Below are 55,639 nucleotides of genomic sequence, written 5' to 3'. Positions count from 1 at the left end.
GGTTAACCCTGGCGGCCGGGCGCCCGAGCGGCCGCTCGCCCGGCCTATTCGGCGATCCCGAGGACCCGCCGCGCCTCGGTCAGGAGCACGGCGTGACGGGCTGCGCCGGGACCCTGGTCCGGAGCCTCGCGGCCGGCTCGGGCGATCAAGTCCTGAAAGCGGCGGCGGTCGAGGGCGCGGTGGCCGATGCTGGCGAGGACGGCACCCAGGACGATCCGGACCGCCTCGGTGCGCTCCTCGGCCATGGCCAGGGCCTCGGCCGAGGCAGTGCCGTCTCGCGCCGCCTCGGGCTGCGGGGCGGCCTTCGCCTGGGTCTCGACGTCTTCCAGCGCCGCCGCGAGGCGACGCCCGTCCTGCCAGGCCTGGTCGTGCTGATGGGTGCGCAGGGCGAGCAGGACCCGGAGCGAGGCTGCCTCGGCCTGCGCCGCTTCCAGCTTGGCCTGCGTCTCGCGCAGGTCCTTCAGCGAGTCCCGCAGCAAGTCCTGCGCAAGGCTCTGGTCTGCGGTCACGTCCACGGCCGGCTCCACTGGCATCCCGATGCCGCACGTCCTGTCGCGGCGCCGGCCGAATGTCCACTCTCCAGGACGCCCCAGGGCGGCGCGACTAGTTGAGAAAATCCGCTTGCCGGTCCACATGACAGGCAGCGCCTCCTGGCGCCTGTCCCGGCCGGCCTTGAACCGGCGCAGCGGAGTGATCCCACCATGTTCATTCAGACCGAAGCCACCCCGAACCCGGCGACCCTGAAGTTCCTGCCCGGCCGCGTCGTCCTGTCGGAATCGACCTTCGAGGCGCGGGATGCCGAGGCCGCCGCCCGGTCTCCCCTGGCCGCGGCGCTCTTCGCCGTCCCGGGCGTGGCGGGTGTCTATTTCGGGCACGACTTCATTTCCGTGACCAAGGCCGAGGACGGTTCCGAGTGGGCGCAGGTCAAGCCGGCGGTGCTCGGCGCGATCATGGAGCACTTCCAGTCCGGTGCGCCCGTGATGGCCGAGGGCAGCCACGACGAGGTCGAGGCCGCCGACGAGTTTTACGACGAGGCCGATCACGACACCGTCGTGACCATCAAGGACCTGCTCGAGACCCGCGTGCGCCCGGCCGTGGCGGGCGACGGTGGCGACATCACCTTCCGCGGCTACAAGGAAGGCGTGGTCTATCTGGAAATGAAGGGTGCCTGCTCGGGTTGCCCATCCTCCACGGCGACCCTGCGGCACGGCGTGCAGAACCTGTTCCGGCACTTCCTGCCGGAGATCCGCGAGGTCCAGGCGATCTGAGGGCCTCGTTGCGCAGACACGCCCTGGGACCATGCCGGACGTCATGACCCTCGGGCGGACGTCGCAGGGGAAAGGAACCGGCCGTCTACAGGCCGGAGGCTCCGGTCCACGGCGCTCGGGCCGCTGAGAACGCCGCGGTAGACGGGGATCGCGCCGCCTGACGTGAGGGTCACCGGATCGGGCTTCTGCTCCGGCGGCGGATCACCCCTGCCGGAGGCCGTGCCGGTTCGGGGACACTCGCGGCGCGGCCTCCACCGGCGCAAGCCGGCAACACTCCACGACCGATGCGCCCGCCCCGGCCGCCGCGCCGCTGACGAAGCGCCGGTTTTGCTCTAACGCTAGAGGTTCTCCGCGTCCTTCGGGCGCGCAGGCAACGGCCGGCCCGGACCGGCTTGCGGGAGTGGGCGTGCGTATCCTGGCCATCGACACAGCGCTGGACACCTGCGCCGCCTGCGTCGCGACGGAGGATGCCGAGGCGCCGCTCTCCACCGAATCGCTGCCGATGGCGCGCGGCCATGCCGAATCCCTGCTGCCGCTGATCGAGCGGGTCATCGCACGGGTCGAGGGCGGCTTCGAGGCGATCGACCGCGTCGCCGTCACCGTCGGGCCCGGGAGCTATACCGGGTTGCGGGTCGGCCTGTCGGCGGCCCGGGCCATCGGCCTCTCCACCGGCAAGCCGGTCGTCGGCGTCGGTACCCTCTCGGCGCTGCTCGCGCCGTTGCTGGCCGAGACCGTCGACGCGACGATCGCGGCGGTGATCGATGCCCGGCACGGGGCCGTCTACGTTCAGGCCCTGGGTCCGGGTGACGGCCTCGCCCCGGTCCATATCGCGGTCGATGCGGCCGCGGAGCGGCTGGGTCCCGGCCCCGTCGTACTCATCGGCTCCGGTGCGCCCTTGCTGGCGGCTGCGCTGGCCGAGCGCGGCGTCGAGGCCCGCGTTGCCGGTGTGGCGGGTCCCGATATCGCGTCGGTCGCCTCCCTCGGGCTGGTGGCCGATCCGGTGCAGGCGCTGCCGCGTCCCCTCTACCTGCGCGGCCCGGATGCCCGGCCGCAGGACCACGCGCGGATCGCACGCCGATGACGCGTCCGTTGCCGTTCTGGCCGTTCGACTGGTGGTTCGCGTGGTGGGACGCGCTGACCCCGGAGCCGTATGTCGCTCCGCTCCGCGACGCCTCGCAGGCCCCTGCCCTCGCCCGCCTGCACGCGACGGCTTTCGCGCGCCCCTGGGATGCGCACGAGTTCGAGCGCATGCTCTGCGAGCGCTCGACCCAGGCGCACGCCCTGTGGCGCGCAGGCACGCTCCAGGGCTTCGTGCTGTCGCGCCGGGCGGCCGACGAGGCCGAGATCCTGACGGTGGTGCTGGCCCCGGCCCTGCGCGGGGGCGGCCACAGCCGCAAGCTGCTCCGCGAGCATCTGTCGAGCCTGGCTCTGGCCGGTGTCGCGCGCGTGCACCTGGAGGTCGACGAGGGCAACGCTCCCGCCCTCCGGCTCTACGCTCGTCACGGATTCCGTCAGGTGGGCTCGCGGACGGGCTATTATCTCAAGGCCGACGGCAGCCGGGCCACCGCGCTGACGATGAGCGCCGATCTGTGACGCCGTGAGCCGCCTCGGCATCGCATGGCGCATGGCGGCCCTGGCCTTCGCCCTCGCGGTGCTCGGGCCGCCGCACTGGGTCGCACTCCGGTTCCTGGGGCGCCGCGCGACGTTGGCGCCGATCCTGTTCCACCGTGCCTTCCTTCGCCTCTTCTCGATCCGGGTGACGGAGAGCGGCACGCCTCCGGAGCCCGGTGAGGCGGCCCTGGTGCTGGCCAATCACGTCTCCTGGCTCGACATCAGCGTGATCGGCTCGCTGCGCCCGCTCTCTTTCGTGGCGAAGTCCGAGATCGCCGGTTGGCCTGGAGTCAGCACGCTCGCGGGACTTCAACGCACGATCTACATCGACCGGCAGCGGCGCGGCGCGACCGCCACGGTCAGCACCGTGGTCGGGCATCGCTTGGCCGAGGGCGAACTCGTGGTGCTGTTCGCTGAGGGCACGACCGGCGACGGCACCCGCCTGTTGCCGTTCCGCTCCTCCCTGGTCGGCGCGGCCCGGGCGGCCCTTCAGGCGGAGGCGGGACGCGGGCGGGTGCGCCTTCAGCCCTTGGCGATCGCCTATCCCCGACGCAACGGCCTGCCGGTGACGCGTGCCGAACGCGCCGAGATCGCTTGGTACGGCGATATGGAACTGGCGCCGCATGTCGCCGACTTCATCCGGGGCGGACCGGTCGACGTGCACGTGGTCTGGGGTGCCCCGATCGCCTTCGAGGCGACGACCGACCGGAAGGCGGCGACGGCCGCCGCGGAGGCGGAGGTCCGCGCTGCGCTGCAGAGCCCGGTCGCGGGGCGCGGCGGCGCTGCACCGAACCCGCGCCCGACTCCCGCCGGGCGCGGCCTGCGCGAACCCGAGGCCGCGCCGGCCTGACCGGTCCGCGACGCTTATTTCGCCATCGGATCCGTCTTCCGCATCGCATCCGGAGTCGCGGATTTCTTGGCCATGCCGTCCTTGGCCATGCTGTCTTTGGCCATGTGGTCCTTCGCCATGCTGTCTTTGGCCATGTGGTCCTTCGCCATGCTGTCCTTGGCCATCGGCTCCTTGGCCATGTGGTCCTTGGCCATCGGCTCCTTGGCCATCTGCTCGGCGGCCAGGGCCGGGCTGGCGGCGATCGCGCCGGTCAGGAGAGCGGCAGAGACGAGGCGAAACAGGTTGCGCATGGGGTTGCTCCTCAGCAGACGCCGCGATGTGCGGCACGCTCGCTGTTTCGACGCCGGTGCGTACGGGTTACTCGGGGCGCCCATATCCCGTCGTGGAGGTCGGTCTCGCCACCGTTCCGCGCTCCCGATGCCCTCCGACGAAGATCCGGCGCGGGCGCAGGTTCGGGTCCGATCACGGCCTCGCCCGGCCGTGCAACGGGCCTGGGAATACATGATGCAACACATTGAGCGGGCGGAACTGCTCTGCTAGCTAGGCCGAAACCCGCATCAGGCGGGACCATTCGGAGGACGCCCGTTGCAAACCTGGAATCAGGTTTACGATCCGTTCGGGAGCGCTTGGCTCTCGACGATCGCTGCTTCAGTGCCGGTCATCGCACTGCTCGCCATGATCGCCAGCGGGCGCGTGAAGGCCCATATCGCGGCCGTCATCGCCCTCGGCCTCGCCCTGCTGGTCGCCATCGTCGGCTTCGGCATGCCGACCGGGCTCGCGACCCGGGCGGCGATCCTCGGGATGGTCACGGGCTTCTTCCCGATCGGCTGGATCATCCTCAACGTCATCTTCCTCTACCGTCTGACGGTGGAGAAGGGCTGGTTCGCGATCCTGCAGCAATCGGTTGCCGGCATCACGGCCGACCGGCGCCTGCAACTCCTGCTCGTGGCCTTTGCGTTCGGCGCCTTCTTCGAGGGTGCGGGCGGCTTCGGCACGCCGGTGGCCGTCACCGGCGCGATCCTGATCGGCCTGGGCTTCTCGCCGCTGGCCGCCTCGGGCCTGTCGCTGATCGCCAACACCGCGCCCGTGGCCTTCGGGGCGCTCGGCGCGCCGATCCAGGGCCTCGCCTCGGTGACCGGCTACCCGCCGGAGATCCTCGGCGCCATGATCGGCCGGCAGCTGCCGCTGTTCTCCCTAATCGTGCCGTTCTGGCTGATCTGGGTGTTCGCGGGCTTCCGAGGCATGATCCGGGTGTGGCCGCCGATCCTGGTCTGCGGCGCCACCTTCGCGGTCGCGCAGTTCCTGATCTCGAACTACGTGAACCCGTGGATCGTCGATATCGGCGCCTCGCTCGCCTCGATGCTGGCCCTGGTCCTGTTCCTGAAGGTCTGGCAGCCCGGCGAGATCTGGACCTCGCCGGCCCTGCGCGGCCACGATCCGTCGCTCGCCGTGGCCGGACCCCGTCCGGTGGCGCTCGGCGCCGGCGTGCCCGGCACGCCTCCGGTCCATACCGGTGCCCGCACCGCCTCGCAGGGCGAGATCCTGATGGCCTGGGTGCCGTGGATCATCCTCTCGATCGTGGTGGCGATCTGGGGAACCGGCTGGTTCAAGGGCATCGTCAACCCGCTCTTCACCTGGAAGTACGAGGTGCCGGGCCTGCACAACGTGATCATGAAGGTGCCGCCGGTGGTGGCCAAGCCCGCCCCCGAGGGCGCGGTCTTCCTGTTCACCTACATGTCCTACACCGGCACGGGCGTGCTGATCGCCGCGATCATCTCCGGCCTGATCATGCGGTTCTCGCCGCTGCGCCTCGTCACGGCGTATGTCGAGACCATCTGGGCGCTGCGCTACTCGCTGATCACCATCTCGGCGATGCTCGCCCTCGGCGTCCTCACCCGCTACGCGGGCGTCGACGCCACCCTCGGCCTCGCCTTCGCGGGCACCGGCATCCTGTACCCGTTCTTCGGGACGCTGCTCGGCTGGCTCGGCGTGGCGCTCACGGGGTCGGACACGGCCTCGAACGTCCTGTTCGGCGGCCTGCAGCGGATCACCTCCGAGCAGCTCGGCCTGCCGGGCGTGCTGATGGCGGCGGCGAACTCGTCGGGCGGCGTGATGGGCAAGATGATCGACGCCCAGTCGATCGTCGTCGCCTCCACGGCCACCGGCTATTTCGGCCAGGAAGGCAAGATCCTGCGCTTCGTGTTCTGGCACTCGATCGCGCTCGCCTGCCTGGTCGGCCTGTTCGTGATGCTGCAGGCCTACGTGCCGTTCTTCCAGCACATGGTCATCGACGTGCCCGCCGCGGCCGCGGCCGCGCACTGACCGAGGCGGCGGGTCCTCCGCCGCATCCGGAAACCGGCCGCCTGCGGGCGGCCGGTCGCGTTTCGAGGCGCCGCGACGGCCCGCGCGATCCGTGCTACAGGCCACGCGCCGCCCTGCCCCGCGGGGCAGGCACGAGGATCCAAGCGGACTGGTTCGGGACGGCGCGCGTTGAAGAAGGCTTTCGTCAAATCCTACGGTTGCCAGATGAACGCCTACGACGCGGCCCGCATGGCCGACGTCCTGGGCGCTGAGGGCTACGCGGCGACCGACTCGGTCGAGGACGCGGATGTCGTGGTCCTCAACACCTGCCACATCCGCGAGAAGGCCGCCGAGAAGGTCTATTCCGAACTCGGACGGCTGCGCGTCCTGAAGGGCGAGCGGACGGCGAAGGGTCAAGACACGCGCATCGTCGTCGCCGGATGCGTCGCCCAGGCCGAGGGCGCCGAGATCCAGGCGCGCCAGCCCGCCGTCGACGTCGTGGTCGGCCCGCAGAGCTACCACCGCCTGCCCGACCTGCTGGCCCGGTCCCGGGAGCGCCGCGTCGTCGACACCGAATTCCCGGTCGAGGACAAGTTCGACCACCTGCCCCGGCGGCGGACCCTCGGGCCGTCGGCCTTCCTCACCGTGCAGGAGGGCTGCGACAAGTTCTGCGCCTTCTGCGTGGTGCCCTACACCCGCGGCGCCGAGGTCTCGCGGCCCGTGGCGGCCGTGCTCGCCGAGGCCGGGACGCTCGCCGAAGGGGGCGTGCGCGAGATCACGCTCATCGGCCAGAACGTCAACGCGTATCACGGCGACGGCGCGGATGGCGCGCCGGTCGGCCTGGCGGACTTGGTCCGCGCCGTGGCGAAGATCCCCGGCATCGCGCGGATCCGCTACACGACCAGCCACCCGAACGACTTCGACGACGCGCTGGTCCGGGCGCATGCCGAGGTGCCGGCCCTGATGCCCTACCTCCACCTCCCGGTGCAGTCGGGCTCGGACCGGATCCTCGCCGCCATGAACCGGAAGCACACCGCCGACCAGTACCGGCGCCTCATCGACCGCGTGCGGGCCGCCCGGGGCGACATCGCCCTGTCCTCCGACTTCATCGTCGGGTTCCCCGGCGAGACCGACGCCGACTTCGCCGAGACCCTGCGGCTCGTGCGCGATGTCGGCTTCGAGAGCGCGTTCTCGTTCAAGTACAGCCCCCGCCCCGGCACGCCGGCCGCGGACCGTACCGATCCTGTGCCGGAGGCCGTGATGGCGGATCGGCTCGCCGAGCTTCAGGCGCTCCTCGACGGCCAGCGCCACGCCTACCAGCGGGCGGCCGCGGGACGGGTGTTCGACGTGCTGGTGGAGAAGCCCGGGCGGCATCCGGGCCAGGTCGCGGGCAAGACGCCGCACCTGCTCGCCGTGCAGTTCGACGCCCCGGTCCACCATATCGGGAGCGTGGTTCCGGTTCGGATCACCGAGGCGGGGACAAACTCCCTGTTCGGAGAACTCGTGGCGGAGGCCGCGGCGGCGTGAGGATGATGACGGGGATGACGGCTTGAGCGCGTCGGACGGGGCGGGCGCGCGCGGCGCCCTGAAGGGTCGCGGGCCGGCGCGCCCGGCCGGACAGGAGGAGGCGGTCGAGGTGCCGCTGACCTTCGACGACAACCGCCTCGCGAGTCTCGTCTTCGGCCAGTACGACCAGAACGTCGCCCATATCGAGCGCCGGCTGGACGTGACCGCCACGGCGCTGGGCAACCATCTCGTCATCAAGGGGCCGGCCGACGCGGCCGAGACCGCGCGTCGGGTGTTCCAGAAGCTCTACGCCCGGGTGCGGACCGGCGGCAGCACGCTCACCCTCGGCGACGTCGACGGCGCGATCCGCGAGGCCACCGCCCAGGCAACGCTGTTCCCGGCCGAGGTCATCGCGGTCGAGGCCGACAAGCCGCATTTCGAGCAGATCGCAACCCGCAAGCGTGGGGCCGTGCGGGCGCGCAACCCGGCGCAGGACGCCTACATCAAGCTCCTGCGCACCAACGAGCTGGTCTTCGCCGAGGGACCTGCGGGCACAGGCAAGACCTGGCTCGCCGTCGGCCACGCCGTGTCGCTGCTGGAGCAGGGGCATGCCGAGCGGCTGATCCTGTCCCGACCGGCGGTGGAGGCCGGCGAGCGGCTGGGCTTCCTGCCCGGCGACATGCGCGAGAAGGTCGATCCGTACCTGCGCCCCATCTACGACGCCCTCTATGACTTCATGGAGGCGCGCCACGTCGACCGGGGCCTGCAGACCGGCACGATCGAGATCGCGCCCCTGGCCTTCATGCGCGGGCGCACCCTGACCAACGCGGTGGTGCTCCTCGACGAGGCGCAGAACACCACATCCATGCAGATGAAGATGTTCCTCACGCGGCTCGGCGAGGGATCGCGCATGATCGTCACGGGCGATCCCAGCCAGATCGACCTGCCGCCGGGCCAGAAATCCGGCCTCGTCGAGGCCGTCGGCGTGCTGGAGGGCGTCGAGGGGATCGGGCACGTGCGGTTCAAGGACGTCGACGTGGTCCGCCACGACCTCGTCCGCCGGATCGTCACCGCCTACGAGCACGCCGCCCACGGCGAGGCCGACGCCGACCGCAATCCGAACCCCCGGCGCCGGCCGCTGGCGTGAGCATGCCCCACGAGATCGACCTCGCCGTCGAGGATGCACGCTGGGAAATGGCGATTCCCGACCTCGAAGCCCTCGTCACCCGCGCCGTGGAGGCCGGCCTCGCCATCGCCCCCGGGGGACCGGAAGGCCCTATCGAGGTCAGTGTCCTGTTGACGGACGATACCGCGGTTCAGGACCTCAACCGGACGTGGCGCGGACAGGACAAACCGACCAACGTCCTGTCCTTCCCGGCCGCCCCGCAGCCCCGGCATGCCGGGGCCGCGACGCCGCTGGGCGACGTGGTCCTTGCTTACGAGACCCTGGTGCGCGAGAGTACCGAGCAGTCGAAGCCGCTCCAGAATCACCTCGCCCACCTTCTCGTTCATGGCACCCTGCATTGTCTCGGTCAGGACCACGAGATCGGCGAGGCCGAGGCCGATGCCATGGAAGCCCTCGAGGTCGCGGCGCTCGCGACGCTGGGCATTCCGGACCCTTATGCCTGAGCGCGCGACAACCGAGCGACCCCAGACCCGAGAGACATGAGCAACGATCGAAGTCGCGGCGCGGCCCTGGCCGCGCCCAGTTCCAACGAGGGCGAGTCCCAGAACCGGGAGCCCTGGTACGACCGCCTGCTCCAGGCGCTCCATCTCAAGCCGCGCGATTCCCTGCGCGAGGGCCTTGAGGAAGCACTGGCCGAGCCGGATGCCGGCGAGAGCGGCCTCACCCCGCTCGAGCGCATCATGCTCAAGAACGTCCTCGGCCTGCACAAGGTGCGCGTCGACGACGTGATGGTTCCCCGGGCCGACATCGTCGCCGTGTCGAACGACACGAGCCTCGGCGAGTTGCTCAAGCTGTTCCGCACGGCGGGACATTCCCGGCTGCCGGTCTACGGCGAGACCCTCGACGATCCCCGCGGCATGGTCCACATCCGCGACCTCGTCGATCACATCGCCGCCAAGGCCGAGCCGACGCGGCGCAGCGCACCCACCGTCGTGAAGCCCGCGGACACGGTGGCCGAGGGCGCGGCGGAGGCGTCCCCCACGCCGCGGCCGCGTCGGCCCGCGGTGCGCCTGCCGCGCGGGCTGGACCTCGGCAAGGTCGACCTGACGACGACGCTGGCAGCGGCGCGCATCCAGCGGCCGGTCCTGTTCGTGCCCCCCTCCATGCCGGCGATCGACCTGCTGGTGCGGATGCAGGCGACCCGCACCCACATGGCGCTGGTCATCGACGAGTATGGCGGTACCGACGGGCTGATCTCGATCGAGGACCTTATCGAGGTCGTGGTCGGCGACATCGAGGACGAGCACGACGTCGCCGAGGACAAGTATGTCCAACGTGTCGAGGGCGAAGGCGAGGTGTTCGTGGCCGATGCGCGCACGCCGCTGGCGGAGGTCTCGGAGGTGACGGGCGTCGACCTCGTAGCGGCCGTGGGCGAGATGGCCGAGGAGATCGACACGCTGGGCGGCATGATCGTGACGCTGGCGGGCCGCGTGCCGTCGCGGGGCGAGCTGATCGCCGGCCCGGGCGACCTCGAGTTCGAGGTGCTCGACGCCGATCCGCGCCGCCTGAAGCGGCTGCGGTTCCACAAGGGCGCGGCGCGGATCGGGACCGTCGTGCCGCTCGCCCTGCCCCCGCCATCGAGCACCCCGATCGCCGAGACGCCGCACCCGTGACGGTCGCTTCGTGACGGGCCTGGCGGATGGTTTCGCCCGGTCGCCTGCGGCGGCCGGCGCACCCATGCGTGGCCCGATGCGGGGTCCCATGTCGGATCCGGAGCGGGCGCCTGTGCCGCGCGCCGTCCTGGCGATCGCCCGGCTGGCCGGCTGGCGCCGGCTCGGGCTGGCGTGGCTCGCGGGCGTGCTCGGGGCGCTGGCCATGCCGCCCTACGGGATCCTGCCGGCCCTGGCCCTGTCCTTGACGGTCGCGGTCTGGCTCCAGGACGGGGCCGTCTCCGGGCGGACGACGCTGGGCCGGTTCCGGCCCTGCTTCCTGATCGGCTGGGCCTGGGGCTTCGGCTATCTCACCGCCAGCCTGTGGTGGCTGGGCCAGGCCTTCCTCGTCGAGGCCGATGAGTTCCTCTGGGCTTTGCCCCTTGGCGTCGTCGGACTGCCCTTCGCGCTGGGCCTGTTCTACGGCGCGGGGTTCGGGGCGGCGGGTCTGTTGTGGGGGCGCGGTCCGGCACGCATCGCGGCCCTCGCCTTCGGGCTCGGGGGTGCCGAATGGCTGCGCGGCCACCTGTTCACCGGCTTTCCCTGGAACACCCTCGGGATGGCCCTGGCGCAGAACCTCTGGCTGATGCAGTGGGCTGCCGTGATCGGTCTCTACGGCCTCACCATCCTGGCTGTGCTCGTCTGCGCGGCCCCCGCGACGCTTGCCACCGGGTCGCGTCCGCGTGCTCGGTTCGGACCGAGCGCCGCCGCCGTGATCGTGCTGGTCGGCATGGCCCTCTACGGCGCCGCCCGGCTCGGCTCGCCCGATCCGGTCGTGGCCGGGGTCCGGTTGCGCCTCGTGCAGCCCAACCTTCCGCAGGACGCCAAATTCCGGCCGGAGAACCGGGCTGACATCGTCGACCGCTACATCGAGCTGAGCCAGCGCCCGACCGAGGCCGGCGCCCCCGAGCCGACCCACATCGTCTGGCCGGAATCCGCCTTCCCGTTCCTGATCCAGCGCGATCCCGACGCGCTGGCCAAGGTGGCGGCGGGCCTGAAGACCGGGCAGGCGCTGATCACCGGTGCGGCCCGCGCCGAGGAGCCCCTGCCGGGTGAGCGCCTGCGCTACTACAACGCCGTGATGGTGATCGGGGCCGACGGCCGGATCTCCGACAGCTACGACAAGGTCCACCTCGTCCCGTTCGGCGAGTACCTGCCGGCGCCCCTCGACGCCGCCCTGCGGACGCTCGGCCTGCGCCAGTTCGTGGCCATCCCGGGCGGCTTCTCGGCCGGGTCGCGCGCCGGGCAGCGGATCCTGACGGTTCCGGGCCTGCCTCCGGTGGCGGCCACGATCTGCTACGAGGCGATCTTCCCGGGCGCGATCCTGCCCGCCGGGGTTGCCGCGCCGTCGCCGCAGCCGCCTGGGCTGATCCTGAACGTCACCAACGACGCGTGGTTCGGCGACACGCCTGGCCCGCGCCAGCATCTGGCCCAGGCGCGCCTGCGCGCCGTCGAGGAGGGTCTGCCGCTCGTGCGCGATGCCAATACCGGGATCTCCGCGGTGATCGACCCGCATGGCCGCATCGTCGCCCACACGGCGCTCGACGAGGAGACCTGGCTGGACGCGGACCTGCCCGCCCGCATCGTCGGCGGCACGCTCTACGGCCAGTTCGGCGATGCCGCCTTCGCGCTGATGCTCGCCGTCTGCCTCGGCGGGGCCGTCGTCGCACGGCGGCGGCCGTGAGGTCGGAGCCCGCTACCGCGAACCGTCTCCTGCTCGGCCTCGCGCTGATGCTGGTCGCGTTCAACCTGCGGCCGGCGCTCAGCACGGTCGGCCCCCTCCTGGCGACCATCCGGGACGAGACCGGGCTCGGGGCAGGCGGGGCTGCGATCCTGACGACCCTGCCGGTCCTGTTCCTCGGCATCGCCTGCGCGCTGGCCGCACCGCTGATCCGGCGGATCGGACCCGATCTCGCCGTGCTCGCCGGCTCGACGATCCTGGTGGCCGGCCTGACGCTCCGCGGCCTCGGCGGCCTCGTGCCGCTCTTCGCCGGCACGGCGCTCGCCGCCATCGGGATCGGCCTCGACAACGTCCTCCTGCCCGCCCTGGTCAAGCGCGATTTCGCCGGGAACGGCGGTCTGATGACCGGTCTCTACACGATGACCCTCTGCCTCGGCGCGGCGGCCGGGGCCGGTGCGGCGGTCCCGGTGGAGCACGCCCTCGCGGGCGGCTGGCCGTCCGCGCTGGCGATCTGGTCGCTGCCGGCGCTGGCCGCCGCCTTCCTGTGGATCCCCTTCGCCCGCAGGTCTGCTTCGACGAAAGCCCCTTCGATCGGTCGGCTGCTGCGCAGCCCGCTGGCGTGGTGGGTGACGGGCTTCATGGGGTTGCAGTCGTCCCTCGCCTACATCCTGTTCGGCTGGCTGCCCCTGCTGCTGCAGGGACGCGGCCTCTCTCCTCTCGATGCCGGCCTCTATGCCTCACTCACGACGCTGGTCCAGGCCCCCGGGGCGCTGCTGACGGCCACGCTGGCCGCCCGTGCGCGGAATCAGCGGGCTTGGATCGTCGCGATCCCGGGACTCACCGCTGCGGCCTTCCTGGTCCTCGCCTTCGGAGCGGATTCCCTGCGAATCCCGGCCGCCGGCGCGCTGGGCTTCGGCATCGGCGGCTGCTTTGGCCTCGGGCTCACCCTGATCGTCCTCCGTGCCGCCGACGCGGCGAGCGCCGCTGGGCTCTCGGCCATGGCGCAGGGCATCGGCTACACGGGTGCCTGTCTGGGGCCGCTGGCCTTCGGTCTCGCCCACGAGTCCACGGGCGGCTGGGGTGTGCCGGGAGCTCTGTTCGTGAGCGTTGCCATGGCCGCGATCCTCATCGGCCTCGCCGCCGGCCGGGACCGCAAGGTCAGCGTGGCCGAGCCCGAGACGCGGGGCGCAGCGGCTCAGCCGCTGACCTCGCTCCAGCCCGTGAACCCGGCCAGCGGCTCCTGGTCGTAGCGCGCCATCAGGTCGGTCGTCGCGGCCTGATCGGCGAGCCGGCCCTCCGCGGCCAGCCGTGCCAGTCCCTCGAAGAAACCCTCGCGGCCGAGCGCCGGCGCGAAGCTCAGGGTGAAGCGGAGCGGCTGGTCGCCGCGATTGGCGAAGGCGTGGGCGATGCCGGGCGGGATCAGCGCGAAGTCGCCCGGCCCGAGGTCGTGGTCGGCGTCCGCGACCCGGAGGGCGAGCCGGCCCGCTTCGACCGAGAAGGTCTCGGTCAGCCGCGCGTGGCGGTGCAGTCCGGCACCGGGTGTCCGCGGATCCATCGCGACCCGGTAGATGCCCAGGCCGTCGGCGGTCTCGTCGCTGCGGGCCAGATACGAGATCTGCATGCCGCCGATGACGGCGTTCGGGTCGAGCCCCCGGTGCACGACACGCGTCATCGCCGCCCCCGCCGAATGTTCAAACAAGAACCCCGCGCGGTCGCGAGACCGCGCGGGGCATCGATCGTCGTCGGGACCGCGCGGCTTACTCGGCGGCGACCCGGTGGGCCTGCGCGCCGTCCGTGTAGGTCTCGGACTGCAGGCGCTGGCCCGGGGCGGCGCGGCCCGGCAGCGGCGGCAGGGCCTTGGCCTTCTCCAGGTCGATCCCGGCGCCCTCGGCGACACGGCGGCCGTAATCCTCGTCGGCGTGCCAGAAGTGCCAGACCATCCGCAACTGGATCGGCTCCGGGCACTGCTTCATGTCGCCCACGAGGTTGGCGATCAAGTCGTCGCGTTCCCAATCCTGGAACGACCGGTAGCGCACGCCCGCCTGGGTGTAGTCGTCCTCGGTGCGCGAGGTCTGGTAGCGGCCGAGATTGCCCTGGACCGGCTGGTGATAGTCCTTCGTGGGCTTCGGAGCCTCGCGCAGGCCCTCGGCCAGGGTGGAGGGCTCGTAGTTGATGTGCTTGTTCGGGCCTGTGCCGTCGACCGTGTAGGCCATCTGACCGTCGCGCTGGTTCGAGTAGACCCGCACGCCGGGCTGCGGCGCGTTGATCGGCAGCTGCAGGTAGTTGGCGCCGACGCGGTAGCGCTGGGTGTCCGAGTAGGACAGCGTCCGGCCCTGCAGCATCTTGTCGTCCGAGAAGTCGATGCCGTCGACCAGAACGCCGGTGCCGAAGGCCGACTGCTCGACCTCGGCGAAGAAGTTGTCCGGCACGCGGTCGAGCACCATCCGGCCGCAGGGCAGCAGCGGGAACTGGTCCACCGGCCATAGCTTCGTGTCGTCCAGCGGGTCGAACGACAGGGGGTCGTTCGGGCCGTCCGGCATGATCTGCACGGCGAACTCCCATTCGGGGAAATTGCCGGCCTTGATGTTGTCGTACAGGTCGCGGGTCGCGTGGCCGACATCCTTGGCCTGGATCTCGGAGGCCTGTTGAGACGTCAGGTTCCGGACACCCTGCTTCGGGATCCAGTGGAACTTGCACAGCACCGCCTCGCCCTGGTCGTTGACCAGCTTGTAGGTGTTGACGCCCGAGCCTTCCATCTCGCGGTAATTGGCCGGGATGCCCCAGGGCGACTTCAGGTGCGTCACCATGTGGATCGACTCGGGGTGCTGCGCCACGAAGTCGAAGAAGCGCCACGCCTCCTGGCGGTTGGTCACCGGATCCGGCTTGAACGCGTGGATCATGTCGGGGAACTTGATCGCGTCGCGGATGAAGAAGACCTTGAGGTTGTTGCCCACGAGGTCCCAGTTGCCGTCGACGGTCTTGAACTTGACCGCGAAGCCGCGCGGGTCGCGCTCGGTCTCCGGGCTTTCCTTGGCGCCGGCCACGGTCGAGAAGCGCACGAACATCGGCGTCTTGACGCCGGTCTCGTTGAGCACGCGGGCGCGGGTGTACTTGGAGGCCGGCTCGTCGCCGATCTTGCCGTAGGCCTCGAACCAGCCGTGGGCACCGGCGCCGCGGGCGTGGACGACCCGCTCGGGGATGCGCTCGCGGTCGAAGTGGGTGATCTTCTCGATGAACTGGTAGTTCTCAAGCGTCGCAGGCCCGCGCTCACCGACCGTGCGGGTGCTCTGGTTGTCGCGGACCGGATGGCCCTGGCGGGTGGTCAGGATCGGGCGTTGATCGCTCATGCGTACCGTCTCTCCGTGCTGCGAAGGCTGTCGACCGACATCGCGGCCAACCTGGAACCGTTCTGGTCGGGGGTTATGACCCCGGCATGACCCCGTGGCAAATGCATCGTCACAAAGGTTCTGATAGGCAGAGCCTATGAACCTGGCGGGCCTCTCCCTGCGTGATCTCGAATACGTCGTCGCGGTCGCCGACGAAGGGCATTTCGGCCGGGCCGCCGAGCGCTGCAACGTCAGCCAGCCGACGCTGAGCGTGCAGATCCGCAAATTAGAAACCGCACTCGGCCTGTCTTTGTTCGAACGCTCGAACCGCAGGATCCTCCTGACCGAGGCCGGGCAAGGAATAATCCGTCAGGCGCGCGTGGTCCTGGCAGAGGCGCAGCGTCTCCTGGCGCTCGCCAGCGAGGGCCGCGGCTCGCCGCTGACCGGGCGGCTCGTCCTCGCCGCGATCCAGACGCTCGGGCCGTATTTCTTCCCGTTGGTGCTGCGGCCGCTCCGCGAGCAGTATCCGTTGCTGATGCTCTCACTGGCGGAGTCGCGGACCACCGAGATCGTCGAGGGTCTGCGCGACGGGCGCATCGACGCGGCGCTCGTGTCGCTGCCGGTGGCGCCTCAGGGGCTGACGGTCGCGCCGCTGTTCGTCGAGCCGTTCTGGCTCGCCTGCCCGGCGGAGCATGCCCTCGCCCGGGGCGGTGCCCTGTCGGCGACCGAGATCGGCGGTCCGGACCTGCTGCTCCTCGACGAGGGCAACTGCCTGCGCGACCAGACGATCGCGGCCTGCGGCGCCGGGACCTCGGCCGGCCGCCACGCCACGAGCCTGGAGACGCTCCGCTCGATGGTGGCCGCGGGCGCCGGCTACACGCTGCTGCCGGCCCTCGCGGTGCCTGTCCACCCCGATCCCAGCGGCCTGACGGTGACCCGTGCCTTCGCTGTCGACGGACCGGGACGCACCATCGCCCTGGTCTGGCGAGCGAGCGACCCGCGGGCCGCGGGGCTTATGAACCTCGCCGGCTTCTTCCGGGCGCACGCCCCCCCGGGGACGGCGGCCTGTCGTGACCGCGAGACGGCCCCATCCGAGGCCCCCACTCCGCGCGGTCGTGAATAGGATGGCGGGCCTTGCAGGTCTATCAGGCGGGTCCATCAGGATCGGGCGGAAAACGGGGAGCGGGCCGATGCGGCGCATGAGGGTCTGGGCCGTGCTGGCGCTGCTGGTCCCCGCTGGAGCCCACGCCGAGCCGAAGGACAGCTTCGCCCGGATCGATGAGATCAACCGCGCCTCCCTGGTGATGACGGTGGAAACCGGCATCGTCCCGCGCGCTCTGGCGGCCACCATTGCCCGCGCCCTCGATCAGGTCGCCGCCGACGCGGCGAAGCCGGGGGCCGACCGGCCGGACGACTACCTCCGGATCGAACCGCTGATCACCGCCGTCGCCGGCCCCGACGCCACCCGGATGCATGCGGGGCGCAGCCGCCAGGACATCATCCCGACGGTGCTGAAGCTCGACCAGCGCGACCGCCTCCTCACCCTCGCCAAGACCCTGGCCGAGACCCGCGCCGCCCTGCTGGCGGTGGCCGAGCGCGAGGCCGATACGATCGTCCCGGCCTATACCAACGGGGTCCAGGCCCAGCCGACGACGCTCGGCCATCTGTATCTGGGCTACGCGGCCGTGCTCGCCCGGGATTCGGACCGCCTGCGTGAGACCTGGGCAAGACTGAACCAGTCGCCCCTGGGCGCGGCCGCCCTCGGGACGTCGAGCTTCCCGGTGGACCGCAACCGGCTAGCGGCCCTGCTCGGCTTCGATGCGCCGGTGGAGAACAGCTACGATGCCGGACAGCTCGCGCCGATGGATATGGGGCTTGAGCTGACCGGGCTCGCGGCCAATCTCGCCACCACGGCCGGCAGCTTCGCGCAGGACCTCTACGCGCAGTATCATGAGACCCGGCCGTGGATCCTGCTGCGCGAGGGGGCGTTGACGGGGCCGAGCAGCATCATGCCGCAGAAGCGCAATCCGGTGGCGCTCTACGGTCTGCGCATGAAGGCCAGCGACGTCGTCGGGGCCGCACAGGCCTTCGCGATCATGGCGCACAACGTCGATTCCGGGATGCCGGACTACAAGCGCAACCAGGCCGAGCCCCCGGGGCATACCCTGGCCGAGGCCGCCGAGATGTGCCGGCGTTGGACCCGCGTCCTCGACGGGCTGGTGGTCGACCGGGCGCGCGCCGCCGACGAGGTCGCGGCGGATTACGCCACCACCACCGAACTCGCCGACACGCTCCAGCGCGAGGCGGACGTGCCGTTCCGGCTCGGTCACTACTTTGCGTCCGAACTGGTGAGCTACGGCCGCAGCCACGACCTGCGCCCGGCCGACCTGCCCTTCCCGGAGGTGCGGCGGATCTATGCAGAGGCGGCCGCCGGATCGGGGCTGACACCGGAGCTGCCCATCGATGAGGGCCGACTTCGGGCGGCTTTGTCGGCCCGGGGCATGATCGACGCCGCCAAGGGACTCGGCGGCCCGCAACCCGCGGAGGTCCGGCGGATGCTGGCCGGCGCCCGCGACCGGCTGGAGGCCGACCGGGCCTGGCTCGACGGCCGCCGCAAGGGTCTGGCCAATGCAAGGGCACGCCTCGACACCGCCTTCGCCGCCCTGACCCGCGAGCCCTGACGTTTGCGCGGGGCGGCCGTGTCGAAACGCTGCCGTGACAGGGCCAATATTGCGGTATAGCGCGCGCCTGACGCCTGCCGGCTGAAGCGGGCCACGCCCCGATCGGTCGCCTTGCCCCCTCTCCGCACCTTCGGCCTCTGGGCCGCCCTCGCTGCCGCGTCCGCGGTCCTCTCCTACGGACTGATGCGCGCGCAGTTCCCGGCCGCATTGCTGCTGGGGCCGATGATCGCGGCCATCGCCTTCGGGGTCGGCGGCTCGCGCCTGCGCGTGCCGCGGTCCGCCTTCCAGGCCTCGCAGGCGGCGATCGGCTGCCTCGTGGCGCACGCCGTCACCGGGCAGATCGCCCAGACCCTGCTGGAGGACGGCCCGCTCATCGTCGCGGTGGTGCTGGTGACCGTCGCGGTCAGCGGCCTCGTCGGCTGGATCCTCACCCGGCTGCGCGTGCTCCCGGGGACCACCGCGGCCTGGGGGTCGTCCCCCGGCGGCGCCTCCGCCATGGTGGCCATGGCGGAGGATTTCGGCGCCGACCCGCGCCTCGTGGCGTTCATGCAGTACGTCCGCGTCGCGGCCGTGGTGTTCTCGGCCTCGCTGGCCGCCCGGTTCCTGATGGAGACGCCGGTGCCGGGGGCCGCCGCCGGGGCCGGCGAGGTCACCGGCCCGCTCGCCCTGCTGGCGACCCTCGCGGTCGCCGTCGTGGGCGCGGGTGCGGCGCTCGCCCTGCGGGTGCCGGCCGGCGCGCAGGTCGGGCCGATGGTGCTCGGCAGCCTCCTCCACGCGACCGGGCTCGTCCGCATGGCGCTGCCGGTGCCGATCCTTGAGCTCGCCTATGCCTGCATCGGCATCTACGTGGGCCTGCGCTTCACCCGGGAGACCCTGCGCCTGACGGTCACGGCCCTGCCCGGTATCCTGGTGGCGACCTTCTCGGTCATCGCCCTGTGCGCGGCGTGGGGCTGGGGGCTGACCCTGCTCCTGCCGATCGACCTCCTGACCGCCGTCCTCGCCACCAGCCCCGGGGGCCTCGATTCCGTGGCGATCATCGCCGTCGGCTCGAAGGCCGACGTCTCCTTCGTGCTGGCGGTCCAGACCCTGCGCCTGTTCGTGGTGCTGCTCACCGGCCCGCTGCTCGCCAAGTGGATCAGCCGGTCGGTGCCGGAGACGGCCGTCCGATGAACGCCCTGGTCCTGGCCTTCCTCAATTCCTGGCGCGGCCTGCGCCACGGCGCCCGCACCGAGCGGGCCGTGCGGCAGGAGCTGATGCTCCTGGCCGTAGGCGTGCCGGTCGCCCTGGTCCTGAGCGGGACGCTGTGGGTGCGCATCGCCCTGATGGTCAGCCTGCTGCTGATGCTGGCCGCCGAGTTTCTCAACACCGCCGTCGAGAAGCTCTGCGACCATGTCCATCCGGGCCACCATCCGATGATCGGCACCGTAAAGGACCTCGCCTCCGCCGGCACCTTCATGGCGCAGATGGCGGCGCTGCTGGTCTGGGTGGCGGCCCTGGTCGACCGGCTGGGCTGACCTGCATCGCTCGGGGCGCGCTCGCATCCGCGGGCTGGAGGGTCTATCTGCCCGGCATAGCCCCGCGCATCGGCCGAGACCCAACACCGTGACGGACTACATCCGCAAGATCCTCACCGCCCGCGTCTACGACGTGGCGATCGAGAGCCCCCTCGATCCGATGCCGCGCCTGACGCAGCGCCTCGGGCGGCCGGTCCTCCTGAAGCGTGAGGACCTGCAGCCGGTCTTCTCGTTCAAACTGCGCGGCGCCTACAACAAGATGTCGGGCCTGAGCCCCGAGCAGATCGCCCGCGGCGTCGTCTGCGCGTCCGCCGGCAACCACGCGCAGGGCGTGGCGCTCGCCGCCGCCAAGCTCGGCGCGCGGGCCGTCATCGTGATGCCGCGCACCACCCCGTCGATCAAGGTCGAGGCCTGCCGGGCGCGGGGGGCCGAGGTCGTGCTGCACGGGGACGCCTTCGACGAGGCGCTCGCCCAGGCGAAGATCCTGGAGGCCGAGCAGGGCCTGACCTTCCTGCACCCGTTCGACGATCCGGACGTGATCGCCGGCCAGGGGACGATCGGCAAGGAGATCCTGCAGCAGCATACCGGGCCGATCGAGGCGATCTTCGTGCCGGTGGGCGGGGGCGGGCTCGCCGCCGGGATCGCCACCTTCGTGAAGTACCTGCGGCCCGGCACCAAGGTGATCGGCGTCGAGCCGGAGGATGCCGCCTGCATGGCCGCCGCCCTCGCCGCCGACACCCGGGTCAGCCTGCCCACGGTCGGCCTGTTCGCCGACGGCGTCGCCGTACGCCAAGCCGGCGAGGAGACGTTCCGGCTCTGCCGCGAGCATCTCGACGGGGTCATCACCGTCGACACCGACGCCATGTGCGCGGCGGTCAAGGACATCTTCGACGACACCCGCGCGATCTCGGAGCCCTCCGGCGCGCTGAGCCTGGCGGGCGCCAAGGTCTATGCCGAGCGCGAGGGTGGCGACGGCACCCTGGTCGCCATCTCGTCGGGGGCGAACCTGAACTTCGATCGCCTGCGGCACATCGCCGAACGCGCCGAGATCGGCGAGCAGCGCGAGGTCCTGCTCGGCGTCACCATCCCGGAGCGGCCGGGCGCCTACCGGTCCTTCATCCAGGCCCTCGGACCGCGGGCCGTCACCGAGTTCAACTACCGGCACGCGCCGGGCTCCGAGGCGCAGATCTTCGTCGGCATCAACGTCGCCGGCGGCAAGCGCGAGAAGCAGGGGCTGATCGCCTCCCTGCGCGAGGCGGGCTACCGCGTCCTCGACATGAGCGACAACGAGATGGCCAAGGTGCATGTCCGCTACATGGTCGGCGGCCGAGCCGTGGGCGTGGCGCACGAGCGGCTGTTCCGCTTCCAGTTCCCGGAGCGGCCGGGCGCGCTGATGAAGTTCCTCGAGGCGCTCGGTCCGGACTTCGACATCACGCTGTTCCACTATCGCAATCACGGCGCCGATTACGGCCGGGTTCTGGCCGGCATCGCGGTGCCGCCGGCTGATTGCGCCCGATTCGATTCGGTGATCGAGGCCCTCGGCTACCCGGCCACCGACGAGACCGAGAATCCGGCCTATCGCCTGTTCCTCGACGGTGAGGGTGTCGGAGCGGCGTGAGCCGGCCGCGGCCTACTCCGCCCCCTCCTCCACCGTGACGACGTCCGGCATCGCGCGCAGCTTCGCCGCAATGGCCGCGACGCTCGTTCTGGACAGGCGAACGAAGGTGACGGCGACCTCGTCGTGGTCCGGATCGGTGCCGGGGCGGACCGTGAAGCTCTGCACCCGCGAGGCGCGCTCGCCGGTGGCGGCCTGCAGCGTGTCGATGGACATCGCGCCCCTGCGGACGGTCAATCGCAGGGTCTGAGCCCGCATCCGATCGCGCCAGCGCTCCTCGAACGGCTTCACGCCGGCCAGGATGCCGACGATCAGCCCCGTCGCGGCCAGGGCCGGCACGTAGAGGCCGCTGCCGATCGCCAGCCCGATCGCCGCTACGCCCCACAGGCTCGCCGCCGTGGTGAGACCCTTCACCACCTCGCCGCGCAGCAGGATCGTCCCGGCGCCCAGGAAGCCGATGCCGGAGACCACTTGCGCGCCGATGCGGGAAGGGTCGAGCACGACGTGATCGGTGCCCAGCACGTCGGAGAATCCGAAGGCGGATACCAGCATGATCAGGCAGGAGCCGACGCAGACCAGCATGTGGGTCCGCAGGCCTGCCGCCCAGAGCAGGCGCTCGCGTTCCAGGCCGATCACGCTGCCGAACAGCGCCGCCAGCGCCAGCCGGGCCACCATCTCGCCGTTGCCGATCAGGGCCGCCTCCGTGCCGTCGTCCGAAGCAGACGATACGAGTCTGTGCGGATTTCCCGCGGGCGGATCAAGCGACCCCGAGGGCCGCCTTCTCGACCTCGTAGGCGGCGCGCACGGCGGCGCTCCCATAGGAGCGTTCCAGGCGCCGGACCGTGAAATGGGCGCGTGCGGTCGCCTGGAAGTGGTTCATGAAGGCGGCATTGACCGCCGCACCCCCAAAGGCACCGAGGATCGGCACCGCCTGAGCGGCGACTTTCTGGGACACGACGAGGCCGAAGCGCGCCGCGATCTGCGCGGTGAACCGGATCAGGGCCGGGGCCGACTGGTCGAGGAGCGTCTTGCTGCCGGCGTAGCGCGCGGCTTCGGACAAAGTCTTGGCCAGGGCGGCGCGGACCGCGAAATAGCCGCTCTCGGTGAGCGTCGCGGCCGACGCGGTCTCGGCCGAGGACCGGCCGCCGAGGGCGAAGACCTGGACGCAGGCGAGCGCCCCTTCGGGCGTCTCCAGATCCTCGCCCTCCTCCCGGGCGATCTCGGCGATCGAGCGCAGCATCAGCGTTGTGGAGACCGGAAGCTCCACGGCGAGCGTGGCGAGGCCGAACGCACCGCCGACCGCACCGGACAGCGCCGCCAGGGCCTTGTGCTTGCCGTCGCCCGAGCCGAGCATCCGGGCGATCCGGCCCTCGGCCTTCGCGGCTGCGGCGCCGAGCCCGCCGCCCTCGGCGGGGGCGAGCTGAGTCCGGGGCAGCGTCGCCAACGCGACGCGCATCGCCCCGCGCATGGCGGCCTCGGTACTGCGCCCGACGGCCTCGGTGATGGGTGCGGGCAGCGACCGGCCGATCAGGTCCAGGGGAGCGCCCGCCGCCGCCGAGAGCCGCGCGGCGAGGCTCGGCCGTTCCAGCACCTGCACGGCCCGGCGCAGGGCGGCGAGGTCGGCATCGCTCAGAACCGTCTCTTGCGTCGCCGCCGGCAGGATCTCGCCGGCGCGGGTGAGGTCGCTCGTGCTCATCCGTGGATCCCTGGATCTGTCGCGCTCACGCCGCTCCCGGGGCGCGCGCCGTGGAAGGAAGCTCGGGCGCCGGGATGCGGTTCCCCGCCCCCGGTCCGTCCTGTGCGTCCGCGGCCGCCGCCTGACCGCTGCGCCGCCCCACGGCGAGGCACAGCAGCAGCACCGGGATGCCCACCAGTGAGGTCATCACGAAGAAGGCCGGATAGCCGATCGCCGCGACGATAAAGCCCGACGCGCCGGCGACCAGCTTGCCCGGCAGCGCGTAGAGCGAGGAGAACAGCGCGTACTGCGTCGCCGCGTAGGCCGGGCTGGTCAGGCTCGACATGTAGGCGATCAGCACGATGCCAGCGAAGGAGCCGCAGAAATTCTCGATGGAGATGGCCACCGTCAGGCGCCACAGGTCCGGTGCGCCGGCCGAGAGCCACGCGAAGGCGAGGTGCGAGGACGCGGCCAGGAAGGCACCGATGAGAAGGGTCGGGAACAGCCCGAGGCGGGCCAGCGCCCAGCCGCCCGCAAATCCCCCCGCGATGCCGACCCAGATGCCGTAGAGCTTCGTGACGGTGGCGATCTCCTTCAGGTCGAAGCCCAGCGTCCGGTAAAGCGGGCTCGCCATCACCCCCGACAGGAAGTCCGGAAGCCGGAACAGGGCCACGAGCAGCAGGATGCCCCAGAGGGCACCGCCGAAGCGGCCATGCAGCTCGGTCAGCGGCTCCAGCACGGCCTGGCGCATCGACCAGAGCCGCGATCGGCCGGGCGTCTCCGCCCGGGCGGCACGCTGGATGTCGAAGGCCGGGGCCAGCAAGGCCGCGATCATCCCGACGAGCATCAGGGCGGCCATTATCAGGTAGGCCAGCGTCCAGCCTCCGGCCGCGGCGATGAACAGCGCGCCCGCGCCGGCGGTGATCAGGCCGATGCGGTATCCGAGGTTCGAGGTCGCGGCCAGGATGCCCTGGAAGTCGCTGCCGGCGGCGTCGATGCGCCAGCCGTCGATCACCACGTCCTGGCTGGCGGCGCAGAACGCCACCAGGAACGCCCCGAGGCCGAGGAGCGCGAGGTTGGTCTTGGGATCGGAGAAGGCCATCAGGATGAGGCACAGGGCCACCGCAGCCTGGGTGGTGACCATCCAGGCCCGTCGGCGCCCGAGGCGGGCGCCCAGAACCGGGACGTTCAGCCGGTCGATGGCGGGCGCCCAGAGGAATTTCAGCGAGTAGGGCAGCGCCACGTAGCTGAACAGGCCGATCGCCCGAACGTCGATGTCCGAGAAGGCGAGCCGGAGCGTGAAGGTTCCCAGGACCAGAAGGAGCGGCAGGCCCGAGGAGAACCCGAGCGCCAGCATGAGCACGATCCGCCGGTCCTCGACGATATCGCGGAGCCGGAAGCGACGGTTCGCCTGTGGCGGGTTGGCCATGGCATGGAACTCCTGAGCCTGCGTGGCCTTGATCCCGCGAAATCGTGGCAGCCTTACGCCGCACCGTTCGTCGCTGGATCGTGATGTTTTGCGCCCCATTCTTGGTAGAAGCTTGCTTAACGCGGCGTCCACGTTCCGCGGATCGCGGTGTGTCGGTGACGCCGCCGGACGAACGGGTATGCCGCCTGACCGTGGAATGATGCGTTGATTGTCCCATCCGAGTCCGGTCCACCGTTGGCGACGCTCGTCGACGCGTTCGCCCGCAGCCCTACGCCCATGGTGATCACCGATGCCCGCGTCCCCGACAACCCGATCACCTGGGCGAATGCCGCGTTCCTTCAGGTGACGGGCTATGCCGCCGACGAGATCGTCGGGCGCAATTGTCGGATGCTGCAGGGGCCGGGCACCGACCGGTTTACCGTCGAGCGGATCCGCTCGGCCGTCGAGGCCGCCGAGCCGATCTCGGTCGAGCTGCTGAACTACCGGAAGGACGGGACGACCTTCTGGAACGCCATGACCATCACCCCGGTCAGCGACGCCGAAGGTCTCGCCTACTACTACGCCGCCCAGGCGGACATGACGTATGTCCACCAGATGGAGGTGTCGATGCGCGGCACCAACGACGAGCTGGAGCGGCTCGTCAACGCGCGGACCCACGACCTGACCGCGGCCCTGGAGCAGAAGACGGCGCTGCTGCACGAGGTCGATCACCGGGTGAAGAACAATCTTCAGGTGATCTCCTCGCTGATGCTGCTGAAGGCCCGGCGCACGCCGGAAGGCGAGGCCCGGGAGGCGCTTCAGGGCATGGCGGAACGGATCGGCGCGCTCTCGACGGCGCACCGGATGCTCTATTCCGAGGGCGACTGCACGCATTTCAATCTCGGTGATTTCACGACCGAGTTCCTGGCCGACATGAATGCCGGCCTCGACCCGGACCGGTGCCGCGTCGAGGCCGATGTCGAGTCGATCGCGGTCGCGGCCGCCATGGCGGCGCCGCTCGCCCTGATGATCCACGAGCTCACGGCGAACGCCCTGCGCCACGCCTTCCCGGGCGAGCGCGAGGGGCGCGTCTCCATTCTCGCCCGCCGCACCGACCGGGGCATGCACATGTCGATCCGCGACGACGGCGTGGGTTTCGCCGCCGCGTCGCCGAACCCGGCGGGCTTCGGGCGGAATCTCGTGGAGATGGTCGTCCGGCAGATGCGCGGGACCATCGCGTGGGCGGATGCCGGCCCGGGCACGACCGTCGAGATCGATATTCCGCTCCAGCCGCCGGCTTGAGAAATCGGTTTGGACGCATCAAGCTCGGCGGCCGCGGAGCCGGAGGACGGAGGTCGCATGGGGATCGGGAACGCCGCCGCGGATGTCGGGCTCCGCATCCTCGTGGTCGAAGACGAGGCCCTGATCGCCCTCGAACTCGAAAGCCTCCTGGACGATCTCGGGCACGTCACCGTCGGTGTCGCCGGCAACGCGATCGAGGCCATCGCGATGGGCCGGTCCACCGCGCCCGACGTGGCACTGGTCGACATTCACTTGGTCGACGGCCCGACCGGCATCGACGTCGCCCGCGCCCTGTCGGCCGACCGGCGCACAACCGTGGTTTTCATGACCGCCAACGCCAAACGCATCCCCGCCGATTTCGCAGGGGCGATCGGGGTGATCGCCAAGCCTTATTCGGAGCGTGTGGTGGCCAGCACCCTCGACTACGTTGCAGACCGCCGGGCCGGCCGCGACGAGCCGGCCTGTCCCGACGGGTTCAGCCTCGCTCCGCTCTGAGCCCCTTGTCGCGGCGCGGATCCGACCTCCGATGCGCAGACGCGGCGTTCGGGCCGGCGGTCCGCTTCGGCTTCCCCTCAGCCCCGGCCCGCGCGCTCGCGCTTCAGCCGGTATAGTGCATCGAGTGCCTCCCGCGGCGTGAGCGCGTCGGGATCGATGGCGTCGAGCATCGTCCCGAGGGTATCCTCCGGCGGCGGCTCCGGCGGCGGCGGCGGTGCCAGGGCGGCGAAGAGCGGCAGGTCGTCGATCTTGGCGCGCGCTGGACGGCCCCGCTCGGCCTTCTCGAGGCTCTTCAGGATGGCGCCGGCCCGGGTCACGACGCTGCCGGGCAGGCCTGCGAGCCGCGCCACCTGAAGGCCGTAGCTGCGTTCGGCCACCCCCGCCACGACCTCGTGCAGGAACACGACGCCGTCCCGGTGTTCGGCCACCTTCAGGGTCGCGTTCTCCAGCCGCGCCAGCCGGTCGCCGAGGGCGGTCAGCTCGTGGAAATGCGTCGCGAACAGCGCCCGGCAGGCATTCACCTCGTGGAGGTGCTCCAGGCAGGCCCAGGCGATCGACAGGCCGTCGAAGGTCGCCGTCCCGCGTCCGATCTCGTCCAGGATTACCAGGGAGCGCCGCGTCGCCTGATTGAGGATCGCGGCGGTCTCGACCATCTCGACCATGAAGGTCGATTGTCCACGGGCGAGGTCGTCGGCGGCGCCGACCCGGGAGAACAGACGGTCGACCCGCCCGATCCGCGCCTCCGCGGCCGGTACGAAGGCGCCCATCTGGGCGAGGACCGCGATCAGCGCGTTCTGGCGCAGGAAAGTCGACTTGCCGCCCATGTTCGGGCCGGTGATCAGCCGGATCCGGCCGCGCGTGTCGCCCGAGAGGTCGCAGTCGTTGGCGATGAACGGCTCGCCCGCCCGGCGCAAGGCCGCCTCGACCACCGGATGGCGGCCGCCGACCACGACGAAGCTCAGGGATTCGTCGACGACGGGCCGTCGCCAGTCGAGTTCGACGGCGAGTTCCGCCTGGCTGGCCGCTACGTCCAGTCCGGCCAGCGCCTCGGCCACTTCGGCGATCGGCTCGGCCCTGGCGAGGATGCGGGCCGCGAGGTCATCGAAGACCGCGGCTTCCAGGGCAAGCGCCCGGTCGGAGGCACCCGAGATCTTCGACTCGAGTTCACCCAGCGCGACGCTGGTGAAGCGCATGGCGTCCACCATGGTCTGCCGGTGGACGAACTCGCTCTGGAGACCTTTGAGGCAAGCCTCGCCGACGGATTGCGGGACCTCGATGAAATAGCCGAGCAGGTTGTTGTGCTTGATGCGCAGGGTGCGGCAGCCGGTCTGCTCGGCATAGCGGGCCTGCAGGGCGGCGATCACCTTGCGCGAATCCTGGCCGAGGGTCCGCGCCTCGTCGATCTCGGGGTGGTAGCCCTGCCGCACGAAGCCGCCGTCACGTCGGCTCAGGGGCAGTTCGTCGGCCAGAGCGGCCCCCAGGGTGTCGATCAGCTCAGGGTCGGCGGCGGCCAAGTGCTCGGCCAGGCGTGCGAGATCCGACGGCAGATCGGCGACAGCGGCGAGGCGTGCGCCGAGATCGGCCGCGACGGCGAGGCCGTCCCGTATGGCGGCCAGGTCACGGGGGCCGGCGCGGCCGAGGCCGGTACGAGACAGCGCCCGGGCGAGATCGGGCGCGCGCGCCAGGGTGTCGCGCAACGCGCCGCGCAGGCGCCCGTCCTCCACGAGATGGGCGACGGCCGCGTGCCGCCGGGCGATGGCGTCGAGGTTGGTGAGCGGGCCGGCGAGATGCTCGGCGAGCAGCCGCGCGCCGTTGGCCGTGACCGTACGGTCGATCGTGGCGAGGAGGCTGCCGGCGCGCTCCCCCGACAGGGTCCGGGTGAGTTCGAGGTTGGCGCGGGTCGCGGCGTCGATCGCCAGGGTGGCGCCGCCGTCCTCGCGGGACGGGACCGCCAGGGGCGGCCGGGCGGCGAGCTGGGTGCGGGCGATGTAGAGCAGCGCCGCACCGGCCGCCGCGGTCTCGGCTCGCGTGAACTGGCCGAACCCGTCCAGCGTCGCGACGCCGTACTGCTCCCGCAGGCGCCGCTCGGCGGCGGCGGGCTCCAGTTCGGCCTGGGCCAGGGGCACGATCGCGGCGCGGCTGTCCTGCCAGATCCGCGCCAGAGCCGGATCGGCGTGGATTGCCTCCGACAGGACGATCTCGCGGGGATCGTGCCGGGCGATGGCACCCGCGAGGTCGCCGCCCGCGACCTCGCTCAGGGAAAACCGCCCGGTGGAGATATCGACCGCCGCGAGGCCGTAGGTGACTGCGCCCTCGCCGGTCTTCCGGCGGCCGATCGCCAGGAGGAGGTTGGCCCGGGCGGGATCGAGGAGCCGATCCTCCGTGATCGTCCCCGGGGTGACGAGGCGCACGACTTCCCGTCGCACCACCGATTTCGGGCCGCGCTTCTTGGCCTCGGCGGGATCCTCGGTCTGCTCGCACACGGCGACCCTGTGGCCGAAGGCGATGAGGCGGTGGAGGTAGTCGTCGGCCCGGTCGACCGGCACGCCGCACATCGGAATCTCGTTGCCCGCGTGCTTGCCGCGCTTGGTCAGGACAATGCCGAGGGCTCGGGAGGCGGTTTCGGCGTCCTCGAAGAACAGCTCGTAGAAGTCTCCCATCCTGTAGAACAGGAGGCAGTCCGGATTGGCCGCCTTGATCTCGATGTACTGCGCCATCATCGGCGTGGCGCCGACCGGATCCAGGCCGGGCGTGGGCAGGGGCGTCGTGTCGACGGCGGGGCGGGCGGCGGTTCGGGCCATGGCGTCTCTTAGCAGAGCACCGGCTCCGAATCAGGACGCACGCGCCGACGCGGCTGGGGAGAAGGCGCATCGCCGGTGGATGGAGCGCCGGGCCGAGGCACTGCCGGACTTCAGTAGCGCGGGCCGCCCGTGGTGTTGCCGAGTTGCTGCTGGTAGCCGGGCCGCGATGGGTTCCTGGCGTTCGGGTTGCCGTGGCGCATCGTGTTCATGCGGCGCATGCGGCGCTCGTGCCGGGTCGAATGATGGCGATGCATCCGATGATGATGCATGCGGTGGTGACGATGCATCGCCGCGGTCTCGACCATGTCGGAGGCGGTCAGGCCGGGCTGGGGCGCCACGGGGGTAGCCTGAGCAATCCCGGTTCCGGCGAGCAGGCCGGCGAAGATCACGCCGGTGGTCAGGAAGGAACGAAACGACATGGTGGCCAAACTCCGATCGGTCTGTACGAGACCCCACTAAAGAAATTTATGGTCGCAAAGTTCCGGGGCACCGCCAGAAAATAATGATGCGCCGTGGAGAAAGTCTGCGGATTAAACCCGCGGTCTTCCACGACCCATTGTCCTGCCTTGGACACTGTCGATATTTATCCGTGTATTCATGCCGATCCTGCAATCAGACCGCGTGATGCCGGCGGCGGAGCGCTATCTCAGCTCAGGAAGGCGATCAGGTCCGCGTTGACCGCTGCGGGCTGCTCGTGCGCGATCCAATGGCTGGCGCGCGGGTACCAATGGATCCGGCCGTAGTCGCAGACGGCGAGGCTCGTCTCCGCCAGCCCGGGCTGCAACGCGGTATCCTGCCGGCCCCAGAGAATCAGCGTCGGCACGCGGACGCGGGGCGGCGTCATACGCGGCAGGCGCACCAGAGCCCGATACCAGTTGAGCATGGCCGTCATCGCGCCGGGCTGCATCCAGGCCTCGACGTAGCGGTCGAGATCGGCGGTCGCGAAGGCACCGGGTCGGCTGGTGTTCGACAGCGCCCGGCGCAGGGCGCGGCAGCGGTCCGCCATGAGCAGCCGCTCGGGAAGGTGGGGAAGCTGGAACAGGCCCACATAGGTGCTGCGCAGCCACTGGCCCGGATGGTGCCGCATGTAGGCGCCGACCACGGCGGGATGGGGCGCGTTCAGGATCGCCAGCCGGTCGATCCGTTCGGGGTACCGGCTGGCCACCCACCACGCGACGAGGCCGCCCCAATCATGGCCGACCAGCCGCACCGTGGGCGCCGCGTACGCGTCGGCCAGCGCCAGGACATCGTCCGCCAGCCGGTCCAGGTGATAGGCCGCGATCCCGTCCGGCTTGTCGCTGAGGCCGTAGCCGCGCTGGTCCGGCGCGATCACATGGAGGCCCGCTGCGGCGAGCGGTCCGAACTGGTGGCGCCAGCCGTACCAGAATTCCGGGAAGCCGTGCAGCAGGATGGTTGGCGGTCCCGTCTCCGGGCCGGCCTCGGCCACGTGCAGACCGATCTCCGGCAGCGCGACCCGGCGAAACCGCACACCCGCGACGTCCATGCTGTCCCGTGCTCCGTCATGCCCGGCGGAGAACGCCCGTGCGGGTGCGGGCGATCCGTTCAGAACCCGAGCGCAGTACAGACGCCGGCCTCCGAGGAGAGCTGGTCCCTCAACCGGTCCGGCGAAGTCCGGGTCCAGAGGCACAGGAGCACGAAGGCCGCGCCGTGCAGCACGGATTCCGCGGCGGTCCGGTCGGACGGGGCGTTCCGGTCGCGCGCCGGTCCGGCGGCGGGGAGGATCGCAGGCGTCGCATGGTGGATCATGGCATGAAGCTCCGAAGGATGTTCCTGCCGGAGAGATCGACGCCGCCGGCGCCGTGTTACAGGGCCGGCGGCGTCGCGCGTGCGCTGCCGCACGCCGACCTATCAGCGCATCGGGTCGAGCCAGCCCGCGAGCGCACCGGTTTCCAGGCCAGACCGGGTTTCCCGGTAGCCGAGTTCCGCCGATTCCCGGAAGCGCGACCACGCCCGCAGATCGATGCCCGCGAGCCGGGGCTTGAGCACGGCGGTTGCGTGGGCCGCCGCCATCAGGCTCTGGGCATCGCTCGACACGGTGGCGGCGCGCAGGAGGAGCGGCGCGAGCCCGGGCATCGCCAGGGGCGAGCCGATCAGCCTGCGCACGAGCCGGCCGCCCCAGCCGCGCTGCGGCATGTCCTGGAACGCCCGGTCGGATCCGACGTCGACGGCCAGCACCGGGCCGCGCTCCATTCCGGCGGCCACGTCGGCCGGGACGTTGTTCATCATGCCGCCGTCGACCAGCACGCCCTCGTCGCAGAGCACCGGCGGCAGCAGTCCGGGGATGGCGATGCTGGCCCGCAGCGCCTTCGGCAGGTCGCCCGAGCGGTGCACCATGGTGTCGCCGGTCGTCAGGTTCGACGAGACGCAGAAGAACGGCAGCCAGAGGTCCTCGATCCGCACGCCGCCGTAGCGCGCGGCCAGCCCGGCATCGACCTTGGCGCCGCGGGTCAGGGCGTGCAGCGGCAGCGTGTAGTCGTTGATCGGGTTGCTGGTGGCAAAGAACGTCTCGATCTGCGCCTGGATCTCCGTGATGCTCCAGCCCATGGCGAGGCTCGCCGCGATGACCGCACCCATGCTGGTCCCGCCGACGAAGTCCGGCGCGCAGGACGCCTCGTCCAGGGCCTTGAGGACGCCGAGATGGGCGAGCCCACGGGCACCCCCGCCGCCCAGGACGAGGCCCCGCGCCGCCCCGCTGACGAGCCGGGCGAGGCGATGGAGATCCGTCTGGCGGCCGTCCCGGACCTGGATCCGCAGTGCCGCCGGCAAGGCCGCGACCTCCGGATGCAGGGGCTTCGGGCGCTGCGCCGCGGGATCCTGGCGGACGACGAGGTCCATGCGGATCCAGTCGGAGCGCACGCGGTCGAGATAGGCCGCAGCCCCCGGCCGCGGCGGCGCGCCGGGTTCGGCCAGGAGCAGGATATGGTCGCCCCGCCGCTGGCTCTGGCGGCACCAGGGGCAGTCGATCTCGTGCGCCGCGAAGATCGTGCGCGCGTGCCGATTTTCGAAACCCTGGAACCACGCCTCGTCGGCGCCGTCCGGCCAGTCCGTCAGGCATCCGGTTTCGCCGGGCAGCAGGGCGTCGAGGGCAGTGGCGAGCTGGTGCGCCGTCACGGCCGGGTCCGGACCATCCGTGACGGCCAGGACCGTGAAGATCCGCGGCGCGTGGTGGACCGAATAGCCGTCGTTGCGCGCCCGCAGGCGGTCGGCGAGCATGCGGGCGAAATAGAGCAGCGTGTGCGGATGCTCGGCGATGACCGCCTCGAAGGCCTCGCGGGTGAGCTTCAAGAGGTGCGAGTCGCGCAGGGCCATGACGGTCGCCGCCCGGGGGGCGTCCGACAGCAAGGCCATCTCGCCGAAGGTCTCGGGCGGTCTGAGACGCGCGACCCGGGTCGGACGCCCGGCATGGTCCCGGGCCGACACGCCCACGACCCCCGAGACCAGGGTGTAGAGCGCATCACCCGTCTCGCCCTGCTCGAACAGGGTCCGGCCGCCTGCCACCGCCATCGGGACCATGCGCGCCCGCACGGCCGCGACCGCCGGAGCGTCGAGTCCGGCGAGGAACGGGATGTCCGGTGCGCTCACGCCGGCACCGCCGCGTCGATCATCCTGCGCAGACCTGCCGACGAACCCGATCGCATCGTGGCGCTCCCCTCCCCGTCCCCTCTGCTTCGCACCACCATAGTGCACAGCATGGGGACGCTAAGCCCCGTGACCGTCACCCGCATCTGAAACGTCTGTCCCTTCGCGCCGCGTCGCCCATCCGCTACAGGCGGAGCAAAGGCGAAACCGGGAGGAAGGCATGTCGAGGGCTGATCGGATCGCGATCGTGACCGGGGCGGGGACGGGGGTCGGCAAGGCCGCCGCCCTGGCGCTCGCCGGCGCCGGATGGCGCGTGGTGCTGTCCGGGCGACGGCAGACCCCCCTCGACGAGGTCGCCGCGCAGATCGGCGGAGACCGGGCGCTCGCGGTGTCCACCGACGTGACCGACCCGGAGTCGATCGCCGCCCTGTTCGCCCGCACGCAGGCCGCGTTCGGCCGCCTCGACCTGCTCTTCAACAATGCCGGGATCGGCGCGCCGGCCGTGCCCCTGGAGGACTTGCCGCTCGAGACGTGGCGGCAGGTGGTCGACACCAACCTGACCGCGCTGTTCCTCTGCACCCAGCACGCCTTCCGGATCATGCGCGACCAGGATCCCCGCGGCGGCCGGATCATCAACAACGGCTCGATTTCGGCGCATGCCCCCCGGCCGAACTCCATCGCCTACACGGCGACCAAGCACGCCGTGACCGGCCTGACCAAGGCGACCTCCCTCGATGGGCGCGCCTACGACATCGCCTGCGGCCAGATCGACATCGGCAATGCCGACACCCCCATGGGCGGCAAGATGAAGGCCGGCGTCCCTCAGGCAGACGGCTCCCTGCGCGCCGAGGCGGTGATGGATCCGGACCATGTCGGCCAGGCGGTGCTGTCGATGGCGAACCTGCCGCTCGAGACCAACGTGCAGTTCATGACCATCATGGCCACCAAGATGCCGTTCGTCGGTCGCGGCTGAGCCGTCCGGACCGTCGCCGGGACGCAAGCACATCCGAACTCCGGGTTCGTCTAACCTTGAGCCGCGACCGGCTTTGCCCGCGCTCCGGGTCCCTCGGGATGTCGCGGCCGCGCTCCGACGCACCATGAGCCGGCGGCACCGCTGTGCGGCCCGCGTCGGCACGCATCGCGCGCCCGCAGGCTCCGCTTCGGTCTCTCCGAGGCCGCGGTGAACCCGGCAGGTTCCGGTTTGCGATCCGCGAAGCGCCAGCCGTCGATCGCGTCTCCGACGGGAATCCACAGCCGACCGATTTTGGAGCGCGATCGGCACCCTCCGATTGACGCCCCGTTCTATAACTCATACAAATCAGGCAACCTTGGCGGCCGAGGTGAAACCCGGCCCCGCAAGAAGACCGCATGCGCCGCTTGCGCGCCGACTTCGACGCTTGGCCGCCGGTCACCTCGGGCCACGCTGGATCCTGTCCGTGTGCCCGGCACCACGTGATTAACGGCATCGTCGCTACTTTGACAGATGCTTCCGTGTAGATCGTGGGCTTTATCGCCGCAAAGCGGTGTCATCTGAAGATAAAGACGGTCATATTCGAGTAGGTATGATCGATTTTAGAGTGATCATTATTAAATAATTCGAAGAATAAAACAAAAATGAGGGGGGAATTATGAACATAAAGAGATTGATTATAAGTTCGATCCTTGGTTCGGCGCTCTTAGGGGCGCCTGCCGCCACCTCGGCGCAGGCTGCCGATGGGGATCCGATCGGGGTCGCCATGCCGACGAAGTCGTCGCAGCGGTGGATCGATGACGGAAACAACATCGTCAGGCTTCTGAAAACCAAAGGCTACAAGCCGGATCTGCAATACGCGGACGACGATATCCCCACACAGCTCGCTCAGATCGAGAACATGCTCACGAAGGGGGTGAAGATCCTGGTTGTCGCCTCCATCGACGGCACCACCCTCAGCGATGTGCTGGCGAAGGCGAGCGAGCGCGGCGTCAAGGTCATCGCCTACGACCGGCTCATCAAGGGGACGCCGAACGTCGACTATTACGCCACCTTCGACAACTACAAGGTCGGCGTCCAGCAGGCGACCTCCATCGTCGACGCCCTCGGGCTGAAGGACGGCAAGGGTCCGTTCAACATCGAGCTGTTCGGCGGCTCACCCGACGACAACAACGCATACTTTTTCTACGACGGTGCCCTGTCGGTGCTGAAGCCCTACATCGACGCCAAGAAGCTGGTGGTCCGCTCGGGCCAATTCGGCATGGACAAGGTCTCGACCCTGCGCTGGGACCCCGCGACCGCCCAGGCCCGGATGGATAACCTGCTCTCGGCCTATTACGGCAACGCCCATCTCGATGCGGTGCTCTCGCCCTATGACGGCATCTCCACCGCCATCCTCTCGTCGGTGAAGAGCGTCGGCTACGGCTCCGGCGGGGTGACGCTGCCGGTGGTCAGCGGCCAGGACGCCGAGCTGCAAGCGGTGAAGTCGATCATCGCGGGCGAGCAGACGGCGACGATCTTCAAGGACACCCGCGATCTGGCCAAGGTCACGGTGGCGATGATCGACGCCATCGAGGCCGGCCGGCCGCCGGAGATCAACGACGCGAAGACTTACGACAACGGCAAGAAGATCGTCCCGTCCTACTTGCTGACCCCGGTGATCGTCACCAAGGCCAACTGGAAGCCGGCCCTGGTCGACACCGGCTACTATACCCTCGACCAGCTCAAGTGACCGAAGCCGGGACCGAAGGGTCCCGTTCGATCCCGGTCCCGCGCCGACATCGCCGGCGCGGGGTGCGCACGTGCAGTCCGAGCTGGAAGGCGCCGCATGCAGCCCATCCTCGAAATGCGGGGAATTTCCAAGACGTTCCCCGGCGTCAAGGCCCTCGACGACGTCAACCTCACTGTCGAGCCCGCCGAGATCCTCGCCCTGGTCGGCGAGAACGGTGCCGGGAAGTCGACGCTCATGAAGGTCCTGAGCGGCGTCTATCCCCACGGGTCCTACGAGGGGGAGATCGTCTACGAGGGCCGCCCCGGCCAGTTCCGGAACATCACCGACAGCGAACGACTCGGGATCGTGATCATCCACCAGGAACTGGCCCTGGTCCCGTACCTGTCGATCGCCGAGAACATCTTCCTGGGCAACGAGCCGGCCCGGTTCGGGATCATCGACCGCGACCGGGTCTATGCCCGCGCCCGCGAGCTGATGGCCCTGGTGGGGCTCCACGAGAATCCCGAAACCCTCGTCACCCAACTCGGTGTCGGGAAGCAGCAGCTCGTCGAGATCGCCAAGGCGCTCTCCAAGAAGGTCAGGCTGCTGATCCTCGATGAGCCGACCGCGAGCCTCAGCGAGACGGACAGCGAGGCCCTGCTGCGGCTGCTGCTGCGCTTCAAGGCGCAGGGCATCGCGTCCATCCTGATCTCCCACAAGCTCAACGAGATCGCCAAGGTCGCCGACCGGATCACCGTCCTGCGCGACGGCACCACCGTCGAGACCCTTCACTGCCGCAGCGAAGCGATCGACGAGGACCGCATCATCCGGGCGATGGTCGGCCGTACCCTGGCGAACCGCTATCCGGTGCGCGTGCCGCGGATCGGCAACGTGCTGATGGAGGTGCGGGACTGGACGGTCCACCACCCCGTCCATGCCGAACGGACCGTGGTGCGCAACGTCAGCCTGAGCCTGCGCAGGGGCGAGATCGTCGGGATCGCTGGGCTGATGGGCTCGGGCCGGACGGAATTCGCCATGAGCCTGTTCGGCCGGTCCTACGGGCAGGGCATCGGCGGCACCGTCCGGATCGATGGTGCGGCGGTCGACGTCTCGACGGTCGAGCGGGCGATCGCGGCGGGCCTCGCTTACGTCACCGAGGACCGCAAACAGCTCGGGCTCGTGCTCGGCGAGGACATCGCCAGGAACACGACCCTGGCGAATCTGCCGGGCATCTCCACCGCCGCGGTGATCGACGAGGACGCCGAGCACCGGGTGGCGAGCGGCTACCGCACGAAGATGCGCATCCGTTCCTTCGGGGTGACGCAGCAGACCGTCAATCTGTCGGGTGGGAACCAGCAGAAGGTCGTGTTGAGCAAGTGGCTGTTCACCCAGCCCAAGGTGCTCATCCTCGACGAGCCGACCCGCGGCATCGATGTCGGCGCCAAGTACGAGATCTACAGCATTATCAACGAGCTGGCCGATGACGGCCGGGGCGTCCTGGTGATCTCCTCCGAGATGCCCGAGCTGCTCGGTCTCTGCGACCGGATCTACGTGATGAACGAAGGGCGCTTCGTCGGCGAGTTTCCCCGCGCCGAGGCCAGCCAGGAAGCGATCATGCGCGCCATCATGCGCGCCAAGGACCTGAACGGATGAACGAAGTTTCTGCGAGCAAGGCCATGGTTCCCGGCCGCGAAGGACTGCCGGCCTCCAGTGCCGCCACCGAGCCCCGGCTGCGCCGCGGCGTCTTCGCGATGACGCAGCTGCGCGAATACGGTCTCGTGTTCGCGCTGGCCGCGATCACCCTGTTCTTCGAGTACGCGACGGGCGGCGTGCTGTTCCAGCCGCTGAACCTCACCAACCTGATCCTGCAGAACAGCTACGTCGTCGTCATGGCTCTGGGCATGTTGCTGGTCATCGTAGCCGGCCATATCGACCTGTCGATCGGCTCTGCCGTCGGCTTCGTGGGCGCGCTGGCGGCGCTCCTGATGGTCCGCTTCGGGTTCGACCCGCTGTCCGCCACCGCCGTGTGTCTCGTGGTCGGCGCGGTCATCGGTGGGCTGCAGGGCTACATCGTGGCCTATCTGGCCATTCCGAGCTTCATCGTCACCCTGGCCGGCATGCTGGTCTTCCGCGGCCTGACCCAGGCGCTCCTGCAGGGCGCTTCCATCGGCCCGTTCCCGGAGGTGTTCCAGCTGCTCTCCAAGGGCTTTCTGACGAATTTCGCCGGTCCCTGGACGGCGCTCCTGATCGCCCTCGTGCTCACGACGGTGGGGGTCGGCCTGAATTGGCGCCGCCGGCGGGCGCGGGTCAGGAGCGGCGGCCCGGTGGCTTCCCCGGCAGCCTTCATCCTCCGCAACGGCGTCACCGCGATCGTGATCCTCGCCTTCGCGTACCAGATGAGCGCCTATCGCGGCCTGCCCAACGTCCTGCTCGTCATGTTCGGGCTGGTGGTGGTGTACGGCTTCGTCACGACCCGGACGACGATCGGGCGTCGGATCTACGCGCTGGGGGGCAACATCAAGGCCGCCCGCCTGTCCGGCATCAGGACGGAGCGCCTGACCTTCCTGACCTTCGCCAACATGGGCGCGCTGGCGGCCCTCGCCGGCATGATCTTCGTCGCCCGTCTCAACACCGCCAATTCGAAGGCCGGCATCGGCTTCGAACTCGACGTGATCGCGGCCTGCTTCATCGGCGGGGCCTCGGCGGCCGGGGGGATCGGCAAGGTCTCGGGCGTGGTGATCGGCGCGTTCATCATCGGCATCATGAACAACGGTATGTCGATCCTGGGGATCGGGGTCGATTGGCAGCAGGTGATCAAGGGGGCCGTCCTGCTGGCTGCCGTCTGCCTGGACGTTCACAACAAGAACAACCGTCTCTGAGCGACCGCACGCTCGTCGGGCCTGAAACGTTAGGCACGCGTCAGGTCTGGCGGGGCGTCTGCCTGTCGCTGTTGCGCCGCCGGTGCGTCGCCACGTCGGGCAGGCGGGACGCCGGCTGTCGCACCTGCATCAGGAGCATCCGGTGGGGCTGGGGACCCTTCGGCGTCGACATCTCCGGTGCATCCGCGGCGGCTTCCCCCGACGGCACCGCATCCGGCGCCCGCGGCGCGGGCGCCCGGGAACGCGGAAGCGCGGAGAACCCGGCGCACAGGATCAGGCACGAGAGCCCGATCAGGATTCCCTCTCGTGACGGCTCCGGATGGGTCATCAGGTAGCCGAGGCCGCCGAGGCCGAAACCGGCGGCCAGAAGGCTCAAGGTCGGATCGTTGGATTGCACGCCCGATCATCGGGCGCGCGCGGTTACGGTCCGGTCAATCCGATCCGCGCAATCGACGGCATCCGGAAGATTCAGGTCTTGCGCGCGACCGTGAAGCGGGCGGCGTCGCGCAGTATGCGCGCGCCCTCCCCCCATGACGAGACCGCATCCTCGCAGACGCCGACGAGACGGTCGCACTCGGCCCGGGCTCCGTCGAGGCCGAGGCGGTCGACGAGGGTGGCCTTGCCGGCATCCTTGTCCTTGCCGGTGGCTTTTCCCATCGCCTCCGGTGAGGCCTCCCGGTCGAGGATGTCGTCGGCGATCTGGAAGGCTTGGCCCAGGGCGAGGCCGTAGCGCAGGAGGGCGGCCCGCTGGCTCTCGTCGGCGCCGCCGACGAGAGCGCCGGCCTCCACCGAGAAGGCGAGGATCGCCCCGGTCTTCATCGCCTGCATCCGCAGGGTGTCGTCGACGTCCATGTTGGCCGTGCCGAACCGGCCCTCGGCGGTGAGGTCGAGGAGCTGGCCGCCGACCATGCCGCCCAGGCCCGAGGCGCGGGCGAGGCCGAGCACGAGATCGGCGCGGATGCGCGCGTCCGGCTGCCAGGCCGGGTCGGCGACGATCTCGAAGGCCAGCGTCTGCAGGGCATCGCCGACCAGGATCGCGGTCGCCTCGTCGTAGGCCTTGTGCACCGTCGGCTTGCCGCGGCGCATGTCGTCGTCATCCATGGCGGGCAGGTCGTCGTGGACGAGGCTGTAGCAGTGGACCAGCTCGACGCCGGCCCCCGCGGCCAGTGCCGCGGCCTCCGAACCGCCGAGCATCCGCGCGGTCTCGATGGCGAGGAACGGCCGGAGACGCTTGCCGCCGCCGAGCACGGCATGGCGCATCGCCTCCATCAGGCGGGGCGGCCGGGCGATCTCGCCGGGGCCGACGGCGGGGCCGAGGCGCTCGACCAGGAAGGTCTCGACCATCCCGGCGACCTCCGTCAACCTGTGGGTAAAATCGGCGGCCGGCGTGACTGCCTTGACCGAACCGGTCGGGGCCTGCGTTGAGGGGGTCGGGGTCATCGGGCTTACGTCCGGTCCTGGCCTTGCGAAAACCAATCGGGTGTCAGTTGGGCGGGGATGGGCTCACGGTGAACGGGGCTGGACGCAGGCGGGAGACGGCAGGTCGCGACCTTCCGCTCGCGCGCCCGCGCCGTTCCCGCCGTGTCCGCCGGATCATGGGAGCCGTGCTGCTGCTCCCCGCCGTCGGGTTCGTCCTCGCGCTGACGTTGGCGCTCGTCTATAGCGCGGTGATGCCGCCGTCGACCCTGATGCTCGGCCGGTGGTTGACGCTTCAACCGGTAAGCCGGGATCCTGTCCCGCTCTCCGCCATCGCGCCGGCCCTGCCCCAGGCGGTGATCGCCTCGGAGGATCAGCGCTTCTGCCTGGATCACGGGGTCGATTTCGGGGCGATCCGCGACGTGGTCGAGGATGAGGATTCGCCGAACCGCGGCGCCTCGACCATCGCCATGCAGACCGTGAAGAACGTCTTCCTCTGGCCCGGCCGCTCCTACATCCGCAAGGCCATCGAGATTCCGCTGGCGCTCGCGCTCGACACCCTTTGGGGCAAGCGCCGGATGATGGAGATCTACCTGAACGTCGCCGAGTGGGGCGACGGGATCTACGGCGCGCAGGCCGCCAGCCGGCACTGGTTCGGCAAGGATGCCAGCCGGTTGACCCGCAACGAGGCCGCCCTCCTCGCCGCCGTCCTGCCCAACCCGATCACCCGCAGCGCCGGCCGGCCCTCGCCCGGCGTGCGCCGCCGCGCCGCGCGGATTCAGGGCCTGATGGGACAGATCGAGGGGCTGACGGGTTGCGTGCGGCGGTAGCAGGGGCCGATCCGCCTCTATAAGACGGGCCTTCGAAGCGCGAGATCCGGGACCGATACACGATGAGCGATGCCGTCTACGACCTGACCCTCGAGCGCATCGCCCTGATCCGCCGGATGGTCGTCGCGTGGGATGGCGCCGAGCCTGGGGCGCCGATCATCCACCCGGCGGCGCCCTACGGAAGCCTGGATCGCGACGGCGACATCGCCAACGTCACCGGCGACGATGAAGGGGCGGAGGAGGAGCATCGCGCGCTCGAGGACGGCTTGGCGGTCTTCATCCAGAACGCGGCGCTGAAGCCGGGCCGCTACCAGTACCACAACGCCCTGGCCAAGCTCGACAGCAGCACGGTCGGCGATGTGTTCCGGGATTCCGAGACCGGCGAGACGCCCGAGCACATCACCTTCGCGGTGACGGCCGAGCACCTCGCCCTCGTTCCGCACCTCACCGTCGGCTGGGATCCCGCGCGGAACGTGCCGCGCGTTAACCCGCAGCAGCCATACGGCGATGCGGGTCCCTATCTCGCGGCGATGACCCGTCACCTCGCCGCGATCCCCGAGGCGGCCGCGAACGACGACGCGGATGGGCGGACCCAGCTCGTCCGGCTGCACCGCGAGATGCAGCCGGCCCTGCAGATCTTCCTGCGCTACGCGGATCTCGGGCCGGGCGACTTCCGGCGCACGGCCTCGGGTTGGGAGCCCGCCTGACGCGTCGCCGCGCCGGCGGGACCGAGCGCCTCAGCCCTCGCGCTTCCTGCGCTGCGCCAGGGTGCGCAGCCGCAGGGCATTGAGCTTGATGAACCCCGCCGCGTCGCGGTGGTCGTAGGCCACGGCACCCTCCTCGAAGGTGACGAGATCCTGGTCGTAGAGCGAGTGCGGGCTCTCGCGACCGATCACGTGGACGCCGCCCTTGTAGAGCTTCAGCCGCACCGTGCCGGTGACCTTCTCCTGGCTCCTGTCGATCAGGGCCTGGATCATCTCGCGCTCCGGCGAGAACCAGAAGCCGTTGTAGATCAGCTCCGCGTATTGCGGCATGAGCTGGTCCTTGAGATGCGCCGCGCCGCGGTCGAGGGTGATCGACTCGATGGCCCGGTGCGCCGGCAGCAGGATCGTGCCGCCGGGCGTTTCGTACATGCCGCGGCTCTTCATGCCGACGAAGCGGTTCTCCACGAGGTCGAGCCGGCCGATGCCGTTCGCGCGGCCGAGTTCGTTGAGTTTGGCCAGCAGACTCGCAGGCGACAGCGCCTCGCCGTCGATGGAGACCGCGTCGCCGCGCTCGAAGCCGATCGTGATGACGGTCGGCTGGTCGGGCGCCTCCTCGGGGGAGAGGGTGCGCGAGTAAACGTAGTCCGGCACCTCGACGGCCGGATCCTCCAAAACCTTGCCCTCGGACGAGGCGTGGAGGAGGTTGGCGTCGACCGAGAACGGGCTTTCGCCGCGCTTGTCCTTGGCGATCGGGATCTGGTGCTGCTCGGCGAAGGCGATCAGCTGCTCGCGGGAGCGAAGGTCCCACTCGCGCCACGGGGCGATCACCGTGACGTCGGGCTTCAGCGCGTAATAGCCGAGTTCGAATCGGACCTGGTCGTTCCCCTTGCCGGTGGCGCCGTGGCAGACCGCGTCGGCCCCGACCCGCTCTGCGATCTCGATCTGCTTCTTGGCGATCAGCGGCCGGGCGATCGAGGTGCCGAGAAGATAGACGCCCTCATAGACGGCGTTCGCCCGGAACATCGGGAAGACGTAGTCGCGGACGAACTCCTCGCGCAGATCCTCGATGAAGATGTTCTCGGGCTTGATCCCGAGGAGTTCGGCCTTGCGGCGCGCCGGCTCCAGTTCCTCCCCCTGGCCGAGATCGGCCGTGAAGGTCACGACCTCGCAGCCGTAGGTCGTCTGCAGCCACTTCAGGATGATCGAGGTGTCGAGGCCGCCGGAATAGGCCAGCACGACCTTCTTCACGGGACTCTTCGCGGGGACGGACATGCGGCTTCCGGAGCTGGGCGAGGGATCTGGCTCGGCCTCAGCGGCTTATCGCGGGTGTCATCGGCCTGCAACCGGCGCRCCGTCTCGCGCGTAGCCACGATGCTGGCGGATCGGCCGCGTTTCGCCTCACAGTGGCCTTGCGGCTGTGTCAGAAGCGGCACGGGCGTTGCCAGTCGTCATCGCCGCGAAAGTGCATCGGAGAAGCGAAGTCTATGGCGCGCCAGCCAATTTTGGAGTTCTGGTACGAATTCGCCTCCACCTACTCCTACCTCGCGGCGATGCGCGTCGAGGCGGCGGCGGCCGAGGCCGGCGTGGCGATCCGGTGGCGCCCGTTCCTGGTCGGGCCGCTCTTCGCGTCCCAGGGCTGGACCACCTCGCCGTTCAACCTCTATCCGGCCAAGGGCAAGAACATGTGGCGGGACGTCGAGCGCGAGGCGGCCCATCTCGGCCTGCCGCCGGTGACCCGCCCGGCCCAATTCCCGCAAAACAGCCTCAGCGCCGTGCGGGTCGCCGTGCTCGGCCAGGACCAGGACTGGCTGGTGCCGTTCTCGAAGGCGATCTTCGCCGCGAGCTTCGCCGAGGGCCGCTCCATCGCGGAGCCGGCGGCGGTGGCCGAGATCCTCGATTCGCTCGGCCTGGACGGGACGCAGACGGTCCGGGCCGCCGCCGCCGAGGCCAACAAGACCAAGTTGCGGGTCAGCGTCGAGGAGGCGCGCTCCCGCGGGATCTACGGCGCGCCGACCTTCCTGGCCGATGACGGCGAGCTGTTCTGGGGGAACGACCGCCTGGAACAGGCGCTGGCCTGGGCCTCTGGCGATCGGCCGAAGGGGCTCCGGTAGGACCCCGTTCACGCCACTCGGCCATCAAAACCACTCGACTCCCCGGCTCCGGTCCGGCGCCCCTGTGGCGCGACCGGAGTGGGACAGCAATGCCTCGGACGGACCCCATGCCTGTATCCCGTCGACTCCTCCTCGCCGCCGCCTGCGCAGCCCTGGGATCGGGTCCCGGTCGCGCGGTCGCCCAGTCCTACGGTCAGAGGTTCGCCGTCACCGGTGACGACGGCAAGGCGGTGGCGAACTCGATCCTGCCGGGCGAGATCACCGGGCAGATCCCTGCCCTGCGGGGCATCACCTATGTCGGTCCGCGGGAGGCCGGCGCGACGCTCTACGAGTTCTTCGACTTCAACTGCCCGTATTGCCGGAAGGCCGCCGCCGACGTGGTCGCGCTGCACGAGAGCGATCCGGAACTGCGCATCGGGCTTGTCCACAACCCGATCCTGTCGCCGCAATCGGCCCAGGCCGCCAAGGTGATGCTGGCGGTGCAGCGCAAACTTGGCTCGGAGGCCGCCTGGCACTTCTATCAGACGCTGCTGGGCAAGCCCGGCCGCATCGACGGCCCCGGCGCGCTGACCGCCGCGGCGGCACTGGGGGTTCCGCAGGCCGAGGTCGAGGAGATCGCCGATAGCGAGGAGGTGCGCGCAGCGCTCAAGAGCCAGATGCGCATCGCGGCGGATCTCGGACTCTACGCGACGCCGTCCTACGTCCTCGGCAACAGCGGCATCCTCGGCCATCCGGGCGGCCGCGCCATGGCGAAGATGATCGCCAGCGTCCGGCGCTGCGACCGGCTCGCCTGCGGGAACTGACCCGGCGTCACACTTCCGCCGTCCTGGCGCGCAGCGCGCTCGCCTGCCGTGTTGCGCGCGGCCATGCTGGCATGCTAGGCGGTCGCCGCGCCGCGAGGACAGTTCTCGACCCTGTCCGTTGCCGGCGCGATCCCACGTCCCGAACGGTCACGCACCGCGCTCCTGCCGGAGCGCGCGGAGCGGGCGGGCAACCAGAGAAGAGAGCGACGGGTGGCGCAGAACGGTTCCGAGGCTGGTCCCCTGGTCGCAGGCGTGGCGGGCCGGTACGCTTCCGCCCTGTTCGAACTCGCGCGCGACGAGCGCCAGGTCGACGCGGTCGCTGACTCCCTCAATCAATTCGACACGCTGTTGAACGAGAGCGCGGATCTCCGCCGCCTCGTCCGCAGTCCGGTGTTCAGCGCCGGGGAGCAGGCCGCCGCGATCGGCGCGGTCCTCGACAAGGCGGCGATCGGCGGTCTCGCCGGCAACTTCATCCGCCTCGCGGCGTCGAACCGCCGGCTCTTCGCCCTGCCCGACATGATCAGCGCCTTCCGCAGCCTGGTCCAGGATTCGAAGGGCATCGTCCGCGCTCAGGTGCGGGTGGCCGAGAAGCCGTCCGACACCGTGATCGAGGAGATCAAGGCGTCGCTGCGCGACATCGCCAAGGCCGAGGTCGCCCTCGACCTCGTGGTCGACCCCAGCCTGATCGGTGGCCTCGTCGTGAAGATGGGGTCGCGCATGGTCGACGCCTCCCTCAAGACCAAGCTCAACGGTATCCGCCTCGCGATGCGGGCCGCGCGCTAAGCGCCCCCATCCGACCCGAACACAAATAGACGCATCAGCGACAGAGGCCCGAGTATGGACATCCGCGCCGCCGAGATCTCCGCGATCCTGAAAGAGCAGATCAAGAACTTCGGCGAAGAGGCCGAGGTCTCCGAGGTCGGACAGGTCCTGTCCGTGGGTGACGGCATCGCCCGCGCTTACGGCCTCGACAACGTCCAGGCCGGCGAGATGGTCGAGTTCGAGTCGGGCGTGCGGGGCATGGCCCTGAACCTCGAGCAGGACAACGTCGGCATCGTGATCTTCGGCTCCGACCGCGAGATCAAGGAAGGCCAGACCGTCAAGCGGACCGGCGCCATCGTGGACGTGCCGGTCGGCAAGGGCCTGCTCGGCCGCGTCGTCGACGCCCTGGGCAACCCGATCGACGGCAAGGGGCCGATCGTCTCCACCGAGCGTCGCCGCGTCGACGTGAAGGCGCCAGGCATCATCCCGCGCAAGTCGGTGCACGAGCCGATGGCCACGGGCCTGAAGGCGATCGACGCCCTGATCCCGGTGGGACGCGGCCAGCGCGAGCTGATCATCGGCGACCGCCAGACCGGCAAGACCGCCATCGCGCTCGACACGATCCTGAACCAGAAGCCCGGCCACGCCGCCGGCGGCGACGAGAAGGCCAAGCTCTTCTGCATCTACGTCGCTATCGGCCAGAAGCGCTCGACGGTGGCCCAGTTCGTGAAGGTCCTGGAGGACCAGGGCGCCCTCGAATACTCCATCGTCATCGCCGCCACGGCGTCCGATGCGGCCCCGATGCAGTTCATCGCGCCGTTCGCCGGTTGCGCCATGGGCGAGTACTTCCGCGACAACGGCATGCACGCCGTGATCGTGTACGACGATCTCTCCAAGCAGGCCGTGGCCTACCGCCAGATGTCCCTGCTGCTGCGCCGCCCGCCGGGCCGCGAGGCGTATCCGGGCGACGTGTTCTACCTCCACAGCCGCCTGCTCGAGCGCGCCGCCAAGATGGGCGACGCCGCCGGCAACGGCTCGCTGACCGCTCTGCCGGTCATCGAGACCCAGGCCAACGACGTCTCGGCCTACATCCCGACCAACGTGATCTCGATCACCGACGGCCAGATCTTCCTCGAGACCGACCTGTTCTACCAGGGCATCCGCCCGGCGGTGAACGTCGGCCTCTCGGTGTCGCGGGTGGGCTCGTCGGCCCAGACCAAGGCGATGAAGAAGGTCGCCGGCAAGATCAAGGGCGAGCTCGCGCAGTACCGCGAGATGGCCGCCTTCGCGCAGTTCGGCTCGGATCTCGACGCCTCCACCCAGGCGCTCCTGAACCGCGGATCGCGGCTGACCGAGCTCCTGAAGCAGCCGCAGTTCTCGCCGCTGAAGATGGAAGAGCAGGTCGCGGTGATCTACGCCGGCGTGAACGGCTACCTGGACAAGATGCCGGTCAGCAAGGTCCGTCCCTTCGAGGACGCGCTGCTCTCGACCCTGCGCTCGAAGCACAAGGACCTGCTCGACTCGATCGCCGCCTCCAAGGACCTGTCGGACGAGAACGCCGGCAAGCTGAAGAGCATCGTCGAGAGCGTCGCCAAGTCGATCGGCTGATGTGAGGCCCCTCCCCGCGGGGAGGGATCTTGGGTGGTGCGGGGGGATCCCGGTCCCCGCTGCACCGCCCGAACTTCCGGCTCCTTCCCGCCGAGGGAAGGAGAGGCCCATAGAACGGACCTGGACCTCACCCGATGGCGAGTTTGAAGGACCTGCGCAACCGCATCACCTCGGTGAAGGCGACGCAGAAGATCACCAAGGCCATGCAGATGGTCGCCGCCGCCAAGCTGCGTCGGGCGCAGATGGCCGCCGAGGCGGGCCGTCCCTACGCCGAGAAGATGTCGGCGGTGCTCGGCAACCTCGCGGGCAACCTCGTCGGCGGCGTCGGCGCCCCGCGGCTCCTGTCCGGGACCGGCTCCGAGCAGACGCACCTGCTCGTCGTGTGCACGGGCGACCGTGGCCTCGCCGGCGCGTTCAACTCGTCGATCGTCCGCCTCGCGGTGCGCGAATACGCCCAGAAGCTCACCGTCGAGGGCAAGACCGTCAGGATCATGACGGTCGGCAAGAAGGGTCTCGACGCGCTGCGCCGCCAGTACCGCGACCAGATCGTCGAGAGCATGGACATCCGCGGCAACCGCCCGGTGGATTACGATTTCGCGGCCTCGATCGCCGACAAGATCCTGACCCGCTTCGAGAACGGTGAGTTCGACGTCGCGACCCTGTTCTTCTCCGAGTTCCGCTCGGTGATCTCGCAGATCCCGACCGCACAGCGCCTGATCCCGGCCGAGTTGCCCGAGGCCGACACGACCGCGAAGGCCGCCGCCGGCAACGCCGCACTGGAATTCGAGCCCTCCGAGGAGGCGATCCTGGAGACGCTGCTGCCGAAGAACCTGACGGTGCAGATCTACCGGGCGCTCCTGGAGAACGCCGCCTCCGAGCAGGGGGCGCGCATGAGCGCCATGGATTCGGCGACCCGCAACGCGGGCGAGATGATCAAGAAGCAGACGCTGATCTACAACCGGACGCGTCAGGCCATGATCACCAAGGAACTCATCGAGATCATCTCGGGTGCGGAAGCCCTCTGAGGCACCGCGACCCGACCGCACAGCTTGAAGGGTAGGTTAACGATGGCGAACACCGCACTCCCCGGCACCGGCTCCAACAAGTCCGGCAAGATCACCCAGGTCATCGGCCCCGTGGTCGACGTGCAGTTCGAGGGCCACCTGCCCGAGATCCTGAACGCGCTCGAGACCAAGAACAACGGCGCCCGCCTCGTCCTCGAGGTCGCCCAGCAGCTCGGCGAGAACACCGTCCGCTGCATCGCCATGGACACGTCCGAAGGCCTGACCCGCGGCCAGGAGTGCTTCGACACCGGCGAGCCGATCAAGGTTCCGGTGGGCATGAACACGCTCGGCCGCATCATGAACGTCATCGGCGAGCCGATCGACGAGGCCGGCCCGGTCGTGTGCGACACCTACCGTGCCATCCACCAGCCGGCCCCCTCCTACGCCGATCAGTCGACCGAGGCCCAGATCCTCGTGACCGGCATCAAGGTGGTGGATCTGCTCGCCCCCTACGCAAAGGGCGGCAAGATCGGCCTGTTCGGCGGCGCCGGCGTCGGCAAGACCGTGCTGATCATGGAGCTGATCAACAACATCGCGAAGGTGCACTCGGGCTACTCGGTGTTCGCCGGCGTGGGTGAGCGCACCCGCGAGGGCAACGACCTCTACCACGAGATGATCGAGTCCAAGGTGAACCTGGATCCGAAGGAGAATGGCGGCTCGGCCGAGGGTTCGAAGTGCGCCCTGGTCTACGGCCAGATGAACGAGTCGCCCGGCGCCCGCTCGCGCGTCGCCCTGACCGGCCTGACCATTGCGGAGCAGTTCCGCGACGAGGGCCAGGACGTGCTGTTCTTCGTCGACAACATCTTCCGCTTCACGCAGGCGGGCTCCGAGGTGTCGGCGCTCCTCGGCCGCATCCCCTCGGCGGTGGGCTATCAGCCGACGCTCGCCACCGACATGGGCGCCCTGCAGGAGCGCATCACCACCACCAACAAGGGCTCGATCACCTCGGTGCAGGCCATCTACGTGCCGGCCGACGATCTGACCGACCCGGCTCCGGCCGCATCGTTCGCCCACCTCGACGCCACGACCGTGCTGTCGCGCTCGATCGCCGAGAAGGGCATCTACCCGGCGGTGGATCCGCTGGACTCGACCTCGCGCATGCTGTCGCCGACCATCCTCGGTGAGGAGCACTACGACGTCGCCCGCCGCGTCCAGCAGACCCTGCAGCGCTACAAGGCGCTCCAGGACATCATCGCGATCCTGGGCATGGATGAGCTGTCCGAAGAGGACAAGCTGACCGTGGCCCGCGCCCGCAAGATCGAGCGCTTCTTCTCGCAGCCCTTCTCGGTGGCCGAGGTGTTCACCGGCTCGCCGGGCAAGCAGGTCGCCCTCGAGGACACCATCAAGGGCTTCAAGGGCCTGGTGAACGGCGATTACGACGACCTCCCGGAGGCCGCCTTCTACATGGTTGGCACCATCGAGGAGGCTCAGGAGAAGGCCAAGAAGCTGAAGGCCGCCTAAGACGACACCTCCCCTTCCCCGCGCGGGAAGGGGATGGAAGCTGCGCGGACGAACCTCACCGGTGCCGTCCGCGTGGCATTTTCTACCAACCCCTCCCCGTAAGGCGGGGCGCGCGTCGCGGATCCGGGAACCCGTCAGCCCATGGCCACCTTTCACTTCGATTTCGTCGGCCCCGAGCGGACGCTGTATTCCGGCGAGGTGACCGCCGTTCAGCTGCCCGGCACCGAGGGCGAAATGACCGTGATGCCGGGCCACGCGCCCGTGCTGACCTCGCTGCGGGTCGGCGTCATCGTGATCACCGAGAGCCAGGGGTCGGGCAAGCGGATCTACGTCCGCGGCGGATTCGCCGATATCGGCCCGACCGCCGTCACCGTGCTGGCCGAGCGGGCGGCGCCCATCGAGGAGCTGACCCACGAATCCCTCGATCGCGACATCGAGGCGATCGAGATCCAGCGTGACGCTACCGAGGATCTCCAGAAGCGCGAGGAGCTGAACGGTCAGATCGTCCAGCTTCGGGAGACCAAGGCTCTCCTGAAGCTCTGAACGCTGCTCAGCGGGCGCTCTCGAGCGCCCGCGCCAGCAATTCGGCCCGCGCCTCCTCAGCCGTCGGACATCCGCTGTCCAGCCAGATCTTTCGGGCCGCGGCGAGGCCGCGACCGATCGCGGGTCCCGGGCTGAGGCCTGCCGCGACCAGATCCGCCCCGGTCAGCGGAAAGACCGGCGTGCCGCCCTGGCTCCCGAGCGCGTTCAGGACGGTCCGCGCCGCTTCGGTCACGACGGGCCGCGGCTCATCCGCCAGGATCGCCAGCGTCTCCGCCAGCTGCGTCGAGCCGTATTCGGCCGCCAGGGCGCGAACCGCCGCCCCATCCAGCCTTTCGCGACCGTGCAGGTCGGTCAGCAGGCCGGCATAGCCGGCGAGCCGTCCGTGCTCGGCGTTCGAGAGGCGCAGTCGCTCGCGGAGGCGCTCCGCGTCGTGCCGGTCACCGACCGACAGAGCCGCGAGGCGCATCACCGGAGCGAGATCCGCCGCAGCGGCGCGGTCCAGCCGCCCGAGCTCGCCGACGCCGCCGGTGATCCGCATCAGGAGGCCGGTGGCGCTGAGCGTCACCACCATGGCCGGTCCGCCGGACGCCGCCAGCAGCTTCAGGAACTCCGCACGGACGCGCTCGCGGGAGAGCCGGTCGAGGCTGTCCCGCGCGGCGACGCAGGCGGCCAGGGCTGCGGCGTCCGGGGCTTCGATGCCGAACCGGGCCTGGAAGCGGAAGAAGCGCAGGATCCGCAGGGCGTCCTCGCGGATGCGGGTCGCCGGATCGCCGATGAAACGCACGCGGCCCGCCGCGAGATCGGCGAGGCCGCCCACCGGATCGTGCGGCGTGCCGTCGGCACCGAGCGCGAGGGCGTTGATCGTGAAATCACGCCGCTCAGCGTCGCGGGTGAAGTCCGTCCCGAATCGGACCACGGCGCGGCGACCATCGGTCTCGACATCCTCCCGCAGGGTGGTGACCTCGATCGGGCCGTCCTCGGTCACCAGGGTAATGGTGCCGTGTTCGATCCCCGTCGGCACCGCCTTGAGGCCCCGCGCCTGCCGCGCCGCATCCATTACCGCCTCCGGGAGGAGGGTCGTCGCCATATCGATGTCGGCACTTTGCACGCCGAGCAGCGCATCCCGCACGCAGCCGCCGATCAGGCGCGTTTCGGCGCCGGGACGGTCCAGGGCCGCGAGCACCCGGCGCACGCCCGGACGCGCGAGCAAGGTCGCGAGACCTGCGGGATCGAGGGGAGGCGTCAACGGAAACCGCCCGGCACCAGGCGGCCGTTCTCCATGTGCGTCGGCACGTAGCCACCGGGGCGGCGCTCGGAGAACAGGCCTTCGTAGACGAGGGTGCCGATCACCACCGCCAAGCCGGCCAGGACGAGGCGGAACAGGTGCGCGTCCCAGTGCACCCGGCGCAGCGGGTTGCGGCCGGACAGCAGCAGGTAGACCAGGAACAGGGCAAAGGGGATGAGGAAGAGGCCGAACTCTTCGAGGATGCGGCGCAGCATGGGGCCAGCCTATCGCGCCGCGCGGCGGACGTCGCCCGCCTCCGCCTCCGGGTAGAGTCGTTCCCGGAGGTTGTTCAGGATCCCGGCGGTGACACCCCAGATCAGCCGCTCCCCGAAGGTCAGGGCGTAGAACCAGCGCTCGCGTCCCTGCCACGCGCGGGAGCGCAGGCGGTACCGCTCCCGGTCCATCAGGATGTGGAGCGGGACCTCGAAGACGTCGGCCACCTCCGTGGGGTTGGGCGACAGGGCCGCCTCGGACCCGACCAAGCCGATCACCGGGGTCACCATGAAGCCCGTCCCCGAGAGATAAGGATCGAGATAGCCGAGCAGCCTCACCAAGCCGGGATCGAGCCCGATCTCTTCGAAGGCCTCCCGGAGGGCCGCATCCGCGGGGCCGGGATCGGACGGATCGATCTTGCCCCCCGGAAGGGCGACCTGCCCGGAATGATCGCGCAGATTCGCGGCCCGCAGGGTCAAGATGAGGCTCGGCCCGTCGTCGCGCAGCACGACCGGCACCAGTACGGCGGCGCGGCGGTGCGGAGGCGGCGGCATCACGGCCGAGCCGTCCGGGTCGAGGGTGTGGTCGCCGCGGGGATTGGAGAGCGGATCGTCCGGCCCGGGCGGATCCCGCGACAGACCGATGGCGGCGCGGGCGAGGAAGTCGGCGAGGCGATCGCTCACGCGGCGGCAACCCGCGCGATGGTGTGGAACGTCCCGCCGGCCCACAGGCCGAGCCAGGGCTGCCCGTCGACGCTGTGCTCCTCGGCGAGGTCCACGAGGTCGTAGGTCAGCGCCCGGGTGACGCGCGCCCACAGCCCGCGGCGGACATGGAGATAGGGCTTGAGCGCCCCGTCCGGCCCCTCGTCGAAGCGCAGGGCATGCTCCGCATCGACGCTCACCAGATCGTCGACGTTGGTCCGGAAGGCGATGCGCCGCGCCTCCCCCGTGCCGTCGACGGCCATCTCGACGGCCACGAAGGCCGCATCCTCGACCGTGATCCCGACGCTTTCCACCGGCGTGACCAGGACGGTCCGGCCGTCCGCCTCGCGGCGCAGGATGCTGGCGAACAGCTTGACCAGCTTGTCCCTCCGGATCAGCGCGCCGTTGTGGTGCCATGTCCCGTCCGCGGCGATGCGGATGTCGATGGCGCCGCAATAGGGCGGATCCCACCGTTCCACCGGCGGCAATCCGCGCTTCGGCAGGTCCCCGAGGGCCGCGCTCAGGCGGCCCAGGGTCGGGTCGGGGGTGGTATCCTCGCTCATGCCCGATACAGATAGCGCCCCCCGGCGCCCACAGCCATGGCCGGCGGCCGTGTCCTGCGATCGCGACTGCGCGGCGGCCATGCCGGCCCCTGCCGGGCGCGCTGGAGCCGTTCCCGATCGGGTCAGGACGGTATCGATCACTGTGCCCGTGCCGAACGAGGCGCAGGTCCCCTCCCGCACAGGAGCAGGGTCACGGCCCGGCTGTCGCCAGCGCAGACGCCGGTCTTCCTGACCGTTGCGACCAGATCGGGAACGGCCCTGGCGGTCGCCTCAGGCCGGTCCGGCGCCCTGTGTGTTCACCGTGAGCGCGTAAAGCGACTGGCTCGCCGCCATGAACAGGCGGTTCCGCTTGGGGCCGCCGAAGGTGAGGTTCCCGCACACCTCGGGCAGGCGGATCCGCCCGATCAGCCTCCCCTCCGGCGTCCAGACGGTGACGCCGTTGTAGCCCACGGCCCGGCCGGCATTGCTCGAGACCCAGAGATTGCCGTCGACGTCCGCCCGCAGGCCGTCGGGACCGCACTTCACCCCGTCGACGATGCAATCCGCGAACAGCCGCTTGTTCGCGAGCGCAGGTCCGTCGCCGACATCGAAGGCGTAGATCTCACCCTTGCCGCCGGGGCCGGTATCCCCCGGTCCCTTCCCGGTGGAGCAGACGTAGAGCGTCCGGTGATCGGGCGAGAAACACAGGCCATTCGGATCGGGCACCTGATCGTCGGTGAGGACCCGGTCGATCCGGCCGGACGGATCGATGCGGTACACCGCGTTCGGCAGCGTGCGCCGCCGGGGCTTGATGCCGGCCGGCTGGCCGAGTCGCGGGTCGAGGCGGCCCTGCGGATTGCCCGGGCCGCCCGGCGCGTCGGCCAGGCCCTCGTAGAGCAGCGCGCCGTAGGGCGGATCGGTGAACCAGTACGATCCGTCGGCATGCTGGACCACGTCGTTGGGCGACGTGAGCGGCTTGCCCTCGAAGCTGTCGGCCAGGACCGTCGCCGCGCCGTCGAGTTCGTAGCGCACGACGCGCCCGGCGGCGTGCTCGCAGCTGAGCTGGCGGCCCTGGCGGTCGAAGCTGTTGCCGTTCGAATTGTTGCTCGGCATCCGGAAGACGGAGACGTGCCCGTCCTCCTCGAGCCAGCGCATCTGCCGGTTGTTCGGGATGTCGCTCCAGACGAGGTAGCGGCCGACTGCGTTCCAGGCCGGGCCTTCCGCCCAGAGCGCGCCGGTCCAGAGCCGGCGGATGGCACTGTTCGCCACCACGTAGGGTTCGAAGGCCGGATCGACCGTGATCACGTCCGGATCGGTGAAGTACGTGGTCGGGGATGAACCCGGCCGGAAGTCGCGCGGCGGGCTGGTCACGGTGCTGGGCGGCTCCGGCCGCGCCGAAGCGTCCCCGGCCGCGGTGACGACGGCTCCCAGGCCGGCGAGGATCGCGCGCCGGGAGAGTGCGGCCGAGCCTCGATCCGCCGCGGTTCCGAATGCGTCGGTCTTCGCCTTCCGCATGGGATCCTCCATCGCGCGGCCCGCGCGGGGGCCGCGGGGCGGGCCATCACGTTAGGATCGATGTCCTGTCCCGGTCAACTTGGCCGGCGGCGCAGGATCTTCCAGACCCCGTCCGCCGAGGCGAGGAGGCGCGCGCCGTCGCGGACGTCGCCGCGCATGAACACGAGGGAGCCGGTGCGCTTGACCACCTGCGGCCGGATCTCGATCCAGTCGCCGAGCCGGCCGACATCGATGAACTTCATCTCAAGCTGGATGGTGACGCAGTTGGCACCGTCCGCGGCGCGCATCGCGGTCTCGCCGAGGGCGCGGTCGGCGAAGCTCATCAGCATGCCGCCATGGACCACGCCGATCAGGTTGGCATGCTTCTGCTCGGCCCGGAACGCGTAGGCGCCGTCGGCAGCGCGAAGACGCAGCGGCCCCACATGGGCGATGAAGCCCTTGTCCTCCACCAGCGCCCATCCGTCGGCGGCGGGGTCACGTGCGGTCGTGTCGTTGGTCATCGTGTCCGGTCCGTTCTGGTCGCGTCTGTCGAGGGGTGTCGTGGCCGTCAGGTGCCCCGGGGCTTGGCCCGGCGGGTCGGGGACTCGCTGAGGGGATCCTCCGGCCAGGGATGGCGCGGATAGCGCCCGCGCATCTCGGAGCGCACCGCCGCCCAGGATCCGCGCCAGAAGCCCGGCAGGTCGCGGGTGATCTGGATCGGGCGCTGCGCCGGCGACAGCAGGTGCAGGACCAGCGGCCGCCCCCCGGCCCTGGGATGCCGGTCGAGGCCGAACAGTTCCTGGACCCGCACGGCCAGGACCGGTTCCTCGGCGGTGTAGTCCACCGGGATGCGCGACCCGGTCGGCACCTCGACGTGGGTCGGAGCCTCCGCGTCGAGCCGGGCGCGCAGGTCCCAGGGCAGCAGGGCCTGCAGGGCACCCGCGAGGTCGTCCGCCGTGACCGACGCGAGGGCGGCACGCCCGAGGAGAGCCGACGCGAGCCACGTCTCCGCGGTGCGCGCCAGAGCCACGTCCGAGAGATCCGGCCACGCATCGCCCTCTGCGGCGTGGAGGAAGCGGATCCGAGCGCGCCATTGCGACAGGGCCGGCGTCCAGGGCAGACGCTCAATCCCGAGATCGGCGATGCCGCGCGCCAGGATCTCCGCGCTCTCCGGTTCGGCGGGCACCGGCAGCGGCCGCGCCCCGAGGCTCACGGCGCCCAGCCGCCGGACCGCCCGAGCCCGCAGGGCCGCGGCCTGCGGATCGAACGTGATCTCGGTGCGGGATTCGATCCGGTCGGCGAACAGCCGCTCGATCGCCTCGGTCCCGATCGCCGCCGCGGCGAGGATCCGGGCGTTGCCGGCCGATCCGGCGAGATCGGCAATGACGAGATAGGTTTCGCGGGCGAGCGCGCTCGCGGAGTCGAGACGGCCGGCCCGTCCGCTCGCCATCACGAACTCGCCCTCGCGGCCCCTGGCTCGGGCGACACGGTCGGGATAGGCGAGTGCCAGGAGCGGGCCGGCCGCGGCCGGTTCGGATTCCGCCGGCCGGCCCGCCCCGGCGATCCGAGCCCAGCCGTCCGCGAGCCGCCGCATGTCGGCGGCGCGTTGTCCCCGGTCGCGCCGGAAGCGCTCGACCCGCTCGTCGAGGTCGAGGCCGTCCCCCCCGAGCCCACGCTCCACCAGCACGGCCGCGAGGTCGGCGGCGGCCCGGCCCTGGCCGGTTCTGGCCGCGACTGTCACCATCCGGGCGAGCCGCGGCGGCAGTGGCAGGGCGCGCAGGCGCGCGCCGATTGCCGTCAGGCGTCCATCCCGGTCGAGCGCCCCGAGATCGGCCAGCATCGTGCGGGCCTCCGCCAGGGCCGGGGCCGGCGGCGGATCGAGGAAGGGGAGCGAGCCCGGCTCGGCCACGCCCCAGGCGGCGCAATCGAGGAGCAGCCCGGCGAGGTCGGCCGACAGGATCTCGGGCCGGGTGAAGGGTTCAAGGGCGTTCGTGCCGGCCTCAGACCAGAGGCGCCAGCACAGGCCAGGCTCGGTCCGCCCGGCCCGGCCCCGGCGTTGATCCACGGAAGCCC

At 70.5% G+C, this 55,639-nt stretch carries 53 protein-coding genes (1 of these 53 only partly in view); 31 read left to right on the top strand and 22 right to left on the bottom strand.

Annotated features, from left to right (window positions below):
• Positions 1 to 44: 44 nt before the first annotated feature.
• The gene (locus ACXJKQ_RS01625; protein WP_457104011.1) at positions 45 to 515 is read right to left on the bottom strand and encodes an atp-dependent helicase; all 471 of its coding nucleotides are present in this window, start codon (positions 513 to 515) and stop codon (positions 45 to 47) included.
• A 186-nt stretch (positions 516 to 701) separates the two neighbouring features.
• On the opposite strand from ACXJKQ_RS01625, the gene ACXJKQ_RS01620 reads away from it, so the two are divergent.
• From ACXJKQ_RS01620 to ACXJKQ_RS01605, 4 genes are all read left to right on the top strand, one after another.
• Positions 702 to 1,268, top strand: a complete 567-nt coding sequence (locus tag ACXJKQ_RS01620; protein WP_457104010.1) for a NifU family protein — start codon at positions 702 to 704, stop codon at positions 1,266 to 1,268.
• 406 nt (positions 1,269 to 1,674) lie between these two features.
• On the top strand, positions 1,675 to 2,349 hold the full coding sequence (tsaB, locus tag ACXJKQ_RS01615) for a tRNA (adenosine(37)-N6)-threonylcarbamoyltransferase complex dimerization subunit type 1 TsaB (RefSeq protein WP_457104009.1): 675 nt from the start codon (positions 1,675 to 1,677) through the stop codon (positions 2,347 to 2,349).
• Positions 2,346 to 2,861, top strand: coding sequence for a GNAT family N-acetyltransferase (locus tag ACXJKQ_RS01610; RefSeq protein WP_457104008.1), 516 nt, complete (start codon positions 2,346 to 2,348; stop codon positions 2,859 to 2,861). Before tsaB ends, ACXJKQ_RS01610 begins: the two co-directional genes overlap by 4 nt.
• Before the next feature lie 4 nt (positions 2,862 to 2,865).
• On the top strand, positions 2,866 to 3,729 hold the full coding sequence (locus tag ACXJKQ_RS01605) for a lysophospholipid acyltransferase family protein (RefSeq protein ID WP_457104007.1): 864 nt from the start codon (positions 2,866 to 2,868) through the stop codon (positions 3,727 to 3,729).
• Between the two features lie 14 nt (positions 3,730 to 3,743).
• On the opposite strand, the gene ACXJKQ_RS01600 is transcribed toward ACXJKQ_RS01605, so the two are convergent.
• Positions 3,744 to 4,019, bottom strand: a complete 276-nt coding sequence (locus ACXJKQ_RS01600; protein ID WP_457104006.1) for a pentapeptide MXKDX repeat protein — start codon at positions 4,017 to 4,019, stop codon at positions 3,744 to 3,746.
• A 295-nt stretch (positions 4,020 to 4,314) separates the two neighbouring features.
• On the opposite strand from ACXJKQ_RS01600, the gene ACXJKQ_RS01595 reads away from it, so the two are divergent.
• The 7 genes from ACXJKQ_RS01595 (at position 4,315) to ACXJKQ_RS01565 (ending at position 13,302) form a co-directional block, all read left to right on the top strand.
• Entirely contained in the window at positions 4,315 to 6,051 is a 1,737-nt protein-coding gene (locus tag ACXJKQ_RS01595; RefSeq protein WP_457104005.1) for an L-lactate permease, read from the top strand.
• A gap of 168 nt (positions 6,052 to 6,219) precedes the next feature.
• Positions 6,220 to 7,557: a tRNA (N6-isopentenyl adenosine(37)-C2)-methylthiotransferase MiaB gene (miaB, locus tag ACXJKQ_RS01590; protein ID WP_457104004.1), complete on the top strand. Its 1,338-nt coding sequence runs from the start codon at positions 6,220 to 6,222 to the stop codon at positions 7,555 to 7,557.
• 22 nt (positions 7,558 to 7,579) lie between these two features.
• A complete protein-coding gene (locus ACXJKQ_RS01585; protein WP_457104003.1) occupies positions 7,580 to 8,683 on the top strand; it encodes a PhoH family protein in 1,104 nt (367 codons plus the stop codon).
• 2 nt (positions 8,684 to 8,685) lie between these two features.
• Positions 8,686 to 9,165 carry an rRNA maturation RNase YbeY gene (gene ybeY, locus ACXJKQ_RS01580; RefSeq protein WP_457104069.1) on the top strand — a complete coding sequence of 160 codons (480 nt, stop codon included), beginning with the start codon at positions 8,686 to 8,688 and terminating at the stop codon, positions 9,163 to 9,165.
• 36 nt (positions 9,166 to 9,201) lie between these two features.
• Positions 9,202 to 10,335 carry a hemolysin family protein gene (locus ACXJKQ_RS01575; protein WP_457104002.1) on the top strand — a complete coding sequence of 378 codons (1,134 nt, stop codon included), beginning with the start codon at positions 9,202 to 9,204 and terminating at the stop codon, positions 10,333 to 10,335.
• 88 nt (positions 10,336 to 10,423) lie between these two features.
• On the top strand, positions 10,424 to 12,055 hold the full coding sequence (gene lnt, locus ACXJKQ_RS01570) for an apolipoprotein N-acyltransferase (protein ID WP_457104001.1): 1,632 nt from the start codon (positions 10,424 to 10,426) through the stop codon (positions 12,053 to 12,055).
• The gene (locus ACXJKQ_RS01565; protein WP_457104000.1) at positions 12,052 to 13,302 is read left to right on the top strand and encodes an MFS transporter; all 1,251 of its coding nucleotides are present in this window, start codon (positions 12,052 to 12,054) and stop codon (positions 13,300 to 13,302) included. The genes lnt and ACXJKQ_RS01565 overlap by 4 nt, the downstream gene beginning before the upstream one ends.
• On the opposite strand, the gene ACXJKQ_RS01560 is transcribed toward ACXJKQ_RS01565, so the two are convergent.
• Both ACXJKQ_RS01560 and ACXJKQ_RS01555 read right to left on the bottom strand, forming a co-directional pair.
• Complete coding sequence (locus ACXJKQ_RS01560) at positions 13,248 to 13,724, bottom strand: cupin domain-containing protein (RefSeq protein WP_457103999.1); 477 nt, start codon at positions 13,722 to 13,724, stop codon at positions 13,248 to 13,250. The genes ACXJKQ_RS01565 and ACXJKQ_RS01560 overlap by 55 nt on opposite strands.
• A gap of 85 nt (positions 13,725 to 13,809) precedes the next feature.
• On the bottom strand, positions 13,810 to 15,399 hold the full coding sequence (locus tag ACXJKQ_RS01555) for a catalase (RefSeq protein ID WP_457103998.1): 1,590 nt from the start codon (positions 15,397 to 15,399) through the stop codon (positions 13,810 to 13,812).
• Positions 15,400 to 15,535: 136 nt separating this feature from the next.
• On the opposite strand from ACXJKQ_RS01555, the gene ACXJKQ_RS01550 reads away from it, so the two are divergent.
• The 5 genes from ACXJKQ_RS01550 (at position 15,536) to ilvA (ending at position 21,191) form a co-directional block, all read left to right on the top strand.
• Complete coding sequence (locus tag ACXJKQ_RS01550) at positions 15,536 to 16,501, top strand: LysR substrate-binding domain-containing protein (RefSeq protein ID WP_457103997.1); 966 nt, start codon at positions 15,536 to 15,538, stop codon at positions 16,499 to 16,501.
• Between the two features lie 67 nt (positions 16,502 to 16,568).
• Positions 16,569 to 18,059, top strand: coding sequence for a lyase family protein (locus tag ACXJKQ_RS01545; protein WP_457103996.1), 1,491 nt, complete (start codon positions 16,569 to 16,571; stop codon positions 18,057 to 18,059).
• A gap of 111 nt (positions 18,060 to 18,170) precedes the next feature.
• On the top strand, positions 18,171 to 19,229 hold the full coding sequence (locus ACXJKQ_RS01540) for an AbrB family transcriptional regulator (RefSeq protein WP_457103995.1): 1,059 nt from the start codon (positions 18,171 to 18,173) through the stop codon (positions 19,227 to 19,229).
• Positions 19,226 to 19,573 carry a diacylglycerol kinase gene (locus tag ACXJKQ_RS01535; RefSeq protein ID WP_457103994.1) on the top strand — a complete coding sequence of 116 codons (348 nt, stop codon included), beginning with the start codon at positions 19,226 to 19,228 and terminating at the stop codon, positions 19,571 to 19,573. Before ACXJKQ_RS01540 ends, ACXJKQ_RS01535 begins: the two co-directional genes overlap by 4 nt.
• 1 nt (position 19,574) lies before the next feature.
• Positions 19,575 to 21,191 carry a threonine ammonia-lyase, biosynthetic gene (gene ilvA / locus ACXJKQ_RS01530; protein ID WP_457104068.1) on the top strand — a complete coding sequence of 539 codons (1,617 nt, stop codon included), beginning with the start codon at positions 19,575 to 19,577 and terminating at the stop codon, positions 21,189 to 21,191.
• Positions 21,192 to 21,203: 12 nt separating this feature from the next.
• Here the strand turns inward: ilvA and ACXJKQ_RS01525 are convergent, their stop codons facing one another.
• From ACXJKQ_RS01525 to ACXJKQ_RS01515, 3 genes are all read right to left on the bottom strand, one after another.
• The gene (locus tag ACXJKQ_RS01525) at positions 21,204 to 21,863 is read right to left on the bottom strand and encodes an MgtC/SapB family protein (protein WP_457103993.1); all 660 of its coding nucleotides are present in this window, start codon (positions 21,861 to 21,863) and stop codon (positions 21,204 to 21,206) included.
• Between the two features lie 82 nt (positions 21,864 to 21,945).
• Positions 21,946 to 22,884 (bottom strand): EcsC family protein, encoded by a 939-nt coding sequence (locus ACXJKQ_RS01520; protein WP_457103992.1) that lies wholly within the window; start codon positions 22,882 to 22,884, stop codon positions 21,946 to 21,948.
• Between the two features lie 25 nt (positions 22,885 to 22,909).
• Positions 22,910 to 24,292, bottom strand: coding sequence for an AmpG family muropeptide MFS transporter (locus ACXJKQ_RS01515; RefSeq protein WP_457103991.1), 1,383 nt, complete (start codon positions 24,290 to 24,292; stop codon positions 22,910 to 22,912).
• A gap of 234 nt (positions 24,293 to 24,526) precedes the next feature.
• Here ACXJKQ_RS01515 and ACXJKQ_RS01510 point away from each other — a divergent pair, with 234 nt between their 5' ends.
• Both ACXJKQ_RS01510 and ACXJKQ_RS01505 read left to right on the top strand, forming a co-directional pair.
• The gene (locus ACXJKQ_RS01510) at positions 24,527 to 25,573 is read left to right on the top strand and encodes a histidine kinase dimerization/phosphoacceptor domain -containing protein (protein WP_457103990.1); all 1,047 of its coding nucleotides are present in this window, start codon (positions 24,527 to 24,529) and stop codon (positions 25,571 to 25,573) included.
• 57 nt (positions 25,574 to 25,630) lie between these two features.
• On the top strand, positions 25,631 to 26,068 hold the full coding sequence (locus tag ACXJKQ_RS01505) for a response regulator (RefSeq protein WP_457103989.1): 438 nt from the start codon (positions 25,631 to 25,633) through the stop codon (positions 26,066 to 26,068).
• 77 nt (positions 26,069 to 26,145) lie between these two features.
• On the opposite strand, the gene mutS is transcribed toward ACXJKQ_RS01505, so the two are convergent.
• From mutS to ACXJKQ_RS01480, 5 genes are all read right to left on the bottom strand, one after another.
• Entirely contained in the window at positions 26,146 to 28,869 is a 2,724-nt protein-coding gene (mutS, locus tag ACXJKQ_RS01500) for a DNA mismatch repair protein MutS (RefSeq protein WP_457103988.1), read from the bottom strand.
• Positions 28,870 to 28,979: 110 nt separating this feature from the next.
• Positions 28,980 to 29,288, bottom strand: a complete 309-nt coding sequence (locus tag ACXJKQ_RS01495; RefSeq protein WP_457103987.1) for a hypothetical protein — start codon at positions 29,286 to 29,288, stop codon at positions 28,980 to 28,982.
• Between the two features lie 227 nt (positions 29,289 to 29,515).
• Positions 29,516 to 30,373 (bottom strand): alpha/beta fold hydrolase, encoded by an 858-nt coding sequence (locus ACXJKQ_RS01490; protein WP_457103986.1) that lies wholly within the window; start codon positions 30,371 to 30,373, stop codon positions 29,516 to 29,518.
• 59 nt (positions 30,374 to 30,432) lie between these two features.
• Positions 30,433 to 30,636: a hypothetical protein gene (locus ACXJKQ_RS01485; protein ID WP_457103985.1), complete on the bottom strand. Its 204-nt coding sequence runs from the start codon at positions 30,634 to 30,636 to the stop codon at positions 30,433 to 30,435.
• 102 nt (positions 30,637 to 30,738) lie between these two features.
• A complete protein-coding gene (locus ACXJKQ_RS01480) occupies positions 30,739 to 32,472 on the bottom strand; it encodes a patatin-like phospholipase family protein (protein WP_457103984.1) in 1,734 nt (577 codons plus the stop codon).
• A gap of 217 nt (positions 32,473 to 32,689) precedes the next feature.
• Between ACXJKQ_RS01480 and ACXJKQ_RS01475 the strand changes: the two genes are divergently transcribed.
• The 4 genes from ACXJKQ_RS01475 to mmsB all read left to right on the top strand — a co-directional run bounded on the left by ACXJKQ_RS01475 (position 32,690) and on the right by mmsB (position 38,029).
• Positions 32,690 to 33,442 carry an SDR family oxidoreductase gene (locus tag ACXJKQ_RS01475; RefSeq protein WP_457103983.1) on the top strand — a complete coding sequence of 251 codons (753 nt, stop codon included), beginning with the start codon at positions 32,690 to 32,692 and terminating at the stop codon, positions 33,440 to 33,442.
• Between the two features lie 652 nt (positions 33,443 to 34,094).
• The gene (gene chvE / locus ACXJKQ_RS01470; RefSeq protein WP_457104067.1) at positions 34,095 to 35,171 is read left to right on the top strand and encodes a multiple monosaccharide ABC transporter substrate-binding protein; all 1,077 of its coding nucleotides are present in this window, start codon (positions 34,095 to 34,097) and stop codon (positions 35,169 to 35,171) included.
• A gap of 96 nt (positions 35,172 to 35,267) precedes the next feature.
• Positions 35,268 to 36,803, top strand: a complete 1,536-nt coding sequence (mmsA, locus tag ACXJKQ_RS01465) for a multiple monosaccharide ABC transporter ATP-binding protein (RefSeq protein ID WP_457103982.1) — start codon at positions 35,268 to 35,270, stop codon at positions 36,801 to 36,803.
• Positions 36,800 to 38,029 (top strand): multiple monosaccharide ABC transporter permease, encoded by a 1,230-nt coding sequence (gene mmsB, locus ACXJKQ_RS01460; RefSeq protein WP_457103981.1) that lies wholly within the window; start codon positions 36,800 to 36,802, stop codon positions 38,027 to 38,029. Before mmsA ends, mmsB begins: the two co-directional genes overlap by 4 nt.
• 40 nt (positions 38,030 to 38,069) lie before the next feature.
• Here the strand turns inward: mmsB and ACXJKQ_RS01455 are convergent, their stop codons facing one another.
• Positions 38,070 to 38,426 carry an energy transducer TonB gene (locus tag ACXJKQ_RS01455; protein WP_457103980.1) on the bottom strand — a complete coding sequence of 119 codons (357 nt, stop codon included), beginning with the start codon at positions 38,424 to 38,426 and terminating at the stop codon, positions 38,070 to 38,072.
• 71 nt (positions 38,427 to 38,497) lie between these two features.
• On the bottom strand, positions 38,498 to 39,469 hold the full coding sequence (locus ACXJKQ_RS01450) for a polyprenyl synthetase family protein (RefSeq protein WP_457103979.1): 972 nt from the start codon (positions 39,467 to 39,469) through the stop codon (positions 38,498 to 38,500).
• 155 nt (positions 39,470 to 39,624) lie between these two features.
• Here ACXJKQ_RS01450 and mtgA point away from each other — a divergent pair, with 155 nt between their 5' ends.
• On the top strand, positions 39,625 to 40,275 hold the full coding sequence (gene mtgA, locus ACXJKQ_RS01445; RefSeq protein ID WP_457103978.1) for a monofunctional biosynthetic peptidoglycan transglycosylase: 651 nt from the start codon (positions 39,625 to 39,627) through the stop codon (positions 40,273 to 40,275).
• Positions 40,276 to 40,337: 62 nt separating this feature from the next.
• Positions 40,338 to 40,982: a hypothetical protein gene (locus ACXJKQ_RS01440; RefSeq protein ID WP_457103977.1), complete on the top strand. Its 645-nt coding sequence runs from the start codon at positions 40,338 to 40,340 to the stop codon at positions 40,980 to 40,982.
• A 30-nt stretch (positions 40,983 to 41,012) separates the two neighbouring features.
• Here the strand turns inward: ACXJKQ_RS01440 and ACXJKQ_RS01435 are convergent, their stop codons facing one another.
• Positions 41,013 to 42,251 (bottom strand): argininosuccinate synthase, encoded by a 1,239-nt coding sequence (locus tag ACXJKQ_RS01435; RefSeq protein WP_457103976.1) that lies wholly within the window; start codon positions 42,249 to 42,251, stop codon positions 41,013 to 41,015.
• Positions 42,252 to 42,463: 212 nt separating this feature from the next.
• On the opposite strand from ACXJKQ_RS01435, the gene ACXJKQ_RS01430 reads away from it, so the two are divergent.
• From ACXJKQ_RS01430 to ACXJKQ_RS01400, 7 genes are all read left to right on the top strand, one after another.
• Complete coding sequence (locus ACXJKQ_RS01430; protein ID WP_457103975.1) at positions 42,464 to 43,090, top strand: DsbA family protein; 627 nt, start codon at positions 42,464 to 42,466, stop codon at positions 43,088 to 43,090.
• 107 nt (positions 43,091 to 43,197) lie between these two features.
• Positions 43,198 to 43,893, top strand: a complete 696-nt coding sequence (locus ACXJKQ_RS01425) for a DsbA family protein (protein WP_457103974.1) — start codon at positions 43,198 to 43,200, stop codon at positions 43,891 to 43,893.
• A 210-nt stretch (positions 43,894 to 44,103) separates the two neighbouring features.
• Positions 44,104 to 44,676 carry a F0F1 ATP synthase subunit delta gene (locus ACXJKQ_RS01420; protein WP_457103973.1) on the top strand — a complete coding sequence of 191 codons (573 nt, stop codon included), beginning with the start codon at positions 44,104 to 44,106 and terminating at the stop codon, positions 44,674 to 44,676.
• Between the two features lie 54 nt (positions 44,677 to 44,730).
• Complete coding sequence (gene atpA / locus ACXJKQ_RS01415; RefSeq protein ID WP_457103972.1) at positions 44,731 to 46,263, top strand: F0F1 ATP synthase subunit alpha; 1,533 nt, start codon at positions 44,731 to 44,733, stop codon at positions 46,261 to 46,263.
• 134 nt (positions 46,264 to 46,397) lie between these two features.
• Entirely contained in the window at positions 46,398 to 47,288 is an 891-nt protein-coding gene (locus ACXJKQ_RS01410; RefSeq protein WP_457103971.1) for a F0F1 ATP synthase subunit gamma, read from the top strand.
• 42 nt (positions 47,289 to 47,330) lie between these two features.
• Positions 47,331 to 48,788, top strand: a complete 1,458-nt coding sequence (gene atpD, locus ACXJKQ_RS01405; protein WP_457103970.1) for a F0F1 ATP synthase subunit beta — start codon at positions 47,331 to 47,333, stop codon at positions 48,786 to 48,788.
• Between the two features lie 141 nt (positions 48,789 to 48,929).
• Positions 48,930 to 49,331, top strand: coding sequence for a F0F1 ATP synthase subunit epsilon (locus ACXJKQ_RS01400; protein WP_457103969.1), 402 nt, complete (start codon positions 48,930 to 48,932; stop codon positions 49,329 to 49,331).
• 7 nt (positions 49,332 to 49,338) lie between these two features.
• Here ACXJKQ_RS01400 and ACXJKQ_RS01395 read toward each other — a convergent pair whose 3' ends face one another.
• The 7 genes from ACXJKQ_RS01395 to hrpB form a co-directional block, all read right to left on the bottom strand.
• Complete coding sequence (locus ACXJKQ_RS01395; RefSeq protein ID WP_457103968.1) at positions 49,339 to 50,577, bottom strand: CCA tRNA nucleotidyltransferase; 1,239 nt, start codon at positions 50,575 to 50,577, stop codon at positions 49,339 to 49,341.
• Positions 50,574 to 50,831 carry a DUF6111 family protein gene (locus ACXJKQ_RS01390; protein WP_020093505.1) on the bottom strand — a complete coding sequence of 86 codons (258 nt, stop codon included), beginning with the start codon at positions 50,829 to 50,831 and terminating at the stop codon, positions 50,574 to 50,576. Before ACXJKQ_RS01390 ends, ACXJKQ_RS01395 begins: the two co-directional genes overlap by 4 nt.
• A 9-nt stretch (positions 50,832 to 50,840) precedes the next feature.
• Positions 50,841 to 51,512: a CoA pyrophosphatase gene (locus ACXJKQ_RS01385; protein ID WP_457103967.1), complete on the bottom strand. Its 672-nt coding sequence runs from the start codon at positions 51,510 to 51,512 to the stop codon at positions 50,841 to 50,843.
• A complete protein-coding gene (locus ACXJKQ_RS01380) occupies positions 51,509 to 52,093 on the bottom strand; it encodes a DUF1285 domain-containing protein (RefSeq protein WP_457103966.1) in 585 nt (194 codons plus the stop codon). Before ACXJKQ_RS01380 ends, ACXJKQ_RS01385 begins: the two co-directional genes overlap by 4 nt.
• A 270-nt stretch (positions 52,094 to 52,363) precedes the next feature.
• Entirely contained in the window at positions 52,364 to 53,587 is a 1,224-nt protein-coding gene (locus ACXJKQ_RS01375; RefSeq protein ID WP_457103965.1) for an SMP-30/gluconolactonase/LRE family protein, read from the bottom strand.
• Between the two features lie 74 nt (positions 53,588 to 53,661).
• The gene (locus ACXJKQ_RS01370) at positions 53,662 to 54,087 is read right to left on the bottom strand and encodes a PaaI family thioesterase (RefSeq protein ID WP_457103964.1); all 426 of its coding nucleotides are present in this window, start codon (positions 54,085 to 54,087) and stop codon (positions 53,662 to 53,664) included.
• Positions 54,088 to 54,134: 47 nt separating this feature from the next.
• Positions 54,135 to 55,639, bottom strand: the 3' portion of a protein-coding gene (gene hrpB / locus ACXJKQ_RS01365) for an ATP-dependent helicase HrpB (RefSeq protein WP_457103963.1). It continues 955 nt past the right edge of the window; the window shows 1,505 of its 2,460 coding nt (coding positions 956–2,460); its start codon lies off the right edge, out of view — the gene reads right to left on this strand; its stop codon occupies positions 54,135 to 54,137.

This window comes from Methylobacterium sp. P5_C11 (assembly GCF_054049775.1).
Note: the sequence above shows the minus strand (reverse complement) of the source record. Positions and strands in the feature narration are given on the sequence as shown.

Coding starts and splice junctions, on each gene's coding strand:
- ACXJKQ_RS01620 (WP_457104010.1), top strand. CDS start 702: ATGTTCATTCAGACCGAAGCCACCCCGAACCCGGCGACCCTGAAGTTC.
- ACXJKQ_RS01610 (WP_457104008.1), top strand. CDS start 2,346: ATGACGCGTCCGTTGCCGTTCTGGCCGTTCGACTGGTGGTTCGCGTGG.
- ACXJKQ_RS01600 (WP_457104006.1), bottom strand. CDS start 4,019: ATGCGCAACCTGTTTCGCCTCGTCTCTGCCGCTCTCCTGACCGGCGCG.
- ybeY (WP_457104069.1), top strand. CDS start 8,686: ATGCCCCACGAGATCGACCTCGCCGTCGAGGATGCACGCTGGGAAATG.
- ACXJKQ_RS01575 (WP_457104002.1), top strand. CDS start 9,202: ATGAGCAACGATCGAAGTCGCGGCGCGGCCCTGGCCGCGCCCAGTTCC.
- lnt (WP_457104001.1), top strand. CDS start 10,424: ATGTCGGATCCGGAGCGGGCGCCTGTGCCGCGCGCCGTCCTGGCGATC.
- ACXJKQ_RS01560 (WP_457103999.1), bottom strand. CDS start 13,724: ATGACGCGTGTCGTGCACCGGGGGCTCGACCCGAACGCCGTCATCGGC.
- ACXJKQ_RS01555 (WP_457103998.1), bottom strand. CDS start 15,399: ATGAGCGATCAACGCCCGATCCTGACCACCCGCCAGGGCCATCCGGTC.
- ACXJKQ_RS01550 (WP_457103997.1), top strand. CDS start 15,536: ATGAACCTGGCGGGCCTCTCCCTGCGTGATCTCGAATACGTCGTCGCG.
- ACXJKQ_RS01545 (WP_457103996.1), top strand. CDS start 16,569: ATGCGGCGCATGAGGGTCTGGGCCGTGCTGGCGCTGCTGGTCCCCGCT.
- ACXJKQ_RS01535 (WP_457103994.1), top strand. CDS start 19,226: ATGAACGCCCTGGTCCTGGCCTTCCTCAATTCCTGGCGCGGCCTGCGC.
- ACXJKQ_RS01525 (WP_457103993.1), bottom strand. CDS start 21,863: ATGGTGGCCCGGCTGGCGCTGGCGGCGCTGTTCGGCAGCGTGATCGGC.
- ACXJKQ_RS01520 (WP_457103992.1), bottom strand. CDS start 22,884: ATGAGCACGAGCGACCTCACCCGCGCCGGCGAGATCCTGCCGGCGGCG.
- ACXJKQ_RS01515 (WP_457103991.1), bottom strand. CDS start 24,292: ATGGCCAACCCGCCACAGGCGAACCGTCGCTTCCGGCTCCGCGATATC.
- ACXJKQ_RS01505 (WP_457103989.1), top strand. CDS start 25,631: ATGGGGATCGGGAACGCCGCCGCGGATGTCGGGCTCCGCATCCTCGTG.
- mutS (WP_457103988.1), bottom strand. CDS start 28,869: ATGGCCCGAACCGCCGCCCGCCCCGCCGTCGACACGACGCCCCTGCCC.
- ACXJKQ_RS01495 (WP_457103987.1), bottom strand. CDS start 29,288: ATGTCGTTTCGTTCCTTCCTGACCACCGGCGTGATCTTCGCCGGCCTG.
- ACXJKQ_RS01490 (WP_457103986.1), bottom strand. CDS start 30,373: ATGGACGTCGCGGGTGTGCGGTTTCGCCGGGTCGCGCTGCCGGAGATC.
- ACXJKQ_RS01485 (WP_457103985.1), bottom strand. CDS start 30,636: ATGATCCACCATGCGACGCCTGCGATCCTCCCCGCCGCCGGACCGGCG.
- ACXJKQ_RS01475 (WP_457103983.1), top strand. CDS start 32,690: ATGTCGAGGGCTGATCGGATCGCGATCGTGACCGGGGCGGGGACGGGG.
- mmsA (WP_457103982.1), top strand. CDS start 35,268: ATGCAGCCCATCCTCGAAATGCGGGGAATTTCCAAGACGTTCCCCGGC.
- mmsB (WP_457103981.1), top strand. CDS start 36,800: ATGAACGAAGTTTCTGCGAGCAAGGCCATGGTTCCCGGCCGCGAAGGA.
- ACXJKQ_RS01450 (WP_457103979.1), bottom strand. CDS start 39,469: ATGACCCCGACCCCCTCAACGCAGGCCCCGACCGGTTCGGTCAAGGCA.
- mtgA (WP_457103978.1), top strand. CDS start 39,625: ATGGGAGCCGTGCTGCTGCTCCCCGCCGTCGGGTTCGTCCTCGCGCTG.
- ACXJKQ_RS01440 (WP_457103977.1), top strand. CDS start 40,338: ATGAGCGATGCCGTCTACGACCTGACCCTCGAGCGCATCGCCCTGATC.
- ACXJKQ_RS01435 (WP_457103976.1), bottom strand. CDS start 42,251: ATGTCCGTCCCCGCGAAGAGTCCCGTGAAGAAGGTCGTGCTGGCCTAT.
- ACXJKQ_RS01430 (WP_457103975.1), top strand. CDS start 42,464: ATGGCGCGCCAGCCAATTTTGGAGTTCTGGTACGAATTCGCCTCCACC.
- ACXJKQ_RS01425 (WP_457103974.1), top strand. CDS start 43,198: ATGCCTGTATCCCGTCGACTCCTCCTCGCCGCCGCCTGCGCAGCCCTG.
- atpA (WP_457103972.1), top strand. CDS start 44,731: ATGGACATCCGCGCCGCCGAGATCTCCGCGATCCTGAAAGAGCAGATC.
- ACXJKQ_RS01410 (WP_457103971.1), top strand. CDS start 46,398: ATGGCGAGTTTGAAGGACCTGCGCAACCGCATCACCTCGGTGAAGGCG.
- atpD (WP_457103970.1), top strand. CDS start 47,331: ATGGCGAACACCGCACTCCCCGGCACCGGCTCCAACAAGTCCGGCAAG.
- ACXJKQ_RS01400 (WP_457103969.1), top strand. CDS start 48,930: ATGGCCACCTTTCACTTCGATTTCGTCGGCCCCGAGCGGACGCTGTAT.
- ACXJKQ_RS01390 (WP_020093505.1), bottom strand. CDS start 50,831: ATGCTGCGCCGCATCCTCGAAGAGTTCGGCCTCTTCCTCATCCCCTTT.
- ACXJKQ_RS01380 (WP_457103966.1), bottom strand. CDS start 52,093: ATGAGCGAGGATACCACCCCCGACCCGACCCTGGGCCGCCTGAGCGCG.
- ACXJKQ_RS01375 (WP_457103965.1), bottom strand. CDS start 53,587: ATGCGGAAGGCGAAGACCGACGCATTCGGAACCGCGGCGGATCGAGGC.
- ACXJKQ_RS01370 (WP_457103964.1), bottom strand. CDS start 54,087: ATGACCAACGACACGACCGCACGTGACCCCGCCGCCGACGGATGGGCG.